General features: G+C 45.4%; 46 protein-coding genes and 1 tRNA gene (2 of these 47 cut by a window edge). 21 read left to right on the top strand and 26 right to left on the bottom strand.

Annotated elements, in window-relative coordinates:
• The 3 genes from argH to LJ658_RS11600 form a co-directional block, all read right to left on the bottom strand.
• On the bottom strand, positions 1-769 hold the 5' portion of the coding sequence (gene argH / locus LJ658_RS11610; protein WP_230546676.1) for an argininosuccinate lyase. It extends 566 nt beyond the left edge of the window; 769 of the gene's 1,335 nt are visible here — the first part of the coding sequence; it begins with the start codon at positions 767-769; its stop codon lies off the left edge, out of view.
• Positions 770-916: 147 nt separating this feature from the next.
• Positions 917-1,981: a M20 family metallo-hydrolase gene (locus tag LJ658_RS11605; RefSeq protein WP_230546675.1), complete on the bottom strand. Its 1,065-nt coding sequence runs from the start codon at positions 1,979-1,981 to the stop codon at positions 917-919.
• Between the two features lie 63 nt (positions 1,982-2,044).
• A complete protein-coding gene (locus LJ658_RS11600; RefSeq protein ID WP_230546674.1) occupies positions 2,045-3,073 on the bottom strand; it encodes a DUF72 domain-containing protein in 1,029 nt (342 codons plus the stop codon).
• Between the two features lie 163 nt (positions 3,074-3,236).
• Here LJ658_RS11600 and LJ658_RS11595 point away from each other — a divergent pair, with 163 nt between their 5' ends.
• Positions 3,237-3,701 carry a hypothetical protein gene (locus tag LJ658_RS11595; RefSeq protein ID WP_230546673.1) on the top strand — a complete coding sequence of 155 codons (465 nt, stop codon included), beginning with the start codon at positions 3,237-3,239 and terminating at the stop codon, positions 3,699-3,701.
• Positions 3,702-3,736: 35 nt separating this feature from the next.
• Here LJ658_RS11595 and LJ658_RS11590 read toward each other — a convergent pair whose 3' ends face one another.
• The 4 genes from LJ658_RS11590 to LJ658_RS11575 form a co-directional block, all read right to left on the bottom strand.
• Complete coding sequence (locus LJ658_RS11590) at positions 3,737-4,498, bottom strand: MBL fold metallo-hydrolase (protein WP_230546672.1); 762 nt, start codon at positions 4,496-4,498, stop codon at positions 3,737-3,739.
• Entirely contained in the window at positions 4,495-4,767 is a 273-nt protein-coding gene (locus tag LJ658_RS11585) for a hypothetical protein (protein ID WP_230546671.1), read from the bottom strand. Before LJ658_RS11585 ends, LJ658_RS11590 begins: the two co-directional genes overlap by 4 nt.
• Positions 4,768-4,848: 81 nt before the next feature.
• Positions 4,849-5,523, bottom strand: coding sequence for an outer membrane lipoprotein carrier protein LolA (locus LJ658_RS11580; RefSeq protein WP_230546670.1), 675 nt, complete (start codon positions 5,521-5,523; stop codon positions 4,849-4,851).
• Between the two features lie 70 nt (positions 5,524-5,593).
• A complete protein-coding gene (locus LJ658_RS11575; protein ID WP_230546669.1) occupies positions 5,594-8,146 on the bottom strand; it encodes a DNA translocase FtsK in 2,553 nt (850 codons plus the stop codon).
• A 91-nt stretch (positions 8,147-8,237) separates the two neighbouring features.
• Between LJ658_RS11575 and LJ658_RS11570 the strand changes: the two genes are divergently transcribed.
• Positions 8,238-8,885, top strand: coding sequence for an ankyrin repeat domain-containing protein (locus tag LJ658_RS11570; protein WP_230546668.1), 648 nt, complete (start codon positions 8,238-8,240; stop codon positions 8,883-8,885).
• Between the two features lie 97 nt (positions 8,886-8,982).
• On the opposite strand, the gene LJ658_RS11565 is transcribed toward LJ658_RS11570, so the two are convergent.
• A complete protein-coding gene (locus LJ658_RS11565; RefSeq protein ID WP_230546667.1) occupies positions 8,983-9,522 on the bottom strand; it encodes a hypothetical protein in 540 nt (179 codons plus the stop codon).
• A gap of 176 nt (positions 9,523-9,698) precedes the next feature.
• Between LJ658_RS11565 and LJ658_RS11560 the strand changes: the two genes are divergently transcribed.
• Positions 9,699-11,567, top strand: a complete 1,869-nt coding sequence (locus LJ658_RS11560) for a CocE/NonD family hydrolase (protein WP_230546666.1) — start codon at positions 9,699-9,701, stop codon at positions 11,565-11,567.
• A 28-nt stretch (positions 11,568-11,595) separates the two neighbouring features.
• On the opposite strand, the gene LJ658_RS11555 is transcribed toward LJ658_RS11560, so the two are convergent.
• Positions 11,596-12,330 carry a DNA-formamidopyrimidine glycosylase family protein gene (locus LJ658_RS11555; protein WP_230546665.1) on the bottom strand — a complete coding sequence of 245 codons (735 nt, stop codon included), beginning with the start codon at positions 12,328-12,330 and terminating at the stop codon, positions 11,596-11,598.
• An 84-nt stretch (positions 12,331-12,414) separates the two neighbouring features.
• On the opposite strand from LJ658_RS11555, the gene LJ658_RS11550 reads away from it, so the two are divergent.
• Positions 12,415-13,377 carry an energy transducer TonB gene (locus LJ658_RS11550; RefSeq protein ID WP_230546664.1) on the top strand — a complete coding sequence of 321 codons (963 nt, stop codon included), beginning with the start codon at positions 12,415-12,417 and terminating at the stop codon, positions 13,375-13,377.
• A gap of 55 nt (positions 13,378-13,432) precedes the next feature.
• On the opposite strand, the gene LJ658_RS11545 is transcribed toward LJ658_RS11550, so the two are convergent.
• Positions 13,433-14,059: a 4'-phosphopantetheinyl transferase superfamily protein gene (locus tag LJ658_RS11545; RefSeq protein WP_230546663.1), complete on the bottom strand. Its 627-nt coding sequence runs from the start codon at positions 14,057-14,059 to the stop codon at positions 13,433-13,435.
• 148 nt (positions 14,060-14,207) lie between these two features.
• Here LJ658_RS11545 and LJ658_RS11540 point away from each other — a divergent pair, with 148 nt between their 5' ends.
• The gene (locus LJ658_RS11540; protein WP_230546662.1) at positions 14,208-18,146 is read left to right on the top strand and encodes a Pls/PosA family non-ribosomal peptide synthetase; all 3,939 of its coding nucleotides are present in this window, start codon (positions 14,208-14,210) and stop codon (positions 18,144-18,146) included.
• A 183-nt stretch (positions 18,147-18,329) separates the two neighbouring features.
• Here the strand turns inward: LJ658_RS11540 and LJ658_RS11535 are convergent, their stop codons facing one another.
• Both LJ658_RS11535 and LJ658_RS11530 read right to left on the bottom strand, forming a co-directional pair.
• On the bottom strand, positions 18,330-19,175 hold the full coding sequence (locus LJ658_RS11535) for a transglutaminase family protein (protein ID WP_230546661.1): 846 nt from the start codon (positions 19,173-19,175) through the stop codon (positions 18,330-18,332).
• A 12-nt stretch (positions 19,176-19,187) separates the two neighbouring features.
• On the bottom strand, positions 19,188-19,916 hold the full coding sequence (locus LJ658_RS11530) for a peptidase (protein ID WP_230546660.1): 729 nt from the start codon (positions 19,914-19,916) through the stop codon (positions 19,188-19,190).
• A gap of 170 nt (positions 19,917-20,086) precedes the next feature.
• Between LJ658_RS11530 and LJ658_RS11525 the strand changes: the two genes are divergently transcribed.
• From LJ658_RS11525 to LJ658_RS11510, 4 genes are all read left to right on the top strand, one after another.
• The gene (locus tag LJ658_RS11525; protein WP_230546659.1) at positions 20,087-21,349 is read left to right on the top strand and encodes a BamA/TamA family outer membrane protein; all 1,263 of its coding nucleotides are present in this window, start codon (positions 20,087-20,089) and stop codon (positions 21,347-21,349) included.
• A 210-nt stretch (positions 21,350-21,559) separates the two neighbouring features.
• Positions 21,560-22,804: a sensor histidine kinase KdpD gene (locus tag LJ658_RS11520; protein WP_230546658.1), complete on the top strand. Its 1,245-nt coding sequence runs from the start codon at positions 21,560-21,562 to the stop codon at positions 22,802-22,804.
• Between the two features lies 1 nt (position 22,805).
• Positions 22,806-23,195 (top strand): group III truncated hemoglobin, encoded by a 390-nt coding sequence (locus LJ658_RS11515; protein WP_230546657.1) that lies wholly within the window; start codon positions 22,806-22,808, stop codon positions 23,193-23,195.
• Positions 23,196-23,199: 4 nt separating this feature from the next.
• A complete protein-coding gene (locus LJ658_RS11510) occupies positions 23,200-23,472 on the top strand; it encodes a UBP-type zinc finger domain-containing protein (protein WP_230546656.1) in 273 nt (90 codons plus the stop codon).
• A 333-nt stretch (positions 23,473-23,805) separates the two neighbouring features.
• On the opposite strand, the gene LJ658_RS11505 is transcribed toward LJ658_RS11510, so the two are convergent.
• The 5 genes from LJ658_RS11505 to LJ658_RS11485 all read right to left on the bottom strand — a co-directional run bounded on the left by LJ658_RS11505 (position 23,806) and on the right by LJ658_RS11485 (position 31,270).
• Positions 23,806-24,600, bottom strand: coding sequence for an SDR family NAD(P)-dependent oxidoreductase (locus LJ658_RS11505; protein ID WP_230546655.1), 795 nt, complete (start codon positions 24,598-24,600; stop codon positions 23,806-23,808).
• 3 nt (positions 24,601-24,603) lie between these two features.
• Positions 24,604-25,446, bottom strand: a complete 843-nt coding sequence (locus LJ658_RS11500; protein WP_230546654.1) for an oxidoreductase — start codon at positions 25,444-25,446, stop codon at positions 24,604-24,606.
• 151 nt (positions 25,447-25,597) lie between these two features.
• Entirely contained in the window at positions 25,598-26,737 is a 1,140-nt protein-coding gene (locus tag LJ658_RS11495) for a DUF6515 family protein (RefSeq protein ID WP_230546871.1), read from the bottom strand.
• Between the two features lie 174 nt (positions 26,738-26,911).
• A complete protein-coding gene (locus LJ658_RS11490; RefSeq protein WP_230546653.1) occupies positions 26,912-30,583 on the bottom strand; it encodes a CheR family methyltransferase in 3,672 nt (1,223 codons plus the stop codon).
• Between the two features lie 339 nt (positions 30,584-30,922).
• Entirely contained in the window at positions 30,923-31,270 is a 348-nt protein-coding gene (locus LJ658_RS11485; protein WP_230546652.1) for a hypothetical protein, read from the bottom strand.
• A gap of 261 nt (positions 31,271-31,531) precedes the next feature.
• Between LJ658_RS11485 and LJ658_RS11480 the strand changes: the two genes are divergently transcribed.
• On the top strand, positions 31,532-33,085 hold the full coding sequence (locus tag LJ658_RS11480; protein ID WP_230546651.1) for an ATP-binding protein: 1,554 nt from the start codon (positions 31,532-31,534) through the stop codon (positions 33,083-33,085).
• 242 nt (positions 33,086-33,327) lie between these two features.
• On the opposite strand, the gene LJ658_RS11475 is transcribed toward LJ658_RS11480, so the two are convergent.
• On the bottom strand, positions 33,328-33,474 hold the full coding sequence (locus LJ658_RS11475; RefSeq protein ID WP_230546650.1) for a lmo0937 family membrane protein: 147 nt from the start codon (positions 33,472-33,474) through the stop codon (positions 33,328-33,330).
• A 253-nt stretch (positions 33,475-33,727) separates the two neighbouring features.
• On the opposite strand from LJ658_RS11475, the gene LJ658_RS11470 reads away from it, so the two are divergent.
• From LJ658_RS11470 to LJ658_RS11445, 6 genes are read left to right on the top strand one after another with little or no spacing between them, the layout of a single operon-like run.
• Entirely contained in the window at positions 33,728-34,591 is an 864-nt protein-coding gene (locus tag LJ658_RS11470) for an STAS domain-containing protein (protein WP_230546649.1), read from the top strand.
• Positions 34,592-34,603: 12 nt separating this feature from the next.
• Entirely contained in the window at positions 34,604-35,014 is a 411-nt protein-coding gene (locus tag LJ658_RS11465) for an STAS domain-containing protein (RefSeq protein WP_230546648.1), read from the top strand.
• The gene (locus LJ658_RS11460) at positions 34,995-35,408 is read left to right on the top strand and encodes an anti-sigma regulatory factor (protein ID WP_230546647.1); all 414 of its coding nucleotides are present in this window, start codon (positions 34,995-34,997) and stop codon (positions 35,406-35,408) included. Before LJ658_RS11465 ends, LJ658_RS11460 begins: the two co-directional genes overlap by 20 nt.
• Positions 35,401-36,411, top strand: a complete 1,011-nt coding sequence (locus LJ658_RS11455; RefSeq protein WP_230546646.1) for a SpoIIE family protein phosphatase — start codon at positions 35,401-35,403, stop codon at positions 36,409-36,411. The genes LJ658_RS11460 and LJ658_RS11455 overlap by 8 nt, the downstream gene beginning before the upstream one ends.
• On the top strand, positions 36,411-37,607 hold the full coding sequence (locus LJ658_RS11450) for a sensor histidine kinase (RefSeq protein WP_230546645.1): 1,197 nt from the start codon (positions 36,411-36,413) through the stop codon (positions 37,605-37,607). Before LJ658_RS11455 ends, LJ658_RS11450 begins: the two co-directional genes overlap by 1 nt.
• The gene (locus LJ658_RS11445; RefSeq protein WP_230546644.1) at positions 37,607-37,972 is read left to right on the top strand and encodes a response regulator; all 366 of its coding nucleotides are present in this window, start codon (positions 37,607-37,609) and stop codon (positions 37,970-37,972) included. Before LJ658_RS11450 ends, LJ658_RS11445 begins: the two co-directional genes overlap by 1 nt.
• 126 nt (positions 37,973-38,098) lie before the next feature.
• Here LJ658_RS11445 and LJ658_RS11440 read toward each other — a convergent pair whose 3' ends face one another.
• From LJ658_RS11440 to LJ658_RS11410, 7 genes are all read right to left on the bottom strand, one after another.
• Positions 38,099-39,181 (bottom strand): efflux RND transporter periplasmic adaptor subunit, encoded by a 1,083-nt coding sequence (locus LJ658_RS11440; RefSeq protein WP_230546643.1) that lies wholly within the window; start codon positions 39,179-39,181, stop codon positions 38,099-38,101.
• Positions 39,182-39,183: 2 nt separating this feature from the next.
• A complete protein-coding gene (locus LJ658_RS11435; RefSeq protein WP_230546642.1) occupies positions 39,184-42,426 on the bottom strand; it encodes an efflux RND transporter permease subunit in 3,243 nt (1,080 codons plus the stop codon).
• Between the two features lie 5 nt (positions 42,427-42,431).
• The gene (locus LJ658_RS11430; protein ID WP_230546641.1) at positions 42,432-43,814 is read right to left on the bottom strand and encodes a TolC family protein; all 1,383 of its coding nucleotides are present in this window, start codon (positions 43,812-43,814) and stop codon (positions 42,432-42,434) included.
• A 102-nt stretch (positions 43,815-43,916) separates the two neighbouring features.
• Complete coding sequence (locus tag LJ658_RS11425) at positions 43,917-44,285, bottom strand: hypothetical protein (protein ID WP_230546640.1); 369 nt, start codon at positions 44,283-44,285, stop codon at positions 43,917-43,919.
• A gap of 164 nt (positions 44,286-44,449) precedes the next feature.
• On the bottom strand, positions 44,450-46,822 hold the full coding sequence (gene pbpC / locus LJ658_RS11420) for a penicillin-binding protein 1C (protein ID WP_230546639.1): 2,373 nt from the start codon (positions 46,820-46,822) through the stop codon (positions 44,450-44,452).
• On the bottom strand, positions 46,819-52,431 hold the full coding sequence (locus tag LJ658_RS11415) for an alpha-2-macroglobulin (RefSeq protein ID WP_230546638.1): 5,613 nt from the start codon (positions 52,429-52,431) through the stop codon (positions 46,819-46,821). The genes pbpC and LJ658_RS11415 overlap by 4 nt, the downstream gene beginning before the upstream one ends.
• 124 nt (positions 52,432-52,555) lie before the next feature.
• Positions 52,556-53,290, bottom strand: coding sequence for an FkbM family methyltransferase (locus tag LJ658_RS11410; RefSeq protein ID WP_230546637.1), 735 nt, complete (start codon positions 53,288-53,290; stop codon positions 52,556-52,558).
• A 493-nt stretch (positions 53,291-53,783) separates the two neighbouring features.
• Between LJ658_RS11410 and LJ658_RS11405 the strand changes: the two genes are divergently transcribed.
• Both LJ658_RS11405 and LJ658_RS11400 read left to right on the top strand, forming a co-directional pair.
• Positions 53,784-55,442 carry a hypothetical protein gene (locus tag LJ658_RS11405; RefSeq protein ID WP_230546636.1) on the top strand — a complete coding sequence of 553 codons (1,659 nt, stop codon included), beginning with the start codon at positions 53,784-53,786 and terminating at the stop codon, positions 55,440-55,442.
• 6 nt (positions 55,443-55,448) lie between these two features.
• The gene (locus LJ658_RS11400) at positions 55,449-55,676 is read left to right on the top strand and encodes a hypothetical protein (protein WP_230546635.1); all 228 of its coding nucleotides are present in this window, start codon (positions 55,449-55,451) and stop codon (positions 55,674-55,676) included.
• An 88-nt stretch (positions 55,677-55,764) separates the two neighbouring features.
• Here the strand turns inward: LJ658_RS11400 and LJ658_RS11395 are convergent.
• Positions 55,765-55,836, bottom strand: a tRNA-Arg gene (locus LJ658_RS11395).
• A gap of 154 nt (positions 55,837-55,990) precedes the next feature.
• On the opposite strand from LJ658_RS11395, the gene LJ658_RS11390 reads away from it, so the two are divergent.
• From LJ658_RS11390 to LJ658_RS11380, 3 genes are all read left to right on the top strand, one after another.
• Positions 55,991-56,989 (top strand): 2-hydroxyacid dehydrogenase, encoded by a 999-nt coding sequence (locus LJ658_RS11390; RefSeq protein ID WP_230546634.1) that lies wholly within the window; start codon positions 55,991-55,993, stop codon positions 56,987-56,989.
• Between the two features lie 208 nt (positions 56,990-57,197).
• A complete protein-coding gene (locus LJ658_RS11385) occupies positions 57,198-57,341 on the top strand; it encodes a hypothetical protein (RefSeq protein WP_230546633.1) in 144 nt (47 codons plus the stop codon).
• Positions 57,342-57,381: 40 nt separating this feature from the next.
• On the top strand, positions 57,382-57,671 hold the start of the coding sequence (locus tag LJ658_RS11380) for a metallophosphoesterase (RefSeq protein ID WP_230546632.1). Its footprint extends 886 nt past the window's final position; the window shows 290 of its 1,176 coding nt (coding positions 1-290); its start codon is at positions 57,382-57,384; its stop codon lies off the right edge, out of view.

Here is a 57,671-nt window from a genome sequence, read left to right as displayed (position 1 = left end):
GGTCCATTGCCATTTTAGCTAAAGTTGCCGCTATTGATGATAATGCCTGTGCAATGATACGCTCGGTTTTACCACGGCCCATTTGGGCGTAAACTACGTTGTAATTGAGACTTTCAAAGCCTAAAAGTTCAGTAGTCAGGGTGCGGTTTAGCGGGAAAGATGAGCCATAACCTGCCGCCGATCCTAACGGATTTTTATTGGTGATCTTATAAGCGGCTAAAACCAGCTCCAGATCATCAACCAAACTCTCTGCATACGCCCCAAACCATAAGCCAAATGAAGACGGCATAGCCACCTGTAAATGAGTATAGCCGGGCAGCAGGGTATCTTTATGTTGCTCTGATAATGCTATCAGCTGCTTAAAAAGTTTTTGTGTTTCCTCAACCACCTGCTGCAGTTCATGCCTGAAAAATAATTTCAGGTCAACCAGCACCTGGTCGTTACGCGAGCGGCCGCTGTGAATTTTCTTGCCCGCATCGCCAATACGCTGGGTAAGCAGCATTTCAACCTGCGAGTGTACGTCTTCAACACCCGGTTCAATGGTAAAATTGCCTTTTTCAATATCGGCATAAATATTTTTGAGTTCGCGTTGTACGGCTTCCAGGTCCCCGGCGCTCATCAGGCCTATGCTTTGCAGCATTTGCGTGTGGGCCAATGATCCCAGCACATCAAAGGCCGCCATTTGCGTATCAAACTCGGTATCGCGGCCAACGGTAAATTGCTCTACCAGCTCGTCAACATTAGTGGTTTTTTGCCATAGCTTGCTCATGGTGCAAATATGCTAAATATTTTGATGATGATGAGATCTCTCCGATAGCTATCGGGATGTTTAATCCCTCAGCGGAACTTGTGATTTAATAAAAATTATAAGTTTTCAGTGACCGGTTAAGTCATCTACGCCCCGTCTAAGAACTAACTAAACTATCTTATCCAACATCTGCACATACAACTCAATACCCTCCCTGATCTCATCCACATACACAAACTCATCCGCCATATGCGAGCGTGCCGAATCGCCGGGGCCAACTTTGATAGACTGGATATCCAGTAACGACTGGTCGGATGTGGTAGGCGAGCCATAAGTGATCCTGCCGAGTGCCAGTCCTGCCTGCACTATCGGGTGCGCCCGGTCAATAGATGACGGTTTTAAGCGGATGGAACGGGGTGTTACCTCACAGCCCACATTTTGGCGTATGATCTCTAAAACTTCTTCGTTACGGTAGGCGTCTGTCACCCTTACATCAACCACAAAGTTACAGCTTGCCGGTACTACATTATGTTGCGACCCCGCATTGATCACGGTAACCGACATCTTGATCGGCCCGAAAACATTGCTCTCCTTTGGAAACTTATACGTGCGGAACCATTCGATGTCCCTCATAGCTTTATAAATAGCATTGTCGCCCTCCTCGCGGGCGGCATGGCCGGCTTTACCGTGGGCCACACAATCCAGTACCATTAAACCACGTTCGGCAACGGCTAATTGCATCAGGGTTGGTTCGCCCACGATCCCAAAATCAAGCTGACCCAGTTCGGGTATGATCAGTTCGAGGCCATTAACGCCCGAGATCTCTTCTTCGGCAGTAGTGGCCAGGCAAAAGTTGTATTTAAGGTTGGTACGGTCATAAAAATATAAAAACACCGCGATAAGCGATACCAGGCAACCGCCGGCATCATTACTGCCCAGGCCGTATAGTTTTCCATCTTCGGTTACCGCGTCATAAGGATCGCGGGTATAGCCCGAGTTTGGTTTTACCGTATCATGATGTGAATTAAGCAATATGGTTGGTTTTGCAGCATCAAAATGTTTATTCCAGGCCCAAAGGTTATTCAGCTTACGGTTAGGGGTGACGCCATGCGTCTTCAGGAAATTTTCAATCAGGTCGGCAGTTCTGTCTTCTTCTTTGCTAAAAGAGGGGATAGATATCAATTGCTGTAAAAGCTGTACGGCCTGTTGGTATAATGCGTTAATGTCGGTCATGATGTAGGGTAAAATTAGTGTTTTTTGCGCACGTTGGACTGCGCCTGTTCTATAACGTTTAGTTTAAGCAAACAATCCTTTATCGCGGTCAATAAATTTAGGTCGTTGCAAATTAAGCCCCAGTTTTTTATTCAGCTGTTCAGAAACATAATCGGCCAGCTCAGGCGAGTACCGCTCGTCATGCTGATGCATAAAGAACCAAACCGACTGCAGGCCCTGGTCGCGCCATTGCTTAATGCGGTCAACCCACTCGTCTACCCTCACGTAATCTGTTTTATCCAGGCTATTGCCTACAAAACGGATAAACGCGTGCGGGGTAGGTAAGTTCATATGCACGCAATCCCGCCGGCCGGAAGCATCGGTGATTACCGCGCCGATGTTTAATTCATGGAACAGGTTAAACACGTTTTGGCGCACCTCATCATTGGCAAACCATTCTTTATGGCGCAGCTCTACAAATACCGGCACATCCTTTGGCAGCTGCTCCAGGTAAGCTTTTAATTCGGGGTAACTTTTGGGGGTAAAGTTATCGCTCAGCTGCAAAAACAGTGGTCCCAGCTTATCGCCGAAGGCTAAAATACCTTCGTAAAAAGTGGTGGTTATTTCTTCGGCATTTTTAAGCCTGCGGATGTGGCTGATGCTTTGCGAAAATTTGGGGCAAAACTTAAAATCGGGGCTGGCATTGGCCTTGTCCTTCCATTTACTAATGGTTGAGGCCGGATAAAGGTTGTAAAATGTAGCATTCAATTCAATGCAATCAAAGTGCTTTACGTATTCATCCAAAAAATTGGCGTCCTTGGTTTTAGGGGGATAGATCTTGCCTACCCACTCTTTACGCCCCCATTTGGCACACCCCACATGCACCTGTAACGGCAAATTGTTTTTTGCAGCGGCAAGCGTGTTAATGGTTAACTGTGGGTCGGCGGGTAACGTAAAGTCTATCGTCGCTAATTCTTCGGAGGGTACACGGCCAAATTCCATAATCAAATAATCTTTGGGCAAGATAAATATTTTGTCTGAACCGTTGATGAATATGATGAGTTTGATACACACCATAACCTGAAAATGCCGCGGTCCGATCAGCATAAACATTTTGCGGTTAAATTAAGATAAACAGGTGCCGCTGATAATTTAATAAATGTGTAATGCTATATTAGCTATTAATAAAACACTAAACTTTTTGAAGGTTATGGTGTCTATAGTTGCAGGTGTTTATATTGGGCGACAGCGGATCAACCCAACTAGCTGATAAAGTATGGCAGGGGTAAATAAAAAATTTTCTTTTTGGATGTGGTTGCTGATACCGGTAATACTTGGCTCATGCACCGGCGACAAAAAAATTTACACCAGTGATTGCGATAATTCCGTCACCTTTAAGCCGGTTACCTATGCCCATTTAATTGACAGCCTGCGGTATTATGATAAAAAATATATTGAAATAAGCGGCGGAAAATACCGCGAAGGCAAAGAGCAGTCGGCCTTGTTTAATGACAGCTTATATATGCCGGCGCCCAGCACCGCTTTATGGGTTAATTTTAGCCAGGACTGCCCGCTTTATTTATCAGGCACCCGGGTTGGGTTCTTTGAATACAGTAACGGCGGTTATACCAGCATTAACAATAAAAAAGTACGTATACGGGGCCGGCTCGATCTGCATAACCATGGCTATTTAAAGCAATATAAGGGCTGTATAGACCGTGTGAGTTTTATAGAGCTTTAATACTGCCCGCTGCGCGGCGGTTGTTACCAAAAAAATTAAATAGATAACTGCAGGCCGTCATAGGCCAGTGCTACGCCCGGGGGTAATTCGGCGCAGATATCGGCATGTTTACCTAAACGGTGGCTTATGTGGGTAAAATAAGTAGTCTCCGCACCTAATTCGCGCGCAAATGCGATGGCCTCGTCAAGCGTGAAATGCGAGATATGGGTTTGCTTTTGCAGTGCATTTATCACCAGGATCCTGCTGCCTTTTATTTTTTCTTTTTCCGTGTCTGATACCGTTTTGGCGTCGGTGATATAGGTAAAATCATTAATCCGGAAGCCCAGCACCGGAAGTTTGTAATGCAATACTTCAATGGGGATAAAATGGATACTGCCGATATCAAACGGTGCCAAACCAATAGGGTGGATGTCGACCTGCGGTATCCCCGGATATTTAAACTCGGAGAACACGTACGGAAACTCACGCATCAGCGCCGCTTCAACACGCGCATCAGCATAAATATTCATGGGTTCCTGTTGTTTAAAATTAAAGGCCCGTATATCATCCATTCCGGCAATATGGTCCTTATGCTCATGCGTATACACAACGGCATCAAGGTGCTGCACATTGGCGCGCAGCATCTGGTACCTGAAATCGGGTCCCGAATCTATGGCCACTACCTTATCGTCAGCCTCAATTAGTATGGACGACCGCAGCCGTTTATCGTGCCTATCTGCAGAAGTGCATATTGCGCAGCCGCATGCAATTACAGGTACGCCCTGCGATGTCCCGGTGCCTAAAAAAGTTACGGTCACAGCTGCAGTTTGGTTTGTTTAAGTTGTTGTAAAAAAGTTAACTGTTTATCATCCAGTAAATTAGGGTCGATCTCCAGTTCGCGCATCAGCTCGGCCAGGGCCAGAATCTTACTTTCAAGGTTCGAGAAACGGTTAACTACAATCATCTTACTGTTTAGCAAAAGGCATGCCCCGGTTTTAAAGTTGCCTTTTTCATAGCGCACCTTGTAGCCCGCTGTTTTTAGCAGCATCTCCATTTTTTCGAGCGTATGGGTAGTAAGGGTAAGCATTAACCAAAAGTACGGATAATGCGCTATTTTAATGATCAGACTTACGAAGTTTTTAAAACTTCGTAAGTCTCTACATTGATCTTACTTCAAATTCACCACCTCAACACCGGGATGCGCCTTGGTATCAAAAGTAAAAGTTGCCTCGGGAACATTTGCGCTGGCGGTAAATGTGCGCAAAGTATAAGTGTACCTGCTGCCGCTGCGATCAAAAATAAGGGCGCTGTAAATTTGCTTTTTTGTCTTGTCTATCAGCAGGCGTATTTTAAAGAATTGTGCTTTCTCGCTCTCGGGCGACAGGTCAATTGCCTGGTAGATTTTACCGCCGATTTTCTGGTCGCCGGTGTACAGGTATTTATAACCATGCTCATAGATGGTGAATAGCTGCGCCGGGTTAAAGCCCTCGCTGCTTTTATCAGCGTTGCTTAGCTGTACCTCTTTATCTTTTTTCAGATAGGTCCACTGGCTTTTGCCATCATTGATGATCTCCTGCTCAACATCAGGTTTGCCGCTGCCTGCGGTATAAAGGGTCACTTTATATTTGTTGGTTTTCGACTGGGTGATCAGCGTACCGTTACGGGTTTCTTTAACGCCGGCCTGGGGGTTATCAACAGTAAAACTAAAGTCGCTTTTAATAACGGGATAAGCGCGGTATTTCTGGCTTACCTGTTTTAAGATCACTTTAGCCTGCGCATCTTTTTGAGCGAGGGCCGGAGTACTTGCCAATATAACAAGGGCATAAAGTATTATCTTTTTCATATAAAGGTTCTGACTTGTTTTTGTGAGGAACGTTTAAGCCGTTTTTTGGTTTGGCAGCAAAAAGTATTTGTTAATCCTTATTCAACGTTTCCAGGTACTGCATTAGTGAGTATTCGTCAGGATACAGCACCTCGCGGGCCTTGCTGCCCTCAAACGGACCCACAATGCCACAGGCTTCCAGCTGGTCAATGATACGCCCGGCGCGGTTATAGCCCAGTTTTAGTTTGCGCTGTATCAATGAAGTTGATCCCTGCTGGTGCATCACGATCAGCCGCGCTGCTTCTTCAAACATGGGGTCGCGGTCATTAGGATCAAAATCTTTGGCGCTGCTGCTTTCGCCTTCGCCAACGTATTCCGGCAATAGCATGGCGGTAGGGTAGCCGCGCTGGTTACCGATAAAGTCGGATATCCGTTCAACCTCAGGTGTGTCCACAAAGGCGCATTGCAGGCGGATCAGATCGCTTCCGGTCGAGAATAACATATCACCGCGGCCTATCAGCTGGTCGGCGCCGCCTGCGTCAAGTATGGTACGCGAGTCGATCTTTGACAATACCCTGAACGCCAGCCTCGACGGGAAGTTGGCCTTAATGGTACCCGTAATAATATTAACCGATGGCCGTTGCGTAGCAATAACCAGGTGGATGCCTACCGCACGCGCCAGCTGCGCTATACGCGCTATGGGCTGTTCAACTTCTTTACCGGCGGTCATCATCAAATCGGCAAACTCATCAATCACCAGTACAATAAAGGGCAGGTAACGGTGCTTTTCGGGGTCGCTTATTTTACGGTTGACAAATTTGGCGTTATATTCTTTTAAGTTACGTACCTGGGCGTCTTTAAGCAGGTCATAACGCTGGTCCATCTCAATACAAAGCGAGTTAAGCGTGTTAACCACTTTCTTGGTATCGGTAATGATCGCGTCAGCCTCATCAGGCAGTTTGGCCAGGAAGTGACGCTCTATTTTCCGGAACAGCGTTAACTCCACCTTCTTGGGATCAACCAATACAAACTTCAGCTCGGCAGGGTGTTTCTTATAGAGTAATGAAACCAGGATGGCATTGATACCAACCGATTTACCCTGGCCGGTAGCACCGGCAACCAGCAAGTGGGGCATCTTGGCCAAATCGGCAATAAATACTTCGTTTGATATGGTTTTACCCAGGGCGATAGGCAGATCCATAGTGGTGTTCTGGAACTTCTCGGTCGCCAGTATAGACCGCATGGATACCATCTCCGGATTTTGGTTAGGTACCTCAATACCTATGGTGCCTTTACCCGGCATAGGGGCAATGATCCGGATGCCTAGTGCTGCCAGGCTTAAAGCGATATCATCCTCCAAATTCTTGATCTTGGAGATCCGCACACCCGGTGCCGGTATAATTTCATATAAGGTAACCGTTGGCCCAATGGTGGCTTTGATCTTGTCGATCTCGATATTATAGTGGTTAAGCGTTTCAACAATTTTGTTCTTGTTAGCTTCCAGTTCTTCAGAGTTCACGGCTATTTTGCCTGATCCGTAGTTCTCCAGCAAATCAAGCGTAGGATATTTATAGGATGCCAGGTCAAGCTTATGGTCATAAGCGCCAAACTGGTCAACCAGCGATTTTGCTTTGTCATCGTCAGTTTTTTCCACGTTAAGCACTGGGCTTGGGCGCTCTGTCTCTAACGTCAGCGGGATATCGGTATCAAAGTCGGGATTTACATTTTCGTCATCAGGGGTTAGCACCACTGTTTCATGAAATATAGGTTCGGGTACTATCGGCGCCAATGGCTGATTGGTAAATGCCTCTGGCTTCATGATCTTGTTTCCCTTGGGCCATTCAACCGGATGCGAAATTTCTTCGTCTACCAGTTCAACCGGATCATTGGTAAAATTGTCCCGGATACCCCCGGCAGCGCCGGCTGCTGTTGCAGCCTCTTTAGCTTTGCGCTGCGGCACCTTAAAATCAATATTGTAAGCAATGATCAGTACCGTTAACGCCGCAAAAATAAGTACGCCGCCCGTGCCCGATTGCCCGATCTGGATATCCAGCAATTTGTTGGTCCAAAATCCAAACTGTCCCTCTAAAAAGTGCGGTGCATCCTCCACAAAGGCATGCACAAAACCAATGGCTACGGATATAAAGATCAGCCCGAAAAATGAATAGCCTAAAGTACGTAAGACAGAAAATAGCCTTACCTTAAACAACATGCGGTAACCTATCACAAAAAATACAAATACAAACAGGAAAGACGCTATGCCAAACCACTCAAATATAAATTGGTTGGATAGCAGGGCGCCAAATTTACCCAGCCAGTTTTCAACCGGTTCTATCCCTTTCAGTTTAAGCTCGGCCTGGTTCCTGAACAGGTTGTGCCAGCCGCCGTTAGCTGCCGATACATAGCTTTGATCTTGCTGCCAGGTAAACAGATAAGAAGTAAATGCAATCAAAAAAAACAAGGAAAGCAACAGGAAAAACAAGCCCAGGATTTTTATTAAGCGCCCGTCCTGCATATCAAAAACAGGCATTCTCTCAACTTTTGGCCTTACTGTACGTTCCTTTGAACCTTTTTCTGAAGATTGACGAGGAAGATTTTCCTCTTTAAAACTATTTGATCTAAACTGATTTCCTTTTACCGGCATCCTTATGTAACAGAAGTATGTGCAAATATAAAGTTAATAGATTAAACAACTATGTGTCGTTATTTTTAATTTTTTAGTAATATTGACAATAATGAGCGTAGAACAACTGGAGCAATATATCACCACCGGTGACTTACCCGGCCTTAATAAGCTATTAACGCAAAACCCCGCATTGGCAACCGTGTTAACCAGCCATAAGGTATCGCCGCTTATGTTATCCTGCTACTACAAAAAGCCCGAAGTTACCCAGCTGCTTCTAAAATATGTGGAGGAGATCAATCTTTTTGAAGCATCAGCGGCGGGGAAATTTGACGTGGTGGCGCACCTGGTTTTTAACCATCCCGACGCGGTTAACCTGTATGCCGATGACGGCTTTACACCCTTGGGCCTTGCCTGTTATTTTGGCCAGTTTGAAGTTGCCCGTTACCTGGTTTTAAAAGGTGCCGATGTTAACCTGCCGTCAAAGAACGGCTTTAACGTATTCCCGTTACACTCGGCCGCTGCCGGCAATTATACCAATATAGCGCGCATGCTTGTTGAAAATGGCGCGCAGGTAAATATAAAACAACAGGCGGGCGCTACGCCGCTGCATACGGCGGCGCAAAACGGCAATTTAGAGTTATTGATACTGCTGCTTGAAAACGGCGCGGTAGTTAACAGCCGCATGGAAGGCGGCAAACTTCCCGCTGACCTGGCCCGCGAAAAGGGATTTGACGAAATAGCAGAAATTTTGAGTTAGAAAAGAATATACCAGGCAACCAACTGTTGCCCAATAAACAAAAAGCGGTAGGTATATAATACCACCGCTTTTTTAACGAACTAAAAAAAACATCACTTTAATTAGATACAAATACCGTATAATTTGCGGTTGCGAGGTTGGCTATTTTAGCAGTAGCGTTGGCTAACAGCACTACGTTACGCTCGCCGTATTTGGCGATAAGGTTTTTTACATACAACCATTGCTGGTACTTAACGGGCACTTTGGTGTCCCTTCTCTGCGCAAAAAATGCCGGGTCGGTTGCTACCATTGCTTTAACGGCATCGTAAAACCCGGGATTAACAGGTGCGCTGGAACTCATGGTTGGGTAGGCGTCGCCCCAGGTGTTGTAAAAGTCCTGAAATAGTTTTTCTTTCTGCAGATTGGTATGGTATATCCAGGGGCTTGAAGTGTTGTATAAATAATCTACATATACCCTGAAGTTCTGGTATTCGGGGTTCTGGGTCAGGGCCTGTCTCAGGCAGTCGGTATTTCCGTCAATTAAACCGGCAATAGTTTGAGGGTCCTTCGTGGTCAGAATTTCGTTGATGGGGCATTGGGCATTGGTCGCCGTGTTGATACCAAAAGCCAACAAGCAAAATAGCAGTGCTTTTTTCATAACTCAACCTCCTTATAATTGGTAGAATAAAGCTATGAAATAATTATAACAAAATTGTTACAATTGGTGAAAATATTTTTAGCGCCTTTGGGTGCCAGGTATTTAGCTATTAAACAGGCCGGGCGACATTTTGAATTAGCCGTATTATTCTGTATTTTCAGGAATTACGAGGTATTATGAAGAAACTGCTCTTTTTTATTTTTCTGATCACGGCAAAAGCCTTTTCACAACAGGCAACAGTTAATGAGGCGGCCTACATCAAGGCCAACTATACCAAGCATGAATACCAGATACCCATGCGTGATGGTAAAAAGCTGTTTACAGCTGTATACACACCGAAAGACAGCTTAAAGCAATATCCTTTTATGATGGACCGCACCTGTTATAGTGTGGCACCTTATGGCGCCGATGCTTATAAACCGGCGCTTGGCCCTTCACCGCAATTTGTGCATGACGGTTATATTTTTGTTTACCAGGATGTGCGCGGCCGCTGGATGAGTGAAGGCATTTATGAAGAAATGACACCCGAGCTGGAGGTGCACAAAACAAATAAAGACGTTGATGAAGGCACAGATACTTATGATACGATAGACTGGCTGCTGAAAAACGTGCCCGGCAATAATGGCAAAGTAGGGGTGTGGGGGATATCCTATCCCGGGTTTTATACAACAACCGCTTTGCTGAGCCGGCATCCGGCGCTGGCAGCCGCGTCGCCGCAGGCGCCTATAGCTGATTTATGGCGTGACGATGGCTGGCACAATGGCGCCTTCTTCCTGGTGGCAAACTTTGGCTTTTATCCCGGCTTTACCAACCGGCAGGACGATAAACCTACCCAGCGCCCGGGCGGGCGTTTTGTCGCCGGCACCGATGACGGTTACGATTTCTTTATGAAAATGGGGCCGATGAAAAATACCAATAACAAGTATTATAAAGACACCATCCGGCTTTGGAATGAAATGCTGGATCACCCGGATTACGATCAGCACTGGAAAGACCGCAATGTGCTTACACACCTGCATGATATAAAAACTGCCGTGCTGGTTACCGGTGGCTGGTATGATGCCGAAGATCTGTATGGCGCTATCAACACCTACAAAACCCTGGTAAAGAAAAACCCGAACACGCCGGTATATTTTACAATGGGCCCCTGGGTGCATGGCGGCTGGGCGCGCGGGCCCGGCGACCACCTGGGCGATGTGGATTTCGGCGGTGCGCAGGGGCCGCATTATCGTGATGATATTGAGTTTCGCTTTTTTAGTCATTATTTAAAGGGAACGCCCCTGGCTATACCCCGGGTGTCTGCATTTGAAACCGGGGTTAACCAATGGCGGGGCTATAACGTATGGCCGCCGCAAAACACTGCCGATAAACAATTGTATTTTTTGTCGGGTGGTAAATTATCATTTACCCCGGCTGCGGCAGGCAAGGATAGTTTTGACGAATATGTGTCTGACCCGGCAAACCCGGTTCCGTTTATGGCCGACAGGAAGCAAACAATGGATATGCAGCGCGAATACATGACAGCCGACCAGCGTTTTCTGGCCGGCCGCAAAGATGTGTTGAGCTACCAAACCGATGTGTTGGATAAAGATGTTACGCTGGCCGGTAATATCTGGGCCAACCTGCAGGTATCCACCACCGGTACTGATGCCGATTTCGTAGTAAAAGTGCTGGATGTTTACCCGGATACGGCGGCTAATAATAAATTCACGGCTCCGGGCGTAAAAATGGCGGGCTACCAGCAAATGGTGCGCAGCGAGCCTGTACGGGGTAAATACCGAAATAATATTGAACACCCCGAGCCCTTTGTACCGGGACAGGTAACGCCGGTTAATTTCGAGCTGCAGGATATACTGCACACCTTTAAAAAGGGACATAAAATTATGGTCCAGGTGCAAAGTACGTGGTTCCCGCTGATTGACCGTAACCCGCAAACTTTTGTGAATATTATGAAGGCGGATGAAAGCGATTTTAAATCTGCCACGCATAAAATTTATACTTCAAAACAGCATCCGAGCTTTTTAAAAGTGCGGGTGGTGGAGTGATAAGTCAAGATAACAAAAAAGAGCCGGTTCAATCAAACAATTCCTGGCACTTCTCACAGTAGTAGGAGTGCCTTTTTGTTTTACCCGTATCCGTTTTATGGAAAGGGATCAGGTTGCGCGGGCAGATATCTTTTTCGTAAGCCTCCAGGTGTTTAATAAGTGTGCCCGCTTTACGGTATTTCAAAAACTCGCCGCTAAATTTAACCACTTCGGTTATCAGGTCCTTCAGTTTAGCATCAGGTATTTCGCCGATAACACTTTCAGGGTGCAAATGCGCGCGGAACAGCGACTCGTTTTTAATGATATTGCCCGAGCCCGAAAAGATCTTCTGATCAAGCAAGGCGTCGCAGATCATCATTTTAGGTTTGGCCTTTAGTTTTGCCAGGGCCTTATCATCATCCCATTTCCTGCTCATAATATCTGCCGACCAGTCGTACAGGTCATCCAGGGGTTCTTCAATCAATTTAATAGAGCTGATAGAAAAATTAACCTCGCCATTAGCGAACTGCATATGTAAAGAAGCATTCTTTTTAGGCCGGTCATTAATGTAATATGAACCAAATAACATTAAATGTACCCTCACCGTAAATTTAGGGAAGCAAAGCAGCGTATGCTTGCCCCAGGTTTTAATATCCTTAAGCGTTTTACCTATCAGCATATCCGCATCAAAACCTTTGGCATAGCCATTGGCATCAATTACCTTTTTGCCTTTAAACGGCAATAACTTTTCTTTTAATATTAAAATAGATGGTCCTTCGGGCATGGATTTGTTTTTTGGTTAAATGCAAAGATTGAGCCATTGTATTAGGTATAATTGTTATTTTAGGATCCTGAAACCTTATCAACCATGAAATTTAAATTTACTATTACTGCAATCTGCTGCGTTTTTTGTTTTTACCAGGGCTTTGGTCAGAAGCAAACAGTTTTTTTCTTAAAAAATTCGGGCGAAAAGGTCGATAAAATAGAGAAAGCTGATTTTTTCAGGGCCATAACCGGGCCCGATTCCGGCTCAACCTTATATAACGTTGCCGAGTATTATAAAGACAACAAACTTAAACTAATCAGTAAAACTTCAAATATTGATCCGCTATCATTTGAGGGGCAATGCATAAGCTATTACCCTACAGGAAAAAAACAAGAAATCGCCAACTATCATAACGGCCATAAAGAAGGCGAATATTATAAATATTATAAAAATGGCAAACTGTATATCCACACCATTTTTGAGCCTAAAGACCAGGATAATACTGTTGAGGTATTAATGGATTGTATTGACACCGCCGGAAAAGTTGTTTTAAAAGATGGCATTGGCTATTATATTGGTTATGATGATGATTTTAAAAATGTAAATGAAGAGGGCGGGATCAAAGCAGGCTTAAAGAACGGCCAATGGAAAGGCACCGCTAAACTGGGCGACGACAAACTTGATTTTAATGAAGAATACGACGCCGGAAAATTAATTACCGGGAAATCTGTAGACGCAGCCGGCGCAACTTATAATTATACACAGCGAAATGTACAGCCGCAATTTAAGGGAGGACTGGGGGCGTTTGGCCAGTTTTTGGGCAGCGAGATAAAATACCCGGGATGGGCAAGGATTAACCGTACCCAGGGCAAAGTATTGGTAGCGTTTGTAGTTGGAAAAGATGGTTCATTAGGCGATTTTAAGATCATACAAAATCCAAATGATCAAATGTCTGAAGAGGCTGTGCGGGTATTGAAAATGTCACCCAGGTGGACGCCGGGACTGTTTTACGGCAAAATAGCGCGGGTATCCTATACGGTCCCTATCAATTTTAAATTAAATTAATAAATGATTTTTATTGACAGCTTGTTTCGCGAAGATTGTATCGGCTTTAGCAATATTAAACACTTAGCTGGTTCACTGAAATTTCCTGCTTAACCGTATGCGCGATACATCCGTGGTAGCCGGCAGCAATATCAATGGGCGTTAAATAATAAGTTTCGCTGTTGTAGCATAATTCGTCCGCAGAAACATCAATATCCGGCAGCGGGGTATGGACCCCGGTGCCCAGGGCTTTCAGCACAGCCTCTTTGCGTGTCCAGTATTTAAAAAATTCGGTACCGGGGTCTTTCGCTGCGCGGATTTTTTGCTGTTCGTTAGCGGTAAAATAATCGTCGTAATCCAGGTCAACAGGTTTCATTACTTCGATATCGACACCCACTTTGCCGTTTAATGTGGCGCAGCCTATAACCCGGTTGCCTGAGTGTGAAATGTTAAAATCAAACCCGCCGTTAAAATACGGCCGCTGGTAATCGTTATAAACAATTTCAACCAAAGTAAGGCCGATCCCGAAATGCTTTAATAAGGCAAGGATCAACAGGTTACCCGCTACAGATAACTGGACATCCAGGTGGTTCTTTTTCAATAATAGCTGTTGCCTGATCCGGTCGGGGATAAACTCCAGCCGTTGTTGCAGCTCATCGTCGCTCCAGGGTTTAAGTATTTCGGTGTGGCAGCAAACTATCATTGTAATAATATTGTTTCATTATAAACGCGCTAAACTTTAGCCGAATTATTTTATCTGAAATATAAACAAACAATGCTTACTATTGACTGTAGTTAGCCTCAAACCAATTTATAAACTGATACCCCAAAAGTAACTATATCTATCTAATATGAATCCACTGAGTATTGTACTCGGAGCAAACCGCCCGGACCTTATCCGCGAGGAAACACTTGCTACTTTATTTGCCAAATCAGCCGTATTATATGCCGATAAAACGGCGCTTATATTTCATGATCAATCTTTATCCTATGCCGAGCTTGACCGCTGGAGCAACGCCATAGCCGAATATCTTAATAAAAAAGGCATAACCCGCGGCAGTAAAGTGGGAGTATGGTGGCAGCGTGGTTTAGAATTGCATGCAGCCATTTTAGGCATTGTAAAATCAGGCGCTACGTATGTGCCGGTAGACAGGGAAATACCCGCCGAGCGTGTTGAATTAATATTGGATGAAGTTGGTGCCGACGGGGTTTTTAGCCTGCAAAAATTAAACTCGTCATGCCCCAGGCTGCTGGTGCCGCCTATGCCCGCTTTTGGTACAATGGTTAAACTGGCCAAAGGCCCCCAACCCGATGATTGTGCGTATGTGCTTTATACATCGGGCAGTACGGGTAAGCCCAAAGGTATCCCCATCAGTCAGAAACAAATTTGCCACCTGGTCAGGTCTGAGCAAACCGTTTTTAACATCAGGGAAACTGATAAGGTTTACCAGGGCTTCTCGGTATCGTTTGATATGTGGTGTGAAGAAACCTGGATAAGCTACTTTGCCGGGGCTACGCTGTGGGTGTCTGACAATACCACTTCAAAGGCCATTGATGAACTGGGCGACGTTATCAGACAACAAAATATAACCATACTGCACGCTGTGCCAAGCCTACTGGCAGTGATGGATGATAATATAAACTCACTCAGGCTGGTTAACGCCGGCGGCGAGGCCTGTACACCACAGGTATTGGCTAAATGGGCACGCCCGGGGATAGATTTTTACAACAGCTATGGTCCTACGGAAACTACCGTAACAGCTACGATAGCGGCCTTAAATAAGGATGATAAAATTGTTATCGGCGATCCGCTGCCCAATTATAACCTGGCTGTGGTTGATGCTGATTTAAACCTGGTGCCGGTAGGCGAGGAGGGCGAACTGGTAATAACCGGCCCCGGCGTTGCTACCGGCTATGTAAAACTGCCCGAGCTTACCCGGCAAAAATTTGTGCCCAAACCAAAATCGCTGGATATGCTGCCGGGTGATATGGTATATCGCACGGGCGACGCGGCGGTGATTAATGAAAACGGAACCGTTGATTTACACGGCCGTTTTGACGACCAGATCAAGCTGCGCGGCTTCAGGATTGAGCTGGGCGAGATAGAAGTGAGGCTGAATGCCATAACCGGTGTCGCATCGGCGGTTGTTGCACTGAAAAAAGACGGCAACGGCCAGGAACAGCTGGTTGGTTACGTGGTAATGGACGGGATCAATGAGATTGAAGAAAATCTTTTCCGCATTGAACTGGCTAAAACGCTGCCATCATACATGGTGCCCGGCACCATTGTAAAGATTGATGAGATGCCCCGGATGCCAAGCGGCAAGATAAACCGCAAGGCTTTGCCGGTGCCGGCATCATTTTTGGTTGTAAGCCACCATGCGCAAAGCACCGTTGATCTGAATGCCCCGGCTGCCGACCGGATCCTTGCGGTGCTGCGCGGCATATTCCCCAATAAGGACATCACCGCCGAAATGGATTTTTTTGATGACCTGGGCGGGCACTCTTTACTGGCCGCAGGTTTTGTATCACAGCTCAGGCGTGATGCTAATTTGCCCGGTGCGTCGTTAAAAGATATTTATATTAACCGGCCGCTAAGTAATTTAATAAGCGTTTGGGAGCAGCAGCCTGAAATTAAACCCAAACCCAAAAAGGCTTATAATAAAGCGCCCCTGCACCGGTACCTGCTTTGCTGGTTTGCGCAAACGGTTTCCTTGCTGCTGATTTACGGGCTGTTTGCGTTCCAGATATTTATACCCTACCTGGGCTATTATTACGTAGACCAGGAAACCGGTAATGTGGCCTATTCTATCCTCACCTCGCTGGTGCTTTTCTCATTCATTCCGCCCATATTTACCGTTTTGTCCATAGGGGCCAAATGGCTGGTTATCGGCAAAATGAAAGAAGGCGATTACCCGTTATGGGGAAGTTATTATTTCAGATGGTGGTTTGTTAAAGCTATGCAGCGTTTGCTGCCGGCCCAGTTTTTAAACGGCACACCGTTGTACCCGACCTACCTGCGGTGGCTGGGGATCAAAATAGCCCCCGACGCCCAGATCAGCGATTTTAGTTTTGGCGCCGAGGATTTAATAACTATTGGCAGCGATGTCAGCCTGAGCTCCAAAACAAGCTTAAATAATGCCTACGTTGAGAATGGTTTGCTGAAACTGCGCCGCATTAACCTGGGCGACCATGCCTATATCGGCAGCAGCGCCGTAATATCCGGCGATGCCCATATCGAAGCCTGGGGCGAACTGCAGGATCTGAGCTTCCTGCCTGCGGGCAAAGCCATCAAACCGGGTGAGGTTTGGCAGGGTAGCCCGGCCCAGTTAAAAGAAACTAAAGATATTGCTGACCTGCCGCACCCAATTGCTGTATCGGCCGTTACCCGCCGTAAGTATAAACTGATATTTATAATGTGCATGATGATGTTCCCGCTGATCATCTTACTGCCGTTGCTGCCTACTGTCATCGCCATAAACCGTATGGATAATGCCGCACCCGATTATAACTTTAATTATATAGTGCACGTGCCCCTGCTGGCTATACTTTATATCCTGCTGTTTATGTTTGAAACCATAGTGCTTACCCGCCTGCTGCAGCGCGGTATCAAGCCCGGCAGGTATTCTGTTTACAGTACGTTTTATGTGCGTAAATGGTTTGCAGATCAGCTGATGTCATTAAGCCTGATTGTTATGCACCCTATTTATGCTACGGTGTATGTGGCAACCTATTTCAGATTGTTGGGCGCCAAGATCGGTAGCAATACCGAAATATCGACCGCAAGCAGCGTTACGCACCCGTTACTTGAAATTGGCGACGGCGCTTTTGTTGCCGATGCAGTTACCCTTGGCGAAGCCGATGTGAGGGCGCAGGAGCTCATCTTAAGCACCACTACCATCGGTAACAACAGCTTTGTAGGAAACAGCGCGCTCATCCCGCAGGGGTATCACCTGGACAGTGATATGCTGATCGGTGTGCTGTCTACCCCGCCGGACGAAAAGCAATTGGAAAATAACACTGCCCGCGACTGGTTTGGCTCGCCGGCTATACCGTTACCGCGCCGGCAGGAAAGTACACCGTTTGACGACAAGCTCACCATCCATCCCAGCAACTACCGCAAGTTTGCCCGGGGATTGGTGGAGTTCATCCGCATTATCCTGCCCGAGAGCGCCATTATTTGTTTTTCGATATTCTTTATCGCTTATGCGCACGATTTGCTGGTAGACGACCCTTTATGGAAGATCATCCTGTTATTTCCGTTCTACTACCTGTTTTTTATGGGGATCCCGGCGTTTTTAGTGCCGCTGGTATTAAAGTGGGTGCTGATTGGAAGATACAAGGCGCAGCAAAAACCCATGTGGAGCTGGGCCGTTTGGAAAAGCGAAGCTGTTACTTCAACTTACGAAGCATTGGCCATACCGTTTTTCCTGGATTATTTGCAGGGCACCCCGTGGCTGCCGCCGGTAATGCGGCTGATGGGCGTAAAAATTGGTAAACGTGTATGGCTGAACACCACCGATATTACCGAGTTTGACATGGTAACCATCCACGATGACGCCGCCCTTAACCAGGATTGCGGCCCGCAAACCCACTTGTTTGAAGACAGGGTAATGAAGGTGGGCCCGGTAAAAATAGGCGCCCGCAGCAGTATAGGCGCGGGTACTATTATTTTATATGACAGCGAACTGGGCGACGATACCAGCATTGAGGCACTCTCACTGGTTATGAAAGGCGAGCGCCTGTCGCCGGGAACAGACTGGATCGGCAGCCCGGTGAAACCGGCGTGATAGATGTGCAGATGTGTGGATGTGCAGATGTGCGGATGTGCGGATGTGCAAATATGCAAATGAATTTAACAGGTATCAAAATAGCTGCACGCAGCTGCATATTTCGACATTATTAAATAATCCGCATATTTGCACATTAATAAATAATCTGCACATCCGCACATCTGCATATTTGCACATTAATTATAAATACGATATCCCCGTATAATCAATATGGCCGTACATCACAGGTTCAAACCCTTCGTCTGCCAGTTCGCAGCTTACTATCATGGAGGTAAAAATGGCATCGCCAAAAATATTGGCTATGGCGGTATCAGCGGCGTCACGGCCGGTGGCTATTTTAACCATGCCGTTTAAGGGCACCAGTTTGGTAGCATCAAACAAAATCCACTCGCCGCCTAAATAAGCCTCAAAGCAGGCATGAAAATCGGCCGGCTTAAGCTGGTAGGCGTAACCCGTAAAATACCTCGCAGGGATGGTCAGCGCGCGGCACAGCGCGATACCCAGGTGTGCAAAATCACGGCATACGCCCGCCTGCTCGGTAACCGTATCAAACGCCGAGGTTTGTGCATTAGTTGACCCGCTCAGGTATTGAACATTGCGATAGATCCAGTCTGTAAGTGCAATAACCTGCGTAAACGGGTTTACAATGTTCCCGAACATGTTATTTGCCAAACGGTATAATTTATCAGACTGGCAGTAACGGCTTGGGTACAGGTAAGGCATTATTGACGGGTCAAACTGCGATACCGGCACTTCGGCATGGTTCTCATAATCAACAATTTTAATACAATTGTCAACCGTAGCTTTATAGGATACTTTATAGGTACCGGGCTGACGAATATCCAGCCTCACCAGGCGGTTCTCGCCGGTAACGGTTACCAGCTCTTCTGATTTTAAATAAGGGCTTATGGTAAATTCTTCGCTCAGGACTGTTTGATGCGGTGTTCGTAGCGCGTTGATGTTTAAAATCAAGGTACTCGCCGACTTTACTTTATATTCCATCTCGGTGAATACATCGAATTTCATACGGTATAATTTTTATTTTAGTTTGTCCAGTTTATCAAATGCTACATTCATCCAGTCCTCGGATACATGTTCTAATGCTGCCTTCAGTTCCTCGGCCCATTGGGTCGAGATGCTTTCCAGGTCTTTTTTCTCATACCGTTGCTGTATAATGTTAAAGCTGTCTTTTTTATAGATGGCCACATCAATCGGGAAATCCACGTTGTTTGAGCTTACCCTAGTCGAGTCGAACGATAAAAATCCAACCTTCAGCGCCAGCCGCAAGCCTGAATCCTCATTCAGCGTCCGGTTCAGTATGGGTTTGCCGTGACCGGAGTTGCCAATGATTATAAAAGGTGCACCCTGTCCTAACTCAACCCAGTTTCCTTCCGGATATAGTAAAAAAAGCTTGTGTTCCTCGTCATCCTTCAGCTGCCCGCCTATAATGGTATGCAGATCAAAATTGAAGCCAGCTTTCTCTAATGATTCTTTATCTTCTTTAACTACCCTTTTTACCTGTTCGCCAAACGCGTTTACGGCTTTATAGAGCTTATTGTATTCGGTTGTATCTAATAATTCTTTAAAATATACAATGGCCTTGTCCCTGGTTGAGCGCAGGCCGCTTGTCATGATAAAAAGCGAAAAACCGTCTTTTTGTTCTATCGAAATTTTCTTTTTTACCGTTGTATCAGTTCCGGAGGTGATCCGGGTATCAGCAATAGCAAGCAGTCCTTCTTTAACCTTTATTCCGAGGCAGTAAGTCATATCAATAATTAAGAATGTATGGTTGGCAAAGTAAATAAATAATGAGGAGTAACCCGTAATAAATAGCTAAAAATTGTTGGATGTTTAATTAACATCATCTCATCAAAATAATTAATTTAGCGGCTTATGCGCCTTTACTATAAATACCCTAAAAAGATGGCGCTTATTAAATGAAGCTATTTTACACCGTCTTCGGTTTAATTATCGGGCTATTATGTAGCCAAAGCCTTCATGCACAGCATAATCGTAATATACCCCTGGTCAAGATCCGCACGGACAGCACGTCCCAAAAAATAAAAAAAGATACCACGGTACTGTCACAAAAGGGCACCCCCCAAACAGATATTTACGAAATAATTGGCCGGATCTTCCATAAAAACGCCGCCCCGGCTGACGACTCCATTACCTCGGCGCCGGTAATTTCCATTGTCCCGGCAATCGGCTACACCCTGGTGTCAAAGCTGGCGGCTGTCTTGTCGGGTAACGTGGCTTTCCGTACGGGCCCGAATTCGCGCGTGTCAACTGCGGTGGCAAGTATCTCGTACACCCAGAATAAACAGTTTAGCGTGCCTATACAAACCAGTATCTGGAGCAGGAACAACAAGTTTAATTATATTGGCGATTACCGGTTCTATAAATATCCGCAAAGCACCTTTGGCCTGGGCAGCAGCTCGACCATGGCCAATGAGGACCCGATGGATTATAATTTTTTCCGTTTTTATGAAACAGCATACCGGCGCATTACCGGTAACTGGTATGCCGGCATAGGTTATTTGTTTGATGACCATTATCACATATCTGATAAAGGTAATACCAACGGCACCGTAGCTGATTATGCTTTGTATGGCAGGTCAACCCATTCTGTAGCTTCCGGATTTACCTTCAGTACTTTTTATGATTCAAGGGATAACGGCATTAACCCGGCAAAAGGCAGTTATGCCTCTTTGCAGTACCGCAGTAGTGTAAAGGTGCTGGGCAGCACCAGCAGCTGGCAGTCGTTAATGGTTGATGCGCGTAAATATTTTAAATTTCCGGCAGGCTCTGATAATGTTATCGCGCTTTGGAACTTCGACTGGATCATATTAAATGGCAGCCCGGGTTACCTGGACCTGCCCAGCGTAGGATGGGACGCCAACTCTGCAACCGGCCGGGGTTATATCCAGGGCCGGTTCAGGGGCGCACAAATGATCTATGCCGAAGCCGAGTATCGGTTCAGGATATTGGCAAACGGCCTTATCGGCGGCGTTGTTTTTGTTAATGCCGAATCATTTTCGGCCGCGCAGGGCACCCGTTTACAGGCTATACAACCGGCCTTTGGCCCGGGTTTACGTATAAAACTTAATAAAGTATCAAAAACCAGTATTGCTTTTGATTATGGCTTTGGCACACAAGGCTCAAAAGGCTTATTTATTGATGTTGGCGAAGCATTTTAACTAACAGTTTATTTTAGGAGATTAAACAGAAATATAAGCAGCTGTTTAAATAATATAATTAATGCAATCAGTACCTTAGCTATGCCAAATAATAACATGAAGATCCTTTTTTTTTCAAGGCTGAATTCTCCTTACCGGCCTGCCTTTCGCAGTTATAGTACATTTCAGAATTTAAAAACCGTAAAAATAGTTAGCCTGATTTATTTTTTAATGAATATCTCATTGAGGCTCATCATTATTACTTATGATCTGCCGGTTCAAAGTATGCGGAACTATGCGGAGTTTAATGATGCCAATATTATTTCATCCATCATTGCCCCGATTTTTTGTTTGGGGAGCATGGTGTTGATAAAGCGATTTGAACAAGGTAAGCCGCTAAATTATGTGGGCCCTGTTTTTGTCGTTTTGTTCGCGCTGTTTATTATGATATCCGGTATGCGCAGTACGTTTTTTGCCATGCATAATCCCCGTAATACATTGGTGATGTATTTAGCGGGACTGGTAATAACGGGGGTGTTTTTTACTTTTGAATATTTTGAGACAGCTATACTTACGCTGGTAACGGCAATCTGTTTTTCGCTGCTGATCCCATATTACCAGGCAGAATACAGTGAGATCTTTTTGAATAACCTGGCATCACTGATATTGCTAACCATCTTTTTTTGTATTTCCAGGTTTGCATTTTCAAACAGGGCAGATAATTTTTTGAAGCTGGAAGCAATTAAAGAGAAAAATTTAGAGATTGAAACCGCCAGTAAATTAAAAAACGAGATATTAGGTATTGTTGCGCATGATCTGCGGAATCCGCTAACAGCTATCAGGACCCTGGCAGGGATGATGGAGGAGGACCCGACGATTAATGCCGATAACCAGGAAAACGTCCAGATGATAAAAATGTCATGCGATAAGGCTACCTCTATTATCAATGATCTTATTGAAACGGCCCATAACGATAAAGAGAATGTTTTTGATATTGAGGAGGTTGAGCTTAATCAATACCTGTTAAAAATAGTTGATGAATGGGCCAAGGATAAAACCGGCCATACCAATATACTATATTACGGCACCAGCCAGCCCATTTTTACCCATATTAATATGGAGAAGATGCAGCGGGTTATGGATAACCTGATCAGCAATGCCATAAAATTCTCGGGCGATAGCGACCACATCGAGATCAGGCTGCGCGATGCGGACGGGCAGATTTTTATTGATGTAAAAGACTTTGGCATGGGCATACCCGAGAAACTGTTGCCTTACATTTTCGACCGGTTTTCAAGAGCCAGCCGCCGCGGCATACGTGGCGAAGAATCAGTAGGGTTGGGATTAAGTATAGTAAAGCAGATTGTAGAAAAACACGGTGGCAGCATAACCGTAATAAGTACTGAAAAGCAGGGTACCACGTTTACTATACATATGACCCCCGTAAGGCATAATAACACCGAAAAACAACGATAATATGCGACAGGCCCAGCTATTAACACTTGATGATATTAAGACACTGGTTAATACCTTTTATGACCGGATAAGAACGGACGAATTACTGGCCCCCGTTTTTAATGAACGCATACAGGATAAATGGCCGCAGCATTTAGAGAAAATGTACCGGTTCTGGCAAACCGTGCTGCTGGGCGAACATACCTATTTAGGCAGCCCGTTTCCGCCGCATGCCCAGCTGCCGGTTGGGCATGAGCACTTTGCAACCTGGCTGGCGCTGTTCAATAAAACTGTTGACGAATTGTTTACCGGCATCAAAGCCGAGGAAGCCAAATGGCGCGCCGCCAAAATGGCCGAAATGTTTGAGGCCAAAATATCCCACGCCCGTAATAACCCTTTTAATATTTTATAAACTGATGGAAAACGAAGCGCTTTGCGACCATTTGCAAAATGTCAGCGAAATTATACCGCCAAAGGATTATGTATGTGAAGAATGTATAAAAGCCGGCGGCAGTTGGGTACACCTGCGTACCTGCCAAACCTGTGGCATAACCTTATGCTGTGACAGCTCGCCTAAAAAACACATGACGGCACATTACCATGCAACCGGCCATCCGGTAATCAGCTCTGCCGAGCCCGGCGAGCAGTGGTTATGGTGCTATAAGGATGACGCATTTGCAGAATATTGATCAAAATAAACAGGGAGGCTTTGTTGCCCTGCCTGACGCCAATCATTTTGATCTTTACCCGGCCGCGGGTGATCCAAATCCCTGATCCATTTATCAGGATTTAATGCTTTTGCAATTATTTGATTATCAATATATTGATTTAAAATTAAACGTAAAAATACTGACGAATAGGTCTGATCCAAAGTGATCCACTCTGGTTATTCAACAAGTTAATTATCAATAAGTTAAGCAGAAATAGTGATCCAACTGATCCACCTGATCCATATTTATCCGGATCACCTGTACGTGTAATAGCTATGCCGGTAGCCGGACTGCCGGCATAGCTAACTCAGCTTAAACCGCCGACTTTAACAGGCCACCCTCGGCACGGATAGCTGCGCCATTGGTTGCCGCCGCCAGCGGGCTTGATAAGTAGACGATCATGTTGGCCACCTCGTCCGTTGTTAAAAACCGCTGGATGATGGAGGTAGGGCGCATGGTTTTAAAGAAATCGCTCTCAATTTCTTCAGTCGTTTTATTTTGATTCTTAGCCAGGTTATCAATAAACCCGCCAACGCCTTCAGACAGGGTAGGGCCGGGCAATACCGAGTTTACGGTGACATTGGTGCCTTTGGTTAATTCTGCCAGTCCGCGGGCTACGGCCAGCTGCGCGGTCTTGGTCATGCCGTAATGGATCATTTCTGACGGGATCTGGATGGCCGATTCGCTGGAAATAAAGATGATGCGTCCCCAGTTTTTGGCAATCATTTTGTCAAAATACGCTCTTGAAAGCCTGATGCCACTCAGTACATTGACCTCATAAAACTTTAACCAGTCTTCGTCGGGGATATCCGCAAAAGCCTTAGGCTCAAAGATCGCCACATTGTTGATCAGGATATCCACTTCCGGGATTTGTTTGATCAGGCCGGCTACCTGGTCCTTATCGGCAAAGTCGGCAATTACACCGGTTACTTCGGGGTTGCCGGTGGCTTCAATAATGCTTTTAACCGCTGCATCCACACGCTCCTGCGTACGGCCGTTAATGATCACTTTGGCGCCCTCGGCGGCTAATAGCCTGGCCGTTGCATAGCCGATACCAGCTGTTGAGCCCGATACCAGCGCTATTTTATTTTTCAGTTGTAAGTCCATGTTTTATTGTTCGTTAGCAGGGAAATCGGCGCCCACGGTTGTTTCTTCCCAGGCGTCGTAATCTTTTTTCAATACGTCCAGTTTGTTGCGTGCGCCCTTTAAAGCGGCCACGCCCAACAACAGGTGCAGGGGTGGATGCTCGGCGGCCACCGCTTTTACAATAGCTTTTGCAGCACGTTCGGGATCGCCTGGTTGTTTGCCGCTATAGCCGCGGATGGCCTGCTTATTGGCCTCGGCGGTATCCTTATAATCGTCAATTACGATCTTACTGTTATTTGCCGACCGGCCCGCCCAGTCGGTACGGAAACCGCTTGGGTTAACCACGGTAACTTTGATGCCCAGCGGTGCGGTTTCTTTGGCCAACGCTTCCGAATAACCATCAACAGCAAATTTGGTGGCATTGTAGAACCCCACACCCGGGAAGCCAACCAACCCGCCGATAGAAGCAATATTTACGATATGGCCGCTGCGCCGGGCACGCATAACTGGCAGCACCTCATTGGTAACATGCGCCAGCCCCCAGAAGTTTATTTCAAACATACGGCGCACTTCGGCTTCTTCGCTTTCTTCAATCGCGCCAAAATAGCCTATACCGGCATTGTTTACCAATACATCTATCTGCCCAAATTTGTCTTTTACTTCTTTTACTGCCGATTTTATTTCGCCGTCATTTGTTACATCCAGCTTTACAGCTATGGCTGTTTCGGGGTAGGCATCAACGATATCCTGCACGTCAGCAATATTGCGGGACGCCACGCCGGCCCGGTAGCCGGCTTTCAGCACTTCTTTAGCCAGTTCCCGGCCGAAACCGGTTGAACAGCCTGTTATTAACCAAACTTTACTCATTATTTCAAAACGATTTAATTGTTACTCAAAATAACAGCACAGGGTTGAATTGTTTGTCATGCCTGTGTTTTAATCATCTCTTCGCAAAGTCATTAAACAGAAAAGGGCGGACACCTTTAAGTGTCCGCCCTTTTCTGTAAAGAGAATGTTTTTAGTTTCCCGGATTGTCATCTGGTGTGCCCATAACCTTGTAGGCTTTTTTGCCATCCTGGTCAAGTACTTCCTGATAGTAGAAATCATCCGGCGAAACATAGTATAACTGTCCGCCGATCTTTATTTTACGGCTGTCAGACGGAAGGCTGTAAAACAGGTCGCCAATCTCAGGCATCGCTACCGATGACTGATTGTTTTGCTGCGGGGCAGCATTCTCAGGCCCGGTATAACCGTCGTTTTGAGGTGCATAACCATTGTCAGGGCTTGAGTAGGTGTCTAACTGTCCGTCTTTACCTGCAACCTGGTATACCACGCTGCCGTCATCCCTGGTTACGGGCATATAATAAACGCCGTTGAGCTCATAATACTGCTGTCCATTTATAGTTATTGACTGGGCGTTAGCCGGTAACGAATTTACCGCTGCACCTATAGGTGGCTCAACTACGGTATATTGATCATTGTTTTGCTGATAGAAATAACCGCCATAGTAATAAAACTGAGCATCGCCCCAATAGAATGGATAATAGCCGTAAGGTAAAATACTCAGGCTAAAACCTAAACGGGGGTAATAAGCGCTCCTGTAAAAACCACGGTTGTAGAAATATCCGCCGCGATTGCTCCATGGGCTGTAACGATAACCGTAGCTACGGCCACCATAACCGCCTGCATAATAATGTCCGCCTCTTGAAAAACCGCCACGTATTGATGACCCGTAACCGCCACGATAACCGGTGGCTACACCGCCTCTTCTAAAGGTACCACCACTGTATGATCCGCCTCTGCTATAAGCACTTCCGCGTTGAAAACCTGATACACCCGGCGAGCTAAAACCGTTGGTAGTACGGCCGCGCGAAAAGCTGCTGCCGCCTGCGAACCCGCTGTTACCACGGGAGAAACTTCCACCACCGCTTATACGGCTGCCGCCAGAGAACCCGCCAGCGCTGCGGCCGCTTGAAAAACTTCCGCCGCCACCACCGTGAAAGCCTCCGCCACCACCGCCGCCGCTGCCACGACTAAAACCTCCGCCACCGCCGCCTGAATGTCCGCCACCACGTTGAGCATTAGCCGGAACAGTCAAAAACAAGCATACTAGTCCGCTCAAGCCTGTTAACACTAAATACTGAAATATCCTTTTCATAATTTTGTTTTTTAATAATTAGCCAGCTTTGCTGCTGTTATAGATATAGACTAAAAATTTACAAACGGTTTAATAGGGATACAAATATATGTGCAGACGAGGATCCAACTTTACCAATTATTGACAATACCTACTTATTAGTAAGGATAATAAGCCGTTAAAATATGGTCTGGCCTAGCTGGCCTCCGGTATGGTGAACCAAAAGGTTGAGCCCTCGCCCGGGTTACTTTCAATACCGATGATGCCGTCATGCCTCCTCACTATTTCGGCTGATATATACAAGCCGAGGCCGAGGCCCGAGTATCTTTGGGAGGTGTCGTCAACCCGGTAAAAGCGGTCAAACAAATAAGGGAGCTTATCTTTAGATATACCGATACCGAAATCGGTGATTGCTATTTTTACTTCGTGGTTTTGAGTGGATACTTTAATAACAACTTTGTCCCGGCCCGGCGAATATTTAATGGCATTGGATATTAAATTGATTATAACCTGCTCCATTCGGTTCCTGTCCGCATAAACGGCAATGATCTTCTCGCCTTCTATTACCAACTGATGTTTGTCTGACTGTACCTGCAGATCTTCGCAACATTCCGTAATTAAATCATCCAGTATAAAACGTGTTTTCTTGAGTTCGAGTTTGCCCGCCTGTATTTTGGTTACTTCAAGCAGGTCCTTGATCAGTTCAATTAATTTATCAACCTGTTTAAGGCCTTTTTGCACAAAGTTGTGTGCCGGCTTCATTTCCTCTGTTTTGGCGGTAATTCGCTCAACCATTTGCAGGGCGGCTTTAAGGCTGGTTATAGGTGTTTTTAATTCGTGGCTGGCAATACTTATAAACTCATCTTTTTTATTTAACAGATCGCGCGTAGCCTCATCTATCAGTTTTTGAGCGGTAATGTCAAGCAACGTACCTATAAAACGTATAGCGATGCCATCTTTATTAAAATAAGCGCGGCCCTTTGCTTTAAGCCATTTAGGCCTTTCATTAATCGGCATGGTACGAAACTCAAGGTCAAACTGGCCCGAGTTTTTGTTATCTGACAGTGTTTCTTCTATGCTGGCCTTAACCCGCTCAACATCGTCAGCATGGATCAGGTTAAAAAATGAGGCAATATCAACGGTACCGGTTTGCGGCAGATTAAATATTTCTTTACACCGCTTGTCACAGATCAGTTCTTTTACCTGCGGATCATAATCCCAGGTGCCAAGCCCTGCCGAGTCGACCGCAAATTTTAAGCGTTGTTTACTTTCGCTCAATAAACGCTCAACTTCAACCAGGCCCTCTTCTATTTTGCGCTTGGCTGTTATATCTTCAATAGCCAGCAGTATTAATTTTTCGTCATTGATATTATCAATTTCGCGCGCGTTAAGGCATAATATCTTTTTGCCGATAACCGGGAACGTTTGGGTAACCTCAATATCTGCCAGTGATTTTTTTGCGGGCAGCACATCTTCCAGCAGTTCCCTGAGCGCCGGGATATCCCATTGGCGGTTGCCAAGCTCATAGATGTATGAACCTTCTGTCTGGGCTTCGGTTAGTTTGAATTTGGTGTAGAAACCGCCGGTGGCACGCTTTACCTTAAGGTCTTTATCCAGTATAATTAACGGATCGCGGATAGTGCTTACAATACCTTCGGTATAAAGGCGTGAGTTATTGAGCTGCTCATTCCTGTCAAGCAGTTCCTTGTTTACTATCATGATCTCCTCATTGGTGCTTTGCAGCTCTTCTTTTGAGGTTTCAAGCTCTTCATTAAGGCTTTGTAATTCTTCACTGCCCGATAGCAGCTCTTCGTTGGCGCTTTGCAGTTCTTCATTCGCCGTTTCCTGCTCTTCGGATACAATACGCATATCGGCCCTGGTCTGGATCAGCTCCCGTTCCAGCTGCTCAATACGCATCTCGGCGGCGTTGTAATTTATATCCTCGGCCGATGGCTGTAAACTTTCAAACATGGTTGGCTGTATGCCTGTTGAGGAAGCCGGCTGGAAAACAATCAAATAATGTTCCTCTGCTGCTTCCTGAAGTTTCAGGATCTGGATATTGACAAAATGCTGCAGCTCATTGATCTTAAAAAACATGCCGAATTTTCGCACCGGAAAATTTGTTTTTTTAGCCATGTGCAACATGTTTCGCAGTTCAAACCCCAGGCCTTCGCGCGCCATCTTCAGTACATTAAAGCTTGGTTTACCTATGGGGGGCGTTAACCAGGTCTCTGTTGTACCCCTAAACTGTACGATATCAAATTTATCATTAACCAATACGCTTGCGGGCATAAAGTTGGCCAGCATAGCCTCATCAGCTATTTTAAAGACATCATTGCCTGAATTTTCCTGTTGAACTTTTTTATCAATTTCGCGAAAAGTCTGTTCCCTGCCCGGCGAGCTAACCGTCATGAACCGGCCCAGCGGGCCCTTTCTGCAATATAGTTTTTCTGTACTGTTATAGGGCGTAAAAATATCCGTATTGGCGCCTATGGTCTCTGATTTGCCCAGCATCAGGTAGCCACCTTCGTTAAGCGAATAGTTAAAGGTGGTTAGCGCTCTTTTTTGTAATACGGGCTCCAGGTAAATCAACACATTGCGGCAACTAACCAGGTCGATTTTTGAGAAGGGCGGGTCTTTCAATAAATTATGATGCGCAAATACACACATATCGCGTATGGTTTTGCTAACCTGGTAACTGCCGTCAAGCTTGGTAAAAAATTGCTGGATCCGTGAAGGCGATAAACCCGTCAGTTCTGTTTGCCGGTAAATACCGGTACGTGCCTTCGCAATAGCCGTTTCAGATATATCGGTAGCAAAGATCTGTATTTTTAAAGCAGCCGTTTTATCGCCCAGCTGTTCCTGCAAACACATCGCCATTGAATAGGCTTCTTCGCCCGTAGCGCAGCCTGCCACCCATATTCTTAGGGGTTCAACATCAGTTTTATTTTTTAATAAAGCCGGGAAAATATCGGTACATAAAATATCGAAGCTTTGCGGATCACGGAAAAAATCAGTGACCGATATCAGCATATCATTATATAAAGCGTCTTGCTCGCTTTTGTTTTCGCGCAGAAAGCTCAGGTAATCAACAGGCTTTTCAATTTTGTTGAGGGCCATTCGCCTTATAATGCGGCGTTTTAGGGTGCTTTGTTTATAATAGGTAAAATCAACCCCGCGCCGTACACGCAGCACGGTTAAGATTTGTTTAAAAGTGTCGGTATCCTGCTGCGGGGCGGTGTTTGTTATTTCGGCAGGCGTATAATCATTAAACGGATGATTAAAAGCGATCAGATGCTCGGCAATTTGTGCGGGCGGCAAAACAAAATCAACCACACCCGCCTGGGCAGCGCTGCGGGGCATACTGTCAAATTCGGCCGAGTCTTCATCCTGGGCAAAAGTTAATCCGCCGTATGATTTGATAACCTGTAAACCAAGTGTGCCATCGCTCAACGCACCTGATAACACAATGCCCACCGCATAACTTTGATGCACCAAACCTAAAGATGAGAAAAAGAGATCAATGGTATTCCCTTTTTTATTTCTCTTATCCAGGGGCGCGAGTTTTAAAACGCCGTCCGCCGTGGTTACAATTTTATTTTCGGGAATAATGTAGAGGTTATCAGGCTCAAGATGTATATTATCGGTAATTTGTTGTACGGGGAAAGGGGCTACCTTTTGCAAAATTTCAGGCAAAATACTTTCGTGGGTAGGGCTTAAATGCTGTATAAAAACAAATGCCATCCCCGGTTTAGCCGGCAGGGCCTTTAAGAAAGTACGTACCGCATCCAAACCGCCGGCCGAGGCGCCAATACCAACAACAGGAAATTGCGCAGGTGAAGCTTCCTTTTTATTTGCTTTGGCCATTAAAGTTTACGATTAGTATTCTGAATGATGGAAAAATCTGTAACAAGGTTTTGAACAATGCTCTTTTAATGCAATGCTTTTTTAAATATAGAGCTTATAAACAATTTAACTAAAAAAATTAATTAAAAAAATAAAAAAATAACATAAGTAATTGCCTTTCTGGCTTTTTAATATTGGATTATATCGTCTGTTTTTTGGGGAAGGGGATACCCGGGCAATCAAGCGCAGCGATTTGATTGGATGACACAGTGGTGTGTGGGGTATTTTGGCGCCTTGTTTTTATAAAAAAAAGGCCGGGATGAACGCATCCCGGCCTTTTAGTATGTTTTAATTTAATTACTAGGCTTCTTTATAAGCCGATATATGGCTCGTCTTGATCGTCAGTAAAAATGATTTGCCTACACTTATTTTAATAGCTTTATCCTGCAGCATGCCTTTAATGGCATCATCAGTTTTCAGGGCCTCATACAAATCGCGGGCCACTGCTGATCCGCTGATGTTGTTGGTTACCTTACCGTTTTCCATTGTAATGTTAAACGTATAACCCGATTTTCCGCGATCTCCCGCCGATTCAAAATCCGTAATGTTTAATTTAAAGCTTTGCTCAGCGGTAAGGCTTCTTTTAAGATGCAGGCGGATTACCGGTATGTATCTTCTCCAGGTTGTTAAATATTTTCTTTCTTCCATGCGTGGGCAGTAAAGGTAAGCTTTAAAGATGATGTATTTGCTGTATTATTATATTATATATCTGCACTTATATCAGCCTGCAATACCGCGAAAGAATTGCAGACAGAAATTATATTATAGGTAAGGTTTAGCAGATAAAAAAAATAAACCATATAAATTATGTTACCTTTAACCAAACCTGCAATAAATACGCTTTAAGCCGTTAATTATCAAGCCCTGTAACGGTACCCGGCGGCCCTAATCAATACTTTTAAGTACAACATGGAGAAGAATTCGGATCAATTAATAATTGCTACCAAAGAAATTGCTTTTCAAAACAAAGAGCGGGAAAAACGCGCCGCCGAACTGGCAATCGCTAATAACGAGCTCGCTTTTCAAAATCGTGAGAAAGAAAGCCGCGCCGCCGAATTGGTTATTGCCAATAACGAATTGGTTTTTCAAAACGGCGAAAAAGAAAGCCGCGCCGCCGAATTGCTGGTAGCTAACATTGAGCTTGCTTTCCAGAACGAAGAAAAAGAACATCGCGCAGCAGAATTAATTATAGCCAACAAAGAATTGGTTATCCAAAACGCCGAGAAGGAAAAGCGGGCAAGTGACCTGGTTATCTTAACTGCCGAATTACATGTGCAGCAGGAAGAGCTGCGGCAGGCAAATGATAAGCTTAACAAAAAAACAGCATTGCTAACCAGGCAGGAGGAAAGGTTTAGGGTCATCAACCAGGACCTTATCCTGTTAAACCAGGAACTGGAGGAGCGGGTAGTGAACCGTACCAGGTCCCTTACCGAAAGTGAGACCCAGTTTAGAAACATGATGGAAACCATTCCCCAGATAGCATGGACAAATACATTTGAGGGCGAGGTTACCTTTTACAACCAGCGATGGTATGATTATACCGGCCTATCTAACGAACAGACCAAAACTTCGGGATGGCGCAAAACTATCCACCCGGATGACCTGCAATTTACGCTGGATCAATTTAAGGCGATCAGGAAAACTACGGACGGCGGCGAGTTCCAGACCCGGATCAAAAGAATTGACGGTGCTTACCGCTGGCATTTAAGCCGTTTAATGCCGATTTACAGCGGTGACGGCGAAACCTTATTATGGGTGGGTACAGCAACCGATATCCATGAGCTGCGTTTGTTACAGCAGCAAAAAGATGATTTTATCAGCATTGCCAGCCATGAGCTTAAAACGCCCATAACCACGCTTAAAGCCTCTTTACAGCTTTTGGACAGGATGAAAACCACGCCCACACATGCAATGCTGCCCAAACTGATTATGCAGGCCAATAAGAGCCTGGGTAAGGTTACCATCTTAATTGAGGACCTGTTAAATGCAACCAAAGTTAATGAAGGGCAGATACATTTAAATAAAACACGATTTGTACTGGCCGAATTGATCAGCGATTGCTGCGGTTATATCGGCATGGAAGGCTCGTATACTATAGCTACCGAAGGGGATTTGACCCTGCAGATCTACGCCGATGCCGACCGGATGAACCAGGTGATCATCAACTTTGTAAACAATGCTATTAAATACGCGCCCGAATCCAAAGTTATTAAGGTGAGGGTTGAAAAGGTTAACGACAAGGTTAAAGTATCGGTAACAGATAACGGGCCGGGTATAACAGAAGATAAGCTGGATCGTTTGTTTGACAGGTATTACCGTGTGCAAACCCATGGTATCCAGGGGTCGGGCCTTGGGCTCGGGCTTTACATTTGTGCCGAAATTATTAAAAAACACGACGGGCAAATAGGGGTTGACAGTCACCTGGGCGAAGGGACCACCTTTTGGTTTACCCTACCCATGTAATTGCTTTAATAGCGTAACTGTAAATAAGGCGAACGCGCCGACACTTCGCGGTAACTTTAGCTTGTTTTTCTAAAACACGCGGCAATGGCAACAGCAGGATTGAAATAAATTATGAAAATATCAGTGGCGGCAAAATCGCTTTTGCCGCCATCACGATAATACGATGACGATCGGACTAAACAAGACCGCCGTCCGTTTAATGTAGCATGCAACCGGTTAAACCGGCTGATATCCACAGCTACTTAGGCCCGGCGTATAATGCCCAGGATAAACGCGATAATGGCTATCACCAATATAACGTGGATAAGGCCGCCCGCAGCGTAACCAAAGAAACTGATGGCCCATCCAATAATCAGGATGACCGCAATAATGTACAGAATGTTTGACATAATTTTATTTTTAAGAAGTGTATCCGATTAACATTAATTAAACTGAAAAGTTTTAAATTCAAAATTAATCAGTTGATTATGAATAAATATTGCTTTGTAAAAGCCCGCTTTTTAAAAAGCGCTGAAAATCCGGGGGCAAATTATATTTCGAATTATGAAACCTATTTTCTACCTTTCGACTTTAATTCAACTTTAATTCAACTTTGCCAAGTTTGGACCTTATAGTTTAACGTTTAACCTGTATCCTTCATCCATGTCATTAAAAACGCATCAATTGTTAAAAAACAAGAAAAAAAACATCCTGGAACTGTGGATGAAGAACCAACTGGCTGATGAAAGCTTGCGCGAAGACTTAATTAGTAACGACGAATTGCGGAGCCAGTCTGAAGAGTTAATTACGGCTTTGGTCAGTAATTTATCAGGCGAAAATTTTACCAATCTGGACTCTGATGAGTGGAGCCCGGTAATTGAGATCTTAGGCGGCATAGCCATTACCCGCGCGCGCCAGGGCTTTAGCCCGCGTGAGACCGGTAACTTTGTATTCTCGTTAAAAGAAGCTATCCTGGATGTTTTACAACAGGAGATCACCAGCGACCCGATGACGCTCTTTATAGAAAGTCAGAAGATCAATCGCATCATGGATAACCTGAGCGTGGTGACTTTCGAGACCTTTATTAAGGGCCGCGAGGAAGTTATCCTAAGACAGACCGACGAGATCACCGAGATATCAACCCCCGTGATCCGCGTTTGGGACGGTATCCTGGCCCTGCCGATCATCGGTACTTTGGACAGTGCCCGTACCCAGATCGTAATGGAAAACCTGTTACAGGAAATTGTGGAGACCGGCTCAAGCATCGCTATTTTAGATATTTCTGGTGTGCCTGCGGTAGATTCGCTGGTGGCACAGCATTTAATCAAGACCGTAAGCGCTACGCGCTTGATGGGTGCCGAATGTATCATCAGCGGAATCCGTCCTGAAATTGCGCAAACTGTAGTGCATTTGGGTATCGACCTTTCAAATATCATCACTAAGGCAACTTTAGCCAGCGCGCTGGCCTATTCTTTCAAAGTGATGCGGTTAGAAGTTAAGAAGATCAATACAGTTTCAAAATTTTAATAAGCAAAGCTAATGGATAAGATCCCTATTCTCCGGATGGGAGCCTTTTTGCTGGTAACTATACAGGTTGATCTTTATGACCGGCTGGCCCTCAACCTGGAGGCCGACCTGGTACAGATGGTCAATAAAACCAGCGCAAAAGGAGTTTTAATCGATATTTCAGCGGTTTCCATTGTGGACTCTTTTATGGGCCGTATCATCGGCAATATCGCCAGTATGTCCAAGATACTGGATGCGGAAACAGTGGTTGTAGGTATGCAGCCTGCGGTGGCCATTACCTTAATTGAGCTGGGCCTGCCGCTTAAGGGTGTGCATACCGCTTTGGATATGGAAAAAGGCATGAACCTGCTGAAATCCATGATAGATGAAACCGAAGAGGAAGCAGACGAAGACGAGATGAGCGATGACCTTATCACTGAGTAAAGATACCATCCAGGTATTAAAAGAACAGGATGTGGTTTTTTTAAAGAACCGCGTCAAGGAAACTGCTGTCAAGATCAAAATGGGCCTGGTTAACCAAACCCGGCTGCTAACCGCGGCCAGTGAACTGGTACGTAATATGATGCGCTATGCCGATGGCGGCGTTTGTATTATTGAGGTAGTTTCAAGCGGGCGTGTAAACGGCGTCCGGTTAACATTTTCAGACCGGGGACCCGGTATCCCCGATATTGACGCCGCCATGCGCGACGGTTTTTCAACAGGCAGAAGTTTGGGCTTAGGCCTGCCGGGAACAAAAAGATTAGTCAACGAATTTGATATCAAAAGCAAAGTGGGCGAAGGTACAGTGATCACGATTTTAAAATGGGCCAATGGTTGATGCTACACATATTAGTTTTACGGCGGACGACCGCAGTTATTTCTCCCTGATCAAAAAAGAGATCCACCGGATGGCCACAGAAGGCGGGATCAATCCCGCCAGGATCAACGCGCTTGACCTGATCGTGGCCGAAATGACCTCCAACTTATTTAAATACAGTAATGATGGCGAACTGCTGCTGGGTGTATTCCCTAACGGCGGCTCTCCGTATGTCGAACTGATCAGCATCGATAACGGCCCGGGTATGATTAACCCTGCCAGGATGATGCAGGACGGTATCTCAACCACCAATACGCTGGGCCACGGGCTGGGCAGCATGAAAAGACTATCAGATACTTTCGAACTATACTCGCAGATCGGGTGGGGTACGATCGTGTTGAGCCGCGTCTACAGCGAACCCGAAAAGGCCAAAACAAAGAATGATGTCATCCTGCGCCCCATTGTGGTTTACAAACCCGGTGAAAAGACCAGCGGCGACGGGTTTACTTTTAAAAAGACCGACAAATACGTGAAGCTGATGCTTGCCGATGGCCTCGGCCATGGGCCCGAAGCGAATAAAGCTGTCAACGAAGCGGCGAATGCCTTTAAAGTATTCCCGGATTACAGCCCGACCGAAACGCTCCGCTTTATCCATACCGCTATAAAAAAGACAAGGGGAGCGGTGATCAACATCATCGGTTATGATTATGCCCGCAGGGTATGGGCTTCGGCTGGCGTAGGTAATATTGCCGTGCGCATGTTCGGACCGGTAAACTTTAAAAATCACATGTCCTATAATGGTATTGTGGGGCATAACATCCCTAATACCATGAATGACCAGGAATACCCGGTGGAGGAATTTAGCCAGGTTATGCTCTGTTCGGACGGGATTAAAACCCGTGTTGACCTGGCCAGGTACCCCATGATGTATAAATATGATTTAACTATCTTAGCCGCGGCAATCTATAAAGACCATGCCCGCCGTAATGATGATATGTCGGTGGTAATTGCAAAAGTGAAATAATGATAAAAGTAGTATCGATTTCATTGGAAAATGAAATGGACCTGGTGCTGGCGCATAAACGGTCAATGAAAGTAGCCGAGCAGTTGGGCCTTACTGTGGCAACCCAAACTACCTTTGCTACAGCCGTATCTGAAATCGCCCGTACGGTGATTGAACATACCGACGACGGGTTACTGGATATCGGACTTGAACAAAACAAGACACGCTACAGCCTGATGGCTACGGTTACGTTTGACAAGGAAATTCGTTTTACCAACGCGGATGCAGGCTTTTACTATGCCCAAAAGCTGGTGCCCGAATTCGAATTGTCAGAAACCGGCGAGGATAATAAGATCACCATGAAGCTTGGCCTTCCGCGGTCACTCAAACTTGATCCGTTAAAGATCAATATCCTGAAAAAGGATTTTGGAGACGAGCAGCCCATTAACGCCTATGAAGAGATCAAACAGCGCAATGCTACACTGCACCGGATTGCCAGCGAGAAAGATGAGGCGTTGCGCCAGTCAAAACTTGTTGATGAGAAAAAGACGGAATTCATATCTATCGCCAGCCACGAGCTAAAGACCCCGATAACAGTGCTGAAGGCCTATACCCAGATGGCCAAGGCGACTAAAGAGCCTGTTACCGACCATCTGCGCGAACTGCTGGCCAAGATTGATGTGCAATCAAATAAATTACTGTCCCTGGTACAGCAGTTACTGGACATTTCGAAAATCGAAAACGGTAACCTGCAGTACAATATGCAGGTGGTAAGCCTTAATGACTTCCTGAACCGGCAGGTGACCGTAATGCGGCATATTTTACCTCACCATGAATTTATTACCAGTTTTAGCCCGGACGTCAACGTTACTATCGATGAGTTGCGGGTAGAGCAGGTATTGGCCAATCTGTTGGGTAATGCCGGTAAATATTCAGACAGGAATACAAGTATAACAATAACTACGTCGTTAGCAGTTCAGGGAATGGTCACGATTGGTATCACCGACCAGGGACGCGGAATGACAGCCGAAACCACGGCCTCGGTTTTTGAGAAATTTTACCGGGCCAAGGATGTACTTAAAAGCCATACCGGCTTCGGTATGGGCCTGTATATTACTTCCAAGATCATTACCGACCACAGGGGGAAGATCTGGGTAGAAAGTACTGAAGGAAATGGATCGACCTTTTATTTCACTGTGCCTTTAGCTGCCGGTTGATGAAAAGGATCATGATCTTTGATGATGACGACGACATCCTGTCAATTTGCGCCTGCATACTGGAAGAAGACGACTGGCAGGTGCAGACCTATCCTGATTGCTGCGACCTGATAGCCAGGGTCTCTGCCTTTGCACCCGATGTGATCCTGATGGACAACTGTATTCCTGATGAAGGCGGTATTGTGGCGACAAAAATGCTTAAAGCGACAGATGCCTTGAAAAATATCCCGGTTATTTATTTTTCGGCAAACAGCGATATACAATCCCTGGCAGCTACTGCCGGCGCAGACGGTTATTTACCCAAACCCTTTGATCTTGAAGTTTTGAAAACTACCGCCACCGGGGCATTGCCTGCCAACGGTTAATTTGAGCAGATCAGCCGGACACATAATAAAATTATTATCAGTTCTTTAGTCAGAAAGCGCTCGTGCCCAGCCTGAGAAAAACAAACGCGGCAGCCGCGTTTAAATGGCTGCCGCGCTGAATAATAATTACATTACCGGGTCGCCATCCCTGACATCATCACCTGCTTTCAAAACAACCTGATCATTTGCGGTTAAGGCACCAAAAATTTCAGTGGAATCTTTTCCTGCCAGGCCCTCTTTGATATCTACCAATTTAGCTTTACCATTTTTTACGACAATAACGTACTCCTTTTCGGTAGAGCGGACGATCGCTGAATTTGGTACTAACAATGACGTGGCACCCGATAACATCGGGATCTTAACTTCGCCATACATGCCGGGCTTTAACTGGCCATCCTGATTAAGCACATCTATCTCAATGGCCTCAGAACGCATATTACCCAGGGCATTAGCAACACGGCTGATCTTTGCGCTATGCTCCACACCAGGCATCGCATTAAAAGTAAATTTTACGGCCTGCTTAAGGTCTACCTTGTCCACATAATCTTCAGGTATGGCTACCTCTAACCTTAATTTGCGGGTATCCTGCAATACCAGCATCGGTTGGTCGGTTGTTTTACCGGGGGCTACCAGCGCGCCGGGCGATACATTCCGTTGTACGATCATCCCGTTAAACGGAGCATAGATGCGCAGGTAACCCTGCATGGTCCTTACTGATTGTACATTTGATCTTTCGGAATTGGCAATGGCCATATCTGATTTCATCCGGGACACGGCATTATCCAAATCAAGCGGGGAAACCGAACCCGGTTCGGCCGCCGCCTGTTTTAAACGGTTATATTTTTCCTTACTGGCGTTGGCTGTTTCCTGAGCCTGCAGGTAACGTGAGTTGGCTGCCTGCAATTGCGACTCCATTTCGGGCGCTTCCAGCGTCAACAACAACTGGCCTTTACTGACCTGCGAGCCACGGTCAACATAGATCTGTTTGACAAAGCCGTTGACCTTGGGGAACAGGTTCACCTCGTTAAACGGGTTTAACTGCCCCGGCAAACGCGCATAACTGGATAATGCCTTCTCGGTTACACGGCCTGTCTCGTATTTCTTACTGCCGGTTGCCCTGGTTTCAGTAAGGTCTACGGGCTTTTGGTTGCCTGAACAGGCTGCTAAAAAGCATACGGCCGAGGTTAATATGATCAATCTTGTTTTCATGTTTATAATAGCGTTGAGGTTTGAATAGCTGTTGTTTCTTCGGGCATTAAGGATGGGGATTCGTAAGTGGTCTTATCCTGTACCCAGGCAAATACCAAAGGCAGAATAAAGAGCGCAGCCAATGTAGAGGCAAACAAGCCGCCAATTACAGCACGGCCCAAAGGCGCTGTTTGCTCGCCTGCTTCACCCATCCCGGAGGCCATAGGGATCATGCCCGCCATCATGGCAAAGCTGGTCATCAGGATCGGGCGCAAACGGATGGCCGCGCTGGTGATGGAGGCGCGGGTGGCATCCCTGAATTCTAACCGTAATTTCTCTCCGTTGGTAACGATCAGGATGGCATTTGCTACCGATACACCGGTAGACATGATCATCCCCATATAGGATTGCAAATTAAGCGTAGAGCCTGTCAGCAACAAAGCCGTAAGCGAACCCAGGATTACCGCCGGAACCGTCGACAGGACCGTTAGTGATAACTTGAAAGACTGATAATTGGCAGCCAGCAACAGGAATATAACCAATACTGCGAAACCTAAACCACTTTGCAGGCTGCTCATCGTTTCGGTCAGTAAACTTGTCATGCCTTTTAGCTCTGGCACCAGCCCCTTTGGCGGTGTGCCTAGTTCTTTGATTGCTTTTTGCACGTCAGCAGTAGCTGTACCCAGGTCCATTTTATTAATATTGGCACTTACCGTTAAAAATCGCCTTGGCCCGGCCCGGTCGTATTCGCCGGGTGCGTAGGTCATTTTAAAACTAGCCACATCGGCAAGCGTAGGTGTACTCTGGCCTTTTAACAAAGGGATCTCCTTCAGTTCGTCCATCGTATTCATGGTATACTCGGGTATTTGCACCTGTACCTGGTAGGTATATTGCTTGTCTTCGTCAAGCCACTGGTTTTTCTCGGTAAAGCGGCTTGATGAGGTGCTGGCGGTGACCGAACGGGCTATATCCGTTACATTTAAACCGAACTGCGATACCTTCTGCCGGTCGAGCGTAATCGCGATCACCGGGATCTTTAACGGCTGTACGATCTGTACATCCCGCAGGTAGGGGATCTTTTTAAGCCTGGCTACCGCCTTGTTGGCATAAGTTTCAATCTGCACCATATCTTTGCCGGCAACCCGCAACTCAATTGGCGTGGCTGCGCCCTGGCTCATGATCTTTTCGGTCATGTCAATTGGCTCAAAAGTGATACGCAGATCAGGCATGGCATGGCCGATGTTTTTGCGCAGGGCGTCTTTCAATTCATCCATGTTCACTTTATAGCTTTCATCCAGCTTAACCTGCAACACGGCTTCATGCGTACCGGTATTAAAAATATACAGGTTACTGCTGCCATAACTGCTGGGGATAATACCCACATAACCCGAGCTGATCTCGATATGGTGATCTACTGTTTTATCGATGATGCTGAGCACCTGTTTAAATTTATCTTCGGTACGTTCTAAGCGGGTACCGTCAGGCGCTTTAATGCGGATAAGAAACTGACCGTTGTTGAGCTTCGGCATCATGTCCTTGCCGATGATTACAAAGCCAACCCCGGCTAAAACGATAACGGCAACCAGGTAGACAGGAACGATCATCTTTTTATTGGGCATCCAGCGGGTAATGATCCCCATAAACCGCAGTTTTACTTTTTCAAAGAAGTCATTATCTTCAGGGTGATCCTGTTCTTCTTTCAGGTGTTTATTAACTTGTAGTTCTTCCTTTCGGTTTAAAGCCTCGCCGGCATGGGCGTGCAGTTCGCCATGCTGGTAATGCTGGTATTGCTCGGCCCTGATCAGCCAGTTACTCAGGATAGGTACGAGGGTTTGTGCCAATACATAAGATACGATCATGGTTAAACCGATAGACATAGACAGGGGCAGGAACATCGCTTTGGGTACGCCATTCATCAGGAAGGACGGGGCGAATACCGCCAGGATACAAAGCAGGATCAGTAATAACGGGAAGGAGATCTCTTCGCAGGCATCGTAAATGGCCAGCTTCTTTGACTTGCCCATTTCCAGGTGCTGGTGGATATTCTCTATCGTTACCGTGGCCTGGTCGACCAGGATTCCAATGGCCAGGGCCAAACCGCTCAGGGTCATGATATTGATGGTTTGTCCGAATGCGCCCAACAGCATTACCCCTAACAGGATAGAAACCGGGATAGTGATCACCACAATTAAACTGCTGCGCCAGTCGCGCAGGAATAAAAGCACCATTAACCCGGTGAGCAAAGCACCCAGTCCGCCTTCGGTCATCAAGCTTTTAACCGCGTTGATTACGAAAACCGATTGATCAAACTCATACGATACTTTGATATCATCGGGTAATAGGCTTTGCATTTCGGGCAGTTTTTTCTTCAAGCCCTGTACTACTGACCAGGTGGAGGCATCGGCGGTTTTTACTATGGGGATATACACCGAACGCTTCCCGTTGATGAGGGCGTAATCCACCGTAATATCCGAAGCATCAGCTACACGTGCCACATCCTTAACTAATACGGATACCCCGTTTTTGGTTTTAATGGGGATCTCGCCAAACTCTTCTGATTTTTGCACCAGCGAATTGATGGTGGTGGTAAACATGGTATTATCTATCCGCAAGTTCCCTGATGGCGACATGGCGTTGAACTTAGCCAGGGCTTCAACCACCTGGTCGGGTGTCAGGTCATAACTGCGCATTTTCGCCGGGTCCACGCTTACGGTAATGGAGCGAGAGTTGGCGCCAAAGGGTGGGGGTGCAGATAAGCCGGGTACCGAGGCAAACATAGGCCTGATACGGGTAGCGGCCATATCATAAATTTCTTTAAGACTGCGGCCGGGTGCAGATAATACCAACTGACCAACAGGCAGGGACGAAGCATCATACCTGATCACTTGCGGGGGTAAAGCCCCTGGCGGGAAAAACTTCATGGCCCGGTTAACCTGCAGGGCCACTTGCGCCTGCGCCTCAGCCATGTTGGTGCTTTCGTAAAAGCTGATCTTGAGCATTGTTAGCCCCTGGATGTTTTTGGTGGAGATATTTTTGATCCCGTTTACATATAGGAACTGATCCTGCAGGCGGGTACTGAAAAAGCCTTCCATTTGCTGCGGCGACATACCGCCATAGGACTCGATAACGTAGATAGTAGGCAGGTTTAACTGCGGGAAAATATCTATGGGTATATTAATAGCGCTAAGGACGGCGAAGATCATCAAACTCATGGTAATAACTACCACAGTGATGGGCCGTTTAAGCGCGGAGGTGACCATTGACATATTTTTTAATTTAAAAGATTTAAGATTGAACTAACCTGGTTGCCGGTAATGGCTTTTTGAAATAATGCGGCCGTATAGGCATACTTCGCCTGCACATAGTCATTCTCGGCCCGGTACAGGATATTAAGTGCTGCGTTAAGTTCAATGATGTCGGTTAACCCGCTCCTGTACAAGGACAGTTTTTGGCGATAACCGGCGTTGGCTGCATTTAGCTGGTTAGGTATTTCCAACAGGCGTTGCCTGGCGGTGTTAAGCTCCTCATCAGCCTGCCTGGCGCTTAACGCTAAAGCGTCCCTTTGTTCGTCCAATTGCCGGCGGGCGTAATCAGTAACTGTTTTTTGAGTGCGGAGCTTTAAGGCCCTGCGGCGCAGATCAAACAAATTATAGGTAATGCCTACACCCACCACATAATTATCGCGGTTAAAGCCCCAGCCAGTGTTCAGACTATTAAAATTACTGCTGGCATCCACGCTGGCGCCACGGCCCCAGGCGGCCGCTTCCAGCATGATCCTGGGGTTATATTGCTTTTTCACCAGGTCTTCCCGTTGCATGCTGTTATCCACAATGGATTTGTAATAGTTTATCAGCGGGTGATTAGCGGTGTCTGCATTCGCCAATGCAGCTATATTAGCCTCACCGGCAAGGCGGTTAACAGCCAGGGTATCGGGCACAATACTTTGATAAGGCAAGCCGCTTACGGCCGATAGCTGTAGCTGTACCTGTTTAAATTGATTATTAAGTTCAATATAATTAAGCCGTGCTTTTGATAGTTCAGCTGCGGCTATGCTGGTGTCTACCCCCGGCCTGATCCCGCTTTTGGCCAGCGACTGAATAGACCGGCCGATCTCCCGGTCGCGCTGGATATTGCGCAATTGGATAGCCAGAAAACCCTGCAGGCGCAGCAACTGCAGGTAATTACCAATAGTATAAGCCTGCAACTGGAATTTTGATTGCTGGAAGCGGTTTTGTTCAACCGAAACATCCGAGTTGGCTATTTTAACCTGGGCGCTATACGCACCAAAGTTGTAAACTTCCCAGTCTGCCGCAACTATGCCCAGGTTTACCAAAGCAACATCAGTGTTGCTGACCGTGCGCACCCCGCCCGAGTTTGACGGAACCATACCGAAACTAAAATAAGGCCCCGGTGTGTTGTTATTGCTGCCCACATCAGCCTGGTAACTTATTTTTAAATTGGGCAGCCAGTTATTGCGGGTTTCAACCGCCTGCGCTTGTCTAATGGTGATAGCAGCCGAATCAGTAATTAAAGCCGGCGCCTTTTGATCAACCCGGTTTAGCAGTGTTTTAAGGTTAACCGGTTGCTGGGCATGGACGGTTGTTGTTAATAATAACAACAATGCCGCGCACCCGTAGCGTTTAAGATAGTGCATCTTGATGATGTGTTTAGAAAATTAAAGAAATCGAGAACAGGTAGCCTGGTTAAGCAGGTACAATATGGGCGTACGCTGATAGTAAGCCGGGAAGAAGAAATATCAAATAATCAATTTGCCTGAAAGCAGGTACCGATGCAGTGGGGGAGATAAACTTAAATGAATGTCCGCTAAAATACCCGCTGTGATCTCTTTGACTTTTCTGAATAGGAATGGAAACAGAGACTTTAAAAGAAAAGAAAACAGAAGGGTCAGCGGCAAAAGCGGATCAGCCAAACGCTTTTGAACGGCAGAGATATCAAAGGCACTATCCTCTACATATTCCAGCTTTCGTTTGGTAAATGCTTTTAAGAATATTTGCGGGGCCTTATAATCTGTGAGTTGTTTAAGTGCATTAAAACCGACGAACGGCTTGGCGGCCAGCATAAATACGGCAAGAAAGAGGAAATAATGAATCTTCAGTACGCGCATATCGCTAATTAATGCAATTTTTAATAGTCAAAGTTGATAAGAATTTGAATAAGATGGTTAATGTAACAATAAAGTTGCGGCCCTGCCGGTTCTTATTGATCAGCTGCTATTGTATTTCAGCTTCAGCAATAGAATGATTACATCATAAATCAAGCCGGCGGTAGTTATTTCTCCTTATCTAAAACTTCAAAAGATGTTTGCAGCCGGTTGCCATTCGCATCAATTAGTGTAAGTACATGTTTACCTGCCGACGGGTTCAATGCCATCTGGTGATAATCTTTCGTTTGGCCGATATATTGGTTATCCAGATGCCAGAATATTTTAATGCCGGATTGCCTGTGGGCAGCATTGCAGATCATGCGGCCGCGTGTGCCGTCAGCTTCTAAAGGAACATATACTTTGGCATCGTTCTTAGGGTAGATCAATTCCATAGGATGTTGTACGGTGGCGGCGCAATCGGCTCTGAAAGGGGGGAGCGTTTTGTAAGTATAATTACGGCTTCTATAATAAAACTCCATAGCCGGAGGCAGTACAAACCAGGGCAGGTGTACCATGTTTGCCGGGCTTTCGCAACCGGATGTCACCTGCCATTTCCGGCTTACATCCAGATGCACCAATTGATGGAATGGGCAAACAGGGGCCTTTAAACCACTTTTAGGCATAAACAGGGTATCGACGTGATCGCAATTCTCACCGGCACGATACCCGCTTTCATGGCAAACAGCTATACGGGTCATTTCACCGGCAGGTACCGGGAACCAATCGCGGGTTACCGGTAATTGCCTGAAAATGTCAAATAAAACAGGCGCGGCGGTATTAACGCCTATTAAACCCGGACGGCCTTCGCCATTGGTATTGCCAACCCAAACTCCAACTACGTAGCGCGGGGTAACACCAATGGCCCAGCCATCTCTAAAGCCAAAGCTTGTGCCTGTTTTCCAGGCAATGCGCTGGGTTGAAGTAAATTGCTGCCATAACAATTCATCTCCCGGGCGCATAACCTCTTCCATAGCCTGGAAAGTATAGTAAATTGAAGCGGCATCTAACAGCCCGCCTTTTTCCAGTTCGGGTTTGGTGGCTGCAGTTGCGGTGTATACCGGGTTATGATAATCGTTAGCGGCATATTTTCCTCTATATGGCCGGTAATGGTTTAATACCCTTGCCATATCGGCATAAGCACCGGTTAGCTCCCATAAGGTATTTTCGCTGCCGCCTAATATTAAAGATAAGCCATAATGATCGGGCGGTTGCGTAAGTGTGGTCATACCCATATTGCGGAGTAAGGAATGAAATCTATCATACTTATACTGTACCAGCATTTTTACAGCAGGGATGTTTAATGACCGGGCCAACGCCTTTGAAGCCGGCACAGCGCCATCATATCCCAAATCAAAATTTTGAGGATGATAGCCTGCGATCTGGGTAGGAATATCCGGGATCAGGCTGTTGGGTAGTATGGCCCCGTCATGCAGCATGGCAGCATAAAGGATGGGCTTTAGTGTGCTGCCGGGACTACGCGGGGCGGCTATTACGTCGACATCGCTTTCCATATCCCTGTTTTCAGGATGATCGATGTTACCCACATAGGCCAGTGTTTGCCCGGTTTCAACATCTAAAACAATGGCTGCCGCATTACGGATATCGTTGGCTTTTAAAAGTTGATGATGCCTTTCGATGATATCGGTTACGTTTTGTTGTAAGATGCTGTTGACAGCTGTTTTAATACGCCCGCCGTTTTGCTTATGAGCGGTTTGATCGGTTTTAAAACGTTGCAAAAGGTGAGGGGCAAGCGCCGGCAACGGGAATGGTTTTTCAGGTACAGGCTCAAGTTTGGCAAGCGATGCCGTTGTGCGGTCAATGACATGCTGCTGTTGCAAACGGTCTAACAATAAATTACGTTTGTGTAATAGTATCGTCCTGTTTTTACCCGGATGTACCAGCGACGGCGAGTTTGGTAATACGGCCAGCGCTGCCATTTCGCCCCAGGATAGTTTATCCGGGCCGCGACCAAAATAGCGCCATGCGGCCGCATCCAAGCCTACTACATTACTGCCAAACGGGGCGTTGCTTGAATAAAGTGCTAATATGTCGGCTTTTGAATAGGTGAGTTCTAACCTGAGCGCTTTAAATATCTCCAGAAATTTTTGCCAAACTGTACGATTTTTATGGGTTGATAAGCGGATAACCTGCATGGTTAATGTACTGCCCCCGCTTACCACATGCCTGGCCCTTATGTTTTGCCTGATGGCCCGGCCAAAAGCCAAAAAGTCAAATCCCAAATGGTTTTCAAAGCGCTTATCCTCAAAAGCGATAATGCAGGCTTTGAATTTAGCTGGTACGTTAGCATCATACGGAAACCTCCACTGCCCGTCGGACGCTATAGATGCTCCTAATAATTGGCCCTGATCATCGTCAATTACAAATGAGGTGGGAGAGTTGAACAGGTGCCGGGGGATACTGAAGCAAAACAATAAAACTATCACCAGAACTATAATAGTACTAATGATAGCCTTTGGTTTTTTATAGATATTGCTCACTTCACTACCTCAACCCATTGTCCTTTTGCCAGCGCGCTTATTGAATTGTTGTACATCGCATCACAATAAATAGCCGGCAGATAATATCTTCCTAAGTAAGATGCGTTCAACATCACATAATAAGTTACCTCTTTTGTTTCAGGCAGGCTGAAGTATGTATTTACCCGGTCGTCCCGGATATCGCGGTAATCAGATTCTGAAGACTTAAACGCGTCATCGCCCTCCATTAACCTGGTGTTCAATATCTCCCAACCCGAAGGAAATATCTGCGTAAGCGCCATGTTATCATACCGTCCCCTATGCCCCGGGTTTTTAATATTTACCTGCGCTACAAAATCAGCGCCCTGTTTTAATTGCGATGGGTCGACCTGCGCACCCTTGAGTGTAAAATAACTTACCCGCATTTGCAGGATATCAGGGTTGTTTATTGGTTTGACCTCTTCGCCGGTTACAGGTTGCCCATATTGGATCAGCCTGATATATAATTTAGCGTTGCCGTTGTTTTTTAGCACCAGGTTACCAGCGTTACCGGCAATTTTTATTTGTGAGATATAAGAGCCGGAATTAATATTACCCAGCGATGCACCAGCACGGTAGTTGAACATCAGTTTACTATGCGATGTGTTTTTACCGCAGTATTGCGCAATAGCGATCAAACTGTAAGCGGTAGTTTGTGTGCTATACCAACTGTCCTGCGATAAACGGGCCGCAACAGTACGTAGCATGGCAGCAGCTTGTTGTGGTTTACCCAATAAGGTTAAGGTCTCTAATATCATCGCTTCATCGCGTAAGTCAGACCCGTAAGTGCCCCACATGCTATTGTATGGTTTAATAGTAAGTGGTAAACCTGCTATCATGCGCAGACCAATTTCGGGCTGCCCGGCCAGTTTATAGGCAGCTGCCAACCGCCATTTAGCTTCCGGACTTAGGTATGGGAATTCTTTCAGCCTGTTCATGGCGCCTAACTCGGGTGCATGCGCTAAAGCCAAAAGGTATAAGCGATAAGCCTGGTCAAGGTCAGCGCCGTAAAAGCTGCGGGTATCAGGCGCCCAGGCCAGGGCTTTTTGGCGCTGATAGGTTTTCCAGTGTTCTATAAATCCAAACGGCAGCGCATAACCTGCTGCTTGTGCAGCCAGCATAAAATGCCCGGCATAATTGGTTCCCCAATCATCGGCCTGGCTGCCGTCCGGCCAATAACTTAAGCCTCCGTTGGGTAATTGAAAGCCACTTGATAACCTGCGGATACCGGCCTGTATATTCCGGTTTATATACGCCTTTTGTGCCGGTGAAAGGTCTGTTACCTGATCTAAATATAATTGCGGGAATACGGCGGATGTAGTTTGCTCAACACAACCATGCGGGTAGCCTATCAAATAATCCAGTCTTTTCGCCAGGTTAAGTGGCGGGATACTCGATGCCTCAAGCGTGGTTTTATTGGTTCCATTCATGCCAACTGCATTGTAAGCAGTACTCCAGGTCTCGCCTGCGTTTAATTCTTTTTCCAGCACACGGGTAATGCCGGGATTTGGGTTTCGTACGGATAATTCAACATCATATTCAGCGGTTTCGTTACCGCTGCGGGCTATTACTTTTATTTTACCTACACCAATAAAGTTTTTAACATCCAACGCAAACGTCACCAATTGGTCGCCCGGTTTGGCAAACGTTAGGGTTTGATGGCTGTTAGCGCCTAAGTTGCTAAACGCATTTGATTGGATAGTTACGTTAACGCTCTTTATATTATTCTCGGTAGCAAAAACAGTTACCGGTAATTGTATCTTTTCTGAAGGTCCTAATACCCGCGGAAGGGTCGCCAGTATCATCAATGGTTTTTTAACGGCCACGGTCTTTTCTGCAGAACCATAGCTGCCGTCATGCCCGGCAATAACCATTACTTTAACAGCGCCTATATATTGCGGCAGTGTAAACGGAAGCGTTTGTTTCTGCCCGGCATCAAGATGATAAGGCCCCATAAACTTCACAACAGGCTTAAAGCGGTTAACCGTGATGTTTTTGTTTAAATTACGCTCGCCGGCGTCGCCGCCTATACTTAATATGCGTTCCAGGTCGCCGCCATAGGCACCTATCACATAATCGAAAAGGTCCCAGGTTTTAACGCCCAATGCTTCCCGTGCATAAAATATTTCATGCGGATCAGGTGTTTTATAATTGGTGATATCCAATAGCCCTTCATCAACAATAGCCACCGTATAGGTCATCTCTTTACCGGATGCTTCTGCTATAGTTACCGCCGACTTAGTTTCGGGCCTGATCTTATCCGGCATGCTGATCAATGGTTTTAATATGGTTGCCGGGTTGTCAACCAATAGCGGTATAGCGCCATACATGCGTATAGGCAAATCGTTAATGGTTTGTGAGTGCGGCTGCAGTAAGGTAACGTTGATGAAAATATTTGGCGACATACTTTCATCTACCTTAAATTTATATTGCGTTTGGCCCTTATTGGTATTTACCCAATCTGTCTTTAAAACTTTTGTGCCGTTTTCAAAACTGATCAGAGCCCTGCCGTTTGCCGGCGTAGGGATGGTTAATGTAGCTTCTTCGCCAACCTTATAATTCTTTTTATCGGCAGTAAATGATAGCATGGCCGCTTCACTTGGATTATCCTGCTGCAGCCTTTGCGCCCAGTTTGGCCAGTCAATATAAACCTCTCTGCCCGTAGTGTGGCCGGTTTCATCATCTTTAACCTTGACCAAAAATTGTCCCCATTCCGGCTGGTCAACGCGCATTTTCCATTTACCACGGCCATTAACCAGTGTAATGGTTTCGGTTTTGATCAGTTTATTGTATTTATCCTGGGTGAAATTGCTGCTCTGGTTGCTGGTATTATCCCACCACCAATGCCATTTAACCTTGTATAATTCAACCTGTACGGTGCGTGTGCCTTTAAACAGGTTGCCTTTGGTATCTACATCGGCAATATCAAAAATGTGGTCCTGCCCGGTAACCAACATACCAGACAACGCATTGCCTTTTGGCGCTTTAATACCAACATAGCCCTTGTAAACATTATACGGCAGGCTAATTTGGTTGATACTGAAATTGCCGCCCGGCTCAAATACTTTTGTCAGGAAATTGGCCCGGAGCTGGCCCGGAGCTTCCTTTTCTGCTTCAATATCAGCTTTTATGCCGGTATTACCTTCGGCATCCAAACGGCCGTCAAAAACGGTGCTTACCTGGGTGTCAAACGTTTTGGTAGGGTCATCAAACGCATAATCATCAAAGCCTTTAAAAACCGTTGCCTGCGGCGACAGGTAAGCATCAACCTTTGCTTTTAAATTTTGTGCTGTCCCCCCAAATAACCACCTTGCACTAAGGGTGCCCTCGGTATTTTCGCCTTTGGTAAGTTCTGTCTGCCCCTTAAAGTCAAGATTTATCTTTAAGCGGTTAGGCATTATGGTTTCAATCTTGATGTTTTTGGTGAACGTGGCTCCGCCGACTTTAATTTTAGCCGTCCAGTTGCCTGTAACATCGGTAACCTGGGTTGCGGTATGGAAACTATAAAAGTTGTCGACAGATTTGTTTTTGGTAATGCGGCTATAAATTTGCCCCATCGGGTTATAAAAATTAAATTCCAGCGGCATATCCGGTGGTAGTTTTTTGCCCTTGTCTTCCAGTATAAATGAAACGTAGATACTATCCCCCGGGCGCCATACACCGCGTTCGGCATATATGAAACCTTTAATGCCGCTTTGCACCTGGTCGCCGCCAATATCAAAGCGGGTTAGGGGCAGGGCATTGCCATCGTCCAGCTTTAAATATCCGCGTTCGTCACCCCGCCTGGCAACTAACAAATAAGGTTTTCGTTTGATATCAAATTTAGCCAAACCATAAGCATCTGTAGTTTGCCGGGTGATGATCTGTTTCTGGTAATCCTGCAGATCCAGCTCTAAACCCGCTATAGGTTGTGCCGTTAAAATATCAGTAGCAATAACTACCATACTGTTATCGGCACCACGTTTGGCCACCAAACCAATGTTTGAAGCTATGATATTACGGGTAGCCCATTTGTCTTTGGTGAAATAGGAGTTGGTGCAAGGGTTATCCTTATCGGCCCAGTTATAATTAGTGGGGTAATAGTTATCGTACTTCGACCAGAAATCATCATCGTCATCACTTATAGATTTGCCGCCGCCGTATTCATTGTAACCTTCTTCGTCTTCCCCGTAATTTTCATCACCATTCTGTGTTTTAACAGGGCCGCCTGCACTGCAATTGTATAAGGAATATTCTTTACGGAAGCCAATGATCACCCTGTAAATAGCGCCGGGTTCTGTGCGGATCAGTTTATCCAGATCAAGCATAAAGCGGGTTTTCCTGTTCAGGTTTACAGACTTATCAGCATCCAACCGTATGGTCTTTTCTACTACCGGCCGGCCAACACGCCTTAATTCGCTGCCTCCGTTAAAGTCATTCTGCTGGAAATATTGAGCTACATTGTCTTCATAAACTTTGATGATGCTTACATCAACCGCGTTTAGGTTTACGGCTTCAAACGGCATCATTAATTTGCCCGCACTGGGTAAAATAACCCCTTTGCCGGGTATGGTAACGGCCGGAAGTTTATTCTCGAAAAATACGTTGGCCTTATATGTCTTTTTGATTTTTTGGTGCGATATGTTTTCTACCCCCGCGTTTACAAATACATTGTAATTGCCATCCAAACGTTCGGGCGCATAAATTTTCACCATGCTGCCCTCAATGGTGTAAGCCGGCTCGCTGGTATTGCCAATGCCTATCAGTCCGTTTAATTCCTGGCCCACCATTATGGCGTCAGAAAATTGCACCAATACGTACTGTTCCTGGTCTTGTACGGCACGGATATCCAATACCCTGAAATCGCCTGTAGCCGGTATATTGTAGCTTTTATTGCCTTTCTTATTTACATTTAGCGGACTGCCATCCCAGGTTATGCCTAATGGTGTGGTAGCATTTGTTGCACGGGTAATTTTATCAACTGTAAAAATGTGGGTATGATTATAAGTATTATGCTGCCAGCTAATATGTGTATCTGACGGATAGTTTACCGAGATAAGCTTTTCGACGAGCTCATTTTTTTCGGCATCGGCCGTTTGTACAACACCTTCAAGCTTCATTTTATCAAGTGATGTACGGGGCGAGGTTTGTAAGCCGTTAAAGATCACCGTAAAATCGGGCGCCATAGTTTGAAACCCAAACTGAAATTTGTCGAAATGATCGGTAACAGCTATCACTTTGCCCAGTTTAAATGTAGCAGTATAGGCTTTATCCGGATCAAGCGGTTTGTCGGGCTTAAATTCTATAGTTAATGCATCTACCCAGTAGGCTTTTCCATTTATAGAGGGGCTGAAGCTGAAAGTTCCGTCGGGCAGTACCTCATTTTGCGCATGCGTGCCCTGCACATGCGATACCAACTTGATACGGATGCTGCTCTCTTTAGAAATAATACCGGAAGTATAGGATTCTATGTATTTGCCAAAAGCCCTGTCAATAGTTTTGGGTTTTGAGAAATGCTTTATCGCAAAAGCTGCCACCGCTACTAAAATAAGTGATGACACAGTAATAAGGATGCCTTTTTTACTGGTAAAAAAGGTTTTTAAGGTTGACATAGGTGATGAGATTTTATAATGAAAATTATAAAATTTTAATTATAAAATGCTTTATCGAAAAAAGTATTTTTTTAATGACGTGTGGTCTGAAGATTATAAAATAGCCTTAGCAGATTTTTTGTCTTTACCCGAAAAGGTTATTAACGAAAAGTGCATCCCCTTGTATGATTTCGCCATCCGGATTAATCCAGCCGGTAGTGGTACTTACAAGCCGGAAATTGTTTTCGGTTAAAATTTTAAACAGATCAAAAAATGTGGAAGATCCTTCATACATGGGTTTGTACGAAAATTCGGTATAAACTAACCGGGTTTTCTTTAATGCATTAAGACCTGAATTTAACACCAGATGTTCAACGCCCTGTACATCTATTTTTAGAAGATCAATAATTTCAAGCCCGGATTTTTCCACAACATTATCCAGCGTTTCCGACTTGATTTTAATTTTTACCGGCTGAGCTAAACCAGCGTCGAAAAAGTCATTTTTAACCTTGAGTATAGAACTTAAAACACTGGCATCCTTTGAATAATAAAAATCAACATCTCCGGTACTTTCAGAAATAACAATTGTTTCAACCCGGAAGCGCGATCTGTCCGGAAACTTGTTTTCTAAAGTTGATTTAAGGTCGGCAATTGGTTCAACTAAAATAGCCTTATTAATTTTATAGTGGTTATTAATAATGCCTGTAAACTTTCCTTCTGATGCACCGATATCAATTATATTTATGGGTTTATCATTTGGCAGGAATTTAACGATCTCTGAGGGTACGCCAGCCCGGTTAAAAGGAATTTTTAATAAATAATAAAGAAAATATTTGCCCTCCTGCTTAACTGAATTGGGGATCAATGATTTAAAATTCATATAATGAATATAATATAAATCGAAATTAATTAAATAAATGAGATTTATTTAAAGTTATTGAAGAGCGTCTCTGTTTTACCGGCAATGTGCAATTTGCTTTGGTTCTTTGTGACATAGTTGCTTAGATCACCATATATTGACTTGTAATAGTTATTTCCACTTTAAGGATGTGGGATACTGCAAACATTATCAAAAGGGGGGGTAGTTACACCAACATTTAAAAAGCCCTTAATCATTGAAATTACTATTAAGTTGCAATTAGTTAAACAGTTTTCTGGGTATGCTTCCTTTCTGGGTTAACCGATTTTTTATTGTGCCGACAGTTGTAAAACGCTCTGAATTTTACTTAATCTGCCTCAGATTTCAAAAAAATCCATGAGCGGTATATCGTCTTTTAACTAATAGAAAATCAATAGTTTAGTTAAATTTTTTCTAAAAAAAACTTTGAAATATTCTTATTGGTAGCGATATTTAGCAAACTAAACTTTATCACATGAAATCTCACTCATTTTGCTTGGCCATGCTATTCGGGTTATTAGCTTTTTGCCATAAAGCAAGCGCACAGAAAACAATCATCGAACTGGATACGCTGACCTTAACGCCATCAGCTCCGTTGCCGTTTGATGAGTCATTTATTCTTAAAGTGCCAATTGCAAGTAGTAGCGTTTCGTATGTAATGTATATTGAACACCACGGGGCACAAACGCTCAAACAATCATTTCAATCCGGATTGCCGCTCGAGCCTGTACCAATCAATACGTTTACTGTTAAAAAGCAGGGGACACAGAATTACCTGCTGATCACGATTGAAAACCCTCATCTGCTAAACCCAGGTAAGATCTATTCATTCATCTATATTTCGGGGGTATCGGATATTGTCTCAGCACTTGATAATTACAGGGAATTTGCCAAAAATGGTGATATGGCTGCAAAGGCCAAAGCTCAAAAGTTGATCGACGATATGGGACAGAAAGCTTATGATCAATTTGGTTTTAAGGTGATCTTTGAACGAAATCAATCGGCAACTAATATGGAGAACTTAAAGAGTTTTTACGAGCAGCAGTTAATTGGCCTGCCGGCGAGATATACAGCATTCGAGGCTGCTCTATCAGCATACCAGGGATTTGCAGTGCGTAACTTACCTGCACTTTCCACTAATGCAGGTTTGAAAAAATTATTACAGCTTATCGTACAAAGGACCAATGACCTTGATCCGCAAATGAAATCGATACTGTTGAAAGACCCCAAGTCAACCATGATCCGCTTAAACCGGCTTTTAGCAATTATGCAATTAGCAGATTATCAAAATTTAATAGCAGGTATAATGCCACTTGATTGTGATAATTGTAAGCCTGCTGAACCAAGAGACTATGATGCACAATTACAAAATATTAAAAATGCCATCGCAGGAATTAATGAGCTAAACAGTTTGTCCCTGGCGCTAGGGCATGTGCCCGACATACCCACCGCTTTGCCAATATTTACAACGATGATCGCAGACCTGAATAATTCAAGCGCAGCACTGACAACTTTGCAAATTGCCCGAAAACCAATATTGGATGGAATTAATGATCTTAAATTAGGTAATGCCCAACTTGTTACCGGTACCAGCATAATTAAGAATTTTGATTCCAGGAACAAACTCAGCATTGCCCCGGATTTTGGCGTGGTTACCACCAAGCTTGTTAAAGGAAACAACCCTTATCCCTTCGTACCTTATCTGGGTTTTCATGTTAATTTCCGGCCGTTGAACCGCGATGTAGCCTGGAAGACATATAACCATAAATTTATAAGCTATTGGTCGTTATTTTTTGGATGGAGCCTGGTAAATGTAGCCAATGGGCCTCATCTTGAAGCGAAAGCAGACTCCATCGGCGGATTTTTTAACAATACGAAGGGAACTTTAATGACCGGGTTAGGTTATCGTCTTGGAAATGCTGTTCGGATCACATTTGGTTCGATGTACTATTTCCAATATGAAGCGACCAACCCCGCGACACCTGCCTTTTATGATAAAAGGCATCTAAAGGCCTGGCCATTTGTTGGGTTATCCCTTGATCTTGCCCTTAAAGACCTTTTAAATGGTGTCCAGGATGTTTTTTCTTCGGCACCAAAACGATATAATCCACCACCACCGACAACCTCAAATTAATAAATTATGCCAACACAAAAAGAATTGGATGCTTACTTTGAAGAATCAAAGGAGCGCATCGCAAAGGCCGTAAATGATGCGATGCCTGAAGCGTTACAAAATGAAGCGTTTAAAATGTCTTTTCACTTAACTCATCCTTCGGGTGCGGAATTAAGGTTTGGACTCTGTGCCTGTTTTAATTCACATCAAGTATGGGGGTTATGGGATTGCCAAAAGTGTGTACCGCCGCAATAGCTAAATTAGCCTCGGTCTTTCTTTAAATGCTAATTCCAAAAATGGCCAAATAAAAACGGCCTTTACAAATATTGTAAAGGCCGTTTTGTGCTCCCGACGAGATTCGAACTCATATCGATGGTACCGGAAACCATAATTCTATCCATTGAACTACGGGAGCAATTATTGGGCAAATATAATTAAACCGCTGTTATCTTAGTTAAAAGTTTTGCTTATAATATGGTTAGCTTTATTGCCGGTTAGTTGCGTGCCCCGATATGATAAAATTTCCCGGGATAATTAATTCAGGCGCAGCTATTTAATCGATTATCACCATGAAAATTCTTTTCTTTTCGGCCAAGCCATACGATATTCAGTTTTTTAACAAGCATAACAAAACTTTTGGCTTTGAGCTTGACTACCTGGAAACCCACCTGGGGCCGCATATTGTGAACGCGGTTAACGAGCACACCTATGCGGTATGCGTTTTTGTGAACGACAAACTTACAATTGAGGTGATAACAACCCTGGCCACCAAAGGGGTAAAAGTAATTGCGCTGCGTTGCGCGGGCTTTAACAATGTGCAGCTTGAAACCGCGCGTAAATTGGGGATAAGGGTATGCCGGGTTCCGGCTTATTCGCCCGAGGCGGTGGCCGAGCATGCCGTAGCTATGCTGCTGACGCTTAACCGCAAAACGCATAAAGCTTACAACCGGGTGCGCGAGCAAAATTATTCGCTTAACGGGTTACTGGGTTTTAACCTGCATGGCAAAACGGTAGGCGTGATAGGTACGGGTAAGATCGGTAAAGCGTTTTGTAAGATCATGCTGGGCTTTGGCTGTAAGGTTATGGCGTTTGACCCGGTGGTGGATGAAACGTTGCGTGCAGCAGGCGTAAGCTATGGTACTTTTGAGGACGTAATAAGTTCGGCAGATATCATTTCACTGCATTGCCCGCTTACGGCAGATAACCACCACCTGGTTAACAGGGAAGTGATCGCACTGATGAAGAAAGGCGTAACGCTCATCAATACCAGCCGCGGCGGACTGATCAATACCGAAGATGTAATTACAGGGTTAAAAGCGCGGAATATCGGCTACCTGGGGATAGATGTGTATGAACAGGAAGAAAAGCTGTTTTTCAAGGACCTGTCGGGCACTATCATTGATGACGATACGATCCAGCGATTAACAGGTTTCCCGAATGTGCTGGTCACCGGGCACCAGGGCTTTTTTACCGAAGAAGCATTAGACCAGATCGCAGAAATTACCCTGACGAGTATTGACCAACTAAGCAAAGGTGCAGAGCCCGATGCGGCGGTAATGTTGGTCTGAGAAAGGTAGGTTTATCAGGTGTCGAATTGGTTAAACTATCCATTTTTCGTATCTTTGATACCTACAGCAACCGTGCTTTGCATGATTTAATCTATCGGTTTTAAAAATCTGGAAAATGGGCAAAATATTCGGTTTGTTTTTATAATTTGCTGATTGTTAATTAATTAGATAAAATATTACTACCGGTATAAACGCCGATACACGATAAATGGCAGATTTTACTACCGGTATTAGTGCCGATACCTGGAAAACGCCATTTTTTACTACCGGTAAAATGCCTGATACCCGAAAAAGGGTAATTTTTACTACCGGTAAAAGCAATGACACAGGTGTGACCAAGTTTTTGATTTAATTTAAAATATTATCGGTAGTCAGTCGTCTACCCCTATATAATGAAGAAAAGAGTTCTCTATACAATATTACTTTGGCTGTTTGCCGATGTTTATTTTTTTACAGCGGTTAAAACGTTAACTGCAAATCCGATTGTGCACTGGGCCTATTGGTTGGCTGATACTTTGATTTTGGTAGGTGTGGTGTTCACCATCTTCGGCCGCAAAAGGGGCGAGGCACACCGGGCCCTTTCCTGGCTGATGTCGTTGTTGTTACTATCTGCGGTCCCCAAGCTAATAGGCGCGCCGGTTTTAATAATCGAGGATATCGTGCGGCTGTTCAGGGGTTTCCC

Source organism: Mucilaginibacter sp. UR6-11 (assembly GCF_020880695.1).
Taxonomy (GTDB): domain Bacteria; phylum Bacteroidota; class Bacteroidia; order Sphingobacteriales; family Sphingobacteriaceae; genus Mucilaginibacter.
Note: the sequence above shows the minus strand (reverse complement) of the source record. Positions and strands in the feature narration are given on the sequence as shown.

Bases quoted from the DNA above. Each gene is read 5' to 3' on its own strand.
- LJ658_RS11425 (WP_230546640.1), bottom strand. From the start codon at position 44,285: ATGCGCGTACTGAAGATTCATTATTTCCTCTTTCTTGCCGTATTTATG.
- LJ658_RS11435 (WP_230546642.1), bottom strand. From the start codon at position 42,426: ATGTCAATGGTCACCTCCGCGCTTAAACGGCCCATCACTGTGGTAGTT.
- LJ658_RS11515 (WP_230546657.1), top strand. From the start codon at position 22,806: ATGCGACAGGCCCAGCTATTAACACTTGATGATATTAAGACACTGGTT.
- LJ658_RS11440 (WP_230546643.1), bottom strand. From the start codon at position 39,181: ATGAAAACAAGATTGATCATATTAACCTCGGCCGTATGCTTTTTAGCA.
- LJ658_RS11550 (WP_230546664.1), top strand. From the start codon at position 12,415: ATGAAATTTAAATTTACTATTACTGCAATCTGCTGCGTTTTTTGTTTT.
- LJ658_RS11530 (WP_230546660.1), bottom strand. From the start codon at position 19,916: ATGACTTACTGCCTCGGAATAAAGGTTAAAGAAGGACTGCTTGCTATT.
- LJ658_RS11495 (WP_230546871.1), bottom strand. From the start codon at position 26,737: ATGAAAAGGATATTTCAGTATTTAGTGTTAACAGGCTTGAGCGGACTA.
- LJ658_RS11405 (WP_230546636.1), top strand. From the start codon at position 53,784: ATGAAATCTCACTCATTTTGCTTGGCCATGCTATTCGGGTTATTAGCT.
- LJ658_RS11480 (WP_230546651.1), top strand. From the start codon at position 31,532: ATGGAGAAGAATTCGGATCAATTAATAATTGCTACCAAAGAAATTGCT.
- LJ658_RS11540 (WP_230546662.1), top strand. From the start codon at position 14,208: ATGAATCCACTGAGTATTGTACTCGGAGCAAACCGCCCGGACCTTATC.
- LJ658_RS11475 (WP_230546650.1), bottom strand. From the start codon at position 33,474: ATGTCAAACATTCTGTACATTATTGCGGTCATCCTGATTATTGGATGG.
- LJ658_RS11390 (WP_230546634.1), top strand. From the start codon at position 55,991: ATGAAAATTCTTTTCTTTTCGGCCAAGCCATACGATATTCAGTTTTTT.
- LJ658_RS11400 (WP_230546635.1), top strand. From the start codon at position 55,449: ATGCCAACACAAAAAGAATTGGATGCTTACTTTGAAGAATCAAAGGAG.
- LJ658_RS11455 (WP_230546646.1), top strand. From the start codon at position 35,401: ATGGTTGATGCTACACATATTAGTTTTACGGCGGACGACCGCAGTTAT.
- LJ658_RS11580 (WP_230546670.1), bottom strand. From the start codon at position 5,523: ATGAAAAAGATAATACTTTATGCCCTTGTTATATTGGCAAGTACTCCG.
- LJ658_RS11410 (WP_230546637.1), bottom strand. From the start codon at position 53,290: ATGAATTTTAAATCATTGATCCCCAATTCAGTTAAGCAGGAGGGCAAA.
- LJ658_RS11415 (WP_230546638.1), bottom strand. From the start codon at position 52,431: ATGTCAACCTTAAAAACCTTTTTTACCAGTAAAAAAGGCATCCTTATT.
- LJ658_RS11570 (WP_230546668.1), top strand. From the start codon at position 8,238: ATGAGCGTAGAACAACTGGAGCAATATATCACCACCGGTGACTTACCC.
- LJ658_RS11460 (WP_230546647.1), top strand. From the start codon at position 34,995: ATGACCTTATCACTGAGTAAAGATACCATCCAGGTATTAAAAGAACAG.
- LJ658_RS11585 (WP_230546671.1), bottom strand. From the start codon at position 4,767: ATGCTTACCCTTACTACCCATACGCTCGAAAAAATGGAGATGCTGCTA.
- LJ658_RS11525 (WP_230546659.1), top strand. From the start codon at position 20,087: ATGAAGCTATTTTACACCGTCTTCGGTTTAATTATCGGGCTATTATGT.
- LJ658_RS11510 (WP_230546656.1), top strand. From the start codon at position 23,200: ATGGAAAACGAAGCGCTTTGCGACCATTTGCAAAATGTCAGCGAAATT.
- LJ658_RS11575 (WP_230546669.1), bottom strand. From the start codon at position 8,146: ATGCCGGTAAAAGGAAATCAGTTTAGATCAAATAGTTTTAAAGAGGAA.
- LJ658_RS11605 (WP_230546675.1), bottom strand. From the start codon at position 1,981: ATGACCGACATTAACGCATTATACCAACAGGCCGTACAGCTTTTACAG.
- LJ658_RS11520 (WP_230546658.1), top strand. From the start codon at position 21,560: ATGAATATCTCATTGAGGCTCATCATTATTACTTATGATCTGCCGGTT.
- LJ658_RS11595 (WP_230546673.1), top strand. From the start codon at position 3,237: ATGGCAGGGGTAAATAAAAAATTTTCTTTTTGGATGTGGTTGCTGATA.
- LJ658_RS11385 (WP_230546633.1), top strand. From the start codon at position 57,198: ATGGCAGATTTTACTACCGGTATTAGTGCCGATACCTGGAAAACGCCA.
- LJ658_RS11535 (WP_230546661.1), bottom strand. From the start codon at position 19,175: ATGAAATTCGATGTATTCACCGAGATGGAATATAAAGTAAAGTCGGCG.
- LJ658_RS11545 (WP_230546663.1), bottom strand. From the start codon at position 14,059: ATGATAGTTTGCTGCCACACCGAAATACTTAAACCCTGGAGCGACGAT.
- LJ658_RS11445 (WP_230546644.1), top strand. From the start codon at position 37,607: ATGAAAAGGATCATGATCTTTGATGATGACGACGACATCCTGTCAATT.
- LJ658_RS11555 (WP_230546665.1), bottom strand. From the start codon at position 12,330: ATGCCCGAAGGACCATCTATTTTAATATTAAAAGAAAAGTTATTGCCG.
- LJ658_RS11485 (WP_230546652.1), bottom strand. From the start codon at position 31,270: ATGGAAGAAAGAAAATATTTAACAACCTGGAGAAGATACATACCGGTA.
- LJ658_RS11565 (WP_230546667.1), bottom strand. From the start codon at position 9,522: ATGAAAAAAGCACTGCTATTTTGCTTGTTGGCTTTTGGTATCAACACG.
- LJ658_RS11465 (WP_230546648.1), top strand. From the start codon at position 34,604: ATGGATAAGATCCCTATTCTCCGGATGGGAGCCTTTTTGCTGGTAACT.
- LJ658_RS11505 (WP_230546655.1), bottom strand. From the start codon at position 24,600: ATGGACTTACAACTGAAAAATAAAATAGCGCTGGTATCGGGCTCAACA.
- LJ658_RS11560 (WP_230546666.1), top strand. From the start codon at position 9,699: ATGAAGAAACTGCTCTTTTTTATTTTTCTGATCACGGCAAAAGCCTTT.
- LJ658_RS11600 (WP_230546674.1), bottom strand. From the start codon at position 3,073: ATGTTTATGCTGATCGGACCGCGGCATTTTCAGGTTATGGTGTGTATC.
- LJ658_RS11470 (WP_230546649.1), top strand. From the start codon at position 33,728: ATGTCATTAAAAACGCATCAATTGTTAAAAAACAAGAAAAAAAACATC.
- LJ658_RS11450 (WP_230546645.1), top strand. From the start codon at position 36,411: ATGATAAAAGTAGTATCGATTTCATTGGAAAATGAAATGGACCTGGTG.
- LJ658_RS11430 (WP_230546641.1), bottom strand. From the start codon at position 43,814: ATGCACTATCTTAAACGCTACGGGTGCGCGGCATTGTTGTTATTATTA.
- LJ658_RS11490 (WP_230546653.1), bottom strand. From the start codon at position 30,583: ATGGCCAAAGCAAATAAAAAGGAAGCTTCACCTGCGCAATTTCCTGTT.
- LJ658_RS11500 (WP_230546654.1), bottom strand. From the start codon at position 25,446: ATGAGTAAAGTTTGGTTAATAACAGGCTGTTCAACCGGTTTCGGCCGG.